The organism is Enterobacter sp. SLBN-59 (assembly GCF_024807915.1).
Lineage (GTDB): Bacteria > Pseudomonadota > Gammaproteobacteria > Enterobacterales > Enterobacteriaceae > Enterobacter > Enterobacter asburiae_B.
The window spans coordinates 3958395-4014546 of record NZ_JANUFI010000001.1 but is presented as its reverse complement, the minus strand read 5'-3'; the positions used below and the strand labels follow the sequence as shown (position 1 = coordinate 4014546).

Annotated in this window: 57 protein-coding genes (2 of these 57 only partly in view); 21 read left to right on the top strand and 36 right to left on the bottom strand. The window is 58.2% G+C overall.

What is annotated here, in order from left to right:
- Both ascF and M2422_RS19160 read left to right on the top strand, forming a co-directional pair.
- Window positions 1-1217, top strand: the 3' portion of a protein-coding gene (gene ascF, locus M2422_RS19165) for a PTS cellobiose/arbutin/salicin transporter subunit IIBC (RefSeq protein WP_032660344.1). The gene continues 235 nt to the left of window position 1, outside the view; 1217 of the gene's 1452 nt are visible here — the last part of the coding sequence; its start codon lies off the left edge, out of view; its stop codon occupies window positions 1215-1217.
- Window positions 1218-1235: 18 nt separating this feature from the next.
- Window positions 1236-2660 carry a 6-phospho-beta-glucosidase gene (locus tag M2422_RS19160; protein ID WP_048975981.1) on the top strand — a complete coding sequence of 475 codons (1425 nt, stop codon included), beginning with the start codon at window positions 1236-1238 and terminating at the stop codon, window positions 2658-2660.
- Window positions 2661-2768: 108 nt separating this feature from the next.
- Here the strand turns inward: M2422_RS19160 and hycI are convergent, their stop codons facing one another.
- From hycI to hycA, 9 genes are all read right to left on the bottom strand, one after another.
- Window positions 2769-3254: a hydrogenase maturation peptidase HycI gene (gene hycI, locus M2422_RS19155; protein WP_064673529.1), complete on the bottom strand. Its 486-nt coding sequence runs from the start codon at window positions 3252-3254 to the stop codon at window positions 2769-2771.
- Complete coding sequence (locus M2422_RS19150) at window positions 3247-3657, bottom strand: formate hydrogenlyase maturation HycH family protein (RefSeq protein WP_064673528.1); 411 nt, start codon at window positions 3655-3657, stop codon at window positions 3247-3249. Before M2422_RS19150 ends, hycI begins: the two co-directional genes overlap by 8 nt.
- Window positions 3654-4421: an NADH-quinone oxidoreductase subunit B family protein gene (locus M2422_RS19145; protein WP_033146382.1), complete on the bottom strand. Its 768-nt coding sequence runs from the start codon at window positions 4419-4421 to the stop codon at window positions 3654-3656. Before M2422_RS19145 ends, M2422_RS19150 begins: the two co-directional genes overlap by 4 nt.
- The gene (locus M2422_RS19140; RefSeq protein WP_010434471.1) at window positions 4421-4963 is read right to left on the bottom strand and encodes a formate hydrogenlyase complex iron-sulfur subunit; all 543 of its coding nucleotides are present in this window, start codon (window positions 4961-4963) and stop codon (window positions 4421-4423) included. The genes M2422_RS19145 and M2422_RS19140 overlap by 1 nt, the downstream gene beginning before the upstream one ends.
- Before the next feature lie 9 nt (window positions 4964-4972).
- Window positions 4973-6682 (bottom strand): formate hydrogenlyase subunit HycE, encoded by a 1710-nt coding sequence (gene hycE / locus M2422_RS19135; RefSeq protein WP_047059952.1) that lies wholly within the window; start codon window positions 6680-6682, stop codon window positions 4973-4975.
- Between the two features lie 15 nt (window positions 6683-6697).
- Window positions 6698-7621, bottom strand: a complete 924-nt coding sequence (locus tag M2422_RS19130) for a respiratory chain complex I subunit 1 family protein (RefSeq protein ID WP_259141943.1) — start codon at window positions 7619-7621, stop codon at window positions 6698-6700.
- 1 nt (window position 7622) lies between these two features.
- A complete protein-coding gene (hycC, locus tag M2422_RS19125) occupies window positions 7623-9437 on the bottom strand; it encodes a formate hydrogenlyase subunit 3 (protein WP_248202791.1) in 1815 nt (604 codons plus the stop codon).
- On the bottom strand, window positions 9434-10042 hold the full coding sequence (locus tag M2422_RS19120) for a 4Fe-4S dicluster domain-containing protein (RefSeq protein ID WP_023308971.1): 609 nt from the start codon (window positions 10040-10042) through the stop codon (window positions 9434-9436). Before M2422_RS19120 ends, hycC begins: the two co-directional genes overlap by 4 nt.
- Before the next feature lie 70 nt (window positions 10043-10112).
- Window positions 10113-10577, bottom strand: coding sequence for a formate hydrogenlyase regulator HycA (hycA, locus tag M2422_RS19115; protein ID WP_045404197.1), 465 nt, complete (start codon window positions 10575-10577; stop codon window positions 10113-10115).
- A gap of 211 nt (window positions 10578-10788) precedes the next feature.
- On the opposite strand from hycA, the gene hypA reads away from it, so the two are divergent.
- From hypA to M2422_RS19065, 10 genes are all read left to right on the top strand, one after another.
- Window positions 10789-11139 carry a hydrogenase maturation nickel metallochaperone HypA gene (hypA, locus tag M2422_RS19110; protein ID WP_047059961.1) on the top strand — a complete coding sequence of 117 codons (351 nt, stop codon included), beginning with the start codon at window positions 10789-10791 and terminating at the stop codon, window positions 11137-11139.
- 3 nt (window positions 11140-11142) lie between these two features.
- A complete protein-coding gene (gene hypB, locus M2422_RS19105) occupies window positions 11143-12006 on the top strand; it encodes a hydrogenase nickel incorporation protein HypB (RefSeq protein ID WP_064673525.1) in 864 nt (287 codons plus the stop codon).
- Window positions 11997-12269: a HypC/HybG/HupF family hydrogenase formation chaperone gene (locus M2422_RS19100; protein WP_023308975.1), complete on the top strand. Its 273-nt coding sequence runs from the start codon at window positions 11997-11999 to the stop codon at window positions 12267-12269. Before hypB ends, M2422_RS19100 begins: the two co-directional genes overlap by 10 nt.
- A 2-nt stretch (window positions 12270-12271) precedes the next feature.
- The gene (hypD, locus tag M2422_RS19095; protein WP_064673524.1) at window positions 12272-13393 is read left to right on the top strand and encodes a hydrogenase formation protein HypD; all 1122 of its coding nucleotides are present in this window, start codon (window positions 12272-12274) and stop codon (window positions 13391-13393) included.
- Window positions 13390-14400, top strand: coding sequence for a hydrogenase expression/formation protein HypE (hypE, locus tag M2422_RS19090; protein ID WP_064673523.1), 1011 nt, complete (start codon window positions 13390-13392; stop codon window positions 14398-14400). Before hypD ends, hypE begins: the two co-directional genes overlap by 4 nt.
- Before the next feature lie 63 nt (window positions 14401-14463).
- Window positions 14464-16536, top strand: a complete 2073-nt coding sequence (flhA, locus tag M2422_RS19085; RefSeq protein WP_029739538.1) for a formate hydrogenlyase transcriptional activator FlhA — start codon at window positions 14464-14466, stop codon at window positions 16534-16536.
- Window positions 16537-16689: 153 nt separating this feature from the next.
- Window positions 16690-17688 (top strand): ABC transporter substrate-binding protein, encoded by a 999-nt coding sequence (locus tag M2422_RS19080; RefSeq protein ID WP_033146392.1) that lies wholly within the window; start codon window positions 16690-16692, stop codon window positions 17686-17688.
- Entirely contained in the window at window positions 17688-18725 is a 1038-nt protein-coding gene (locus M2422_RS19075) for an iron ABC transporter permease (protein ID WP_048979267.1), read from the top strand. Before M2422_RS19080 ends, M2422_RS19075 begins: the two co-directional genes overlap by 1 nt.
- Window positions 18725-19486, top strand: coding sequence for an ABC transporter ATP-binding protein (locus M2422_RS19070; RefSeq protein ID WP_058841079.1), 762 nt, complete (start codon window positions 18725-18727; stop codon window positions 19484-19486). The genes M2422_RS19075 and M2422_RS19070 overlap by 1 nt, the downstream gene beginning before the upstream one ends.
- A 16-nt stretch (window positions 19487-19502) precedes the next feature.
- Window positions 19503-20723 carry an MFS transporter gene (locus tag M2422_RS19065; protein WP_259141933.1) on the top strand — a complete coding sequence of 407 codons (1221 nt, stop codon included), beginning with the start codon at window positions 19503-19505 and terminating at the stop codon, window positions 20721-20723.
- A gap of 5 nt (window positions 20724-20728) precedes the next feature.
- On the opposite strand, the gene M2422_RS19060 is transcribed toward M2422_RS19065, so the two are convergent.
- Window positions 20729-21073 (bottom strand): nitrous oxide-stimulated promoter family protein, encoded by a 345-nt coding sequence (locus tag M2422_RS19060; protein ID WP_048979264.1) that lies wholly within the window; start codon window positions 21071-21073, stop codon window positions 20729-20731.
- Window positions 21074-21248: 175 nt separating this feature from the next.
- Here M2422_RS19060 and M2422_RS19055 point away from each other — a divergent pair, with 175 nt between their 5' ends.
- Both M2422_RS19055 and mutS read left to right on the top strand, forming a co-directional pair.
- Window positions 21249-21479, top strand: coding sequence for a SymE family type I addiction module toxin (locus M2422_RS19055; protein ID WP_023333217.1), 231 nt, complete (start codon window positions 21249-21251; stop codon window positions 21477-21479).
- A gap of 113 nt (window positions 21480-21592) precedes the next feature.
- Window positions 21593-24154, top strand: a complete 2562-nt coding sequence (mutS, locus tag M2422_RS19050; protein ID WP_064673521.1) for a DNA mismatch repair protein MutS — start codon at window positions 21593-21595, stop codon at window positions 24152-24154.
- 139 nt (window positions 24155-24293) lie between these two features.
- Here mutS and M2422_RS19045 read toward each other — a convergent pair whose 3' ends face one another.
- From M2422_RS19045 to M2422_RS19035, 3 genes are read right to left on the bottom strand one after another with little or no spacing between them, the layout of a single operon-like run.
- Window positions 24294-24515: a non-oxidative hydroxyarylic acid decarboxylases subunit D gene (locus M2422_RS19045; RefSeq protein ID WP_033146398.1), complete on the bottom strand. Its 222-nt coding sequence runs from the start codon at window positions 24513-24515 to the stop codon at window positions 24294-24296.
- 10 nt (window positions 24516-24525) lie between these two features.
- Complete coding sequence (locus tag M2422_RS19040; RefSeq protein WP_047059974.1) at window positions 24526-25953, bottom strand: non-oxidative hydroxyarylic acid decarboxylases subunit C; 1428 nt, start codon at window positions 25951-25953, stop codon at window positions 24526-24528.
- Window positions 25943-26545, bottom strand: coding sequence for a non-oxidative hydroxyarylic acid decarboxylases subunit B (locus M2422_RS19035; RefSeq protein ID WP_008499595.1), 603 nt, complete (start codon window positions 26543-26545; stop codon window positions 25943-25945). Before M2422_RS19035 ends, M2422_RS19040 begins: the two co-directional genes overlap by 11 nt.
- Before the next feature lie 172 nt (window positions 26546-26717).
- Here M2422_RS19035 and M2422_RS19030 point away from each other — a divergent pair, with 172 nt between their 5' ends.
- On the top strand, window positions 26718-27125 hold the full coding sequence (locus M2422_RS19030; RefSeq protein ID WP_023308984.1) for a MarR family winged helix-turn-helix transcriptional regulator: 408 nt from the start codon (window positions 26718-26720) through the stop codon (window positions 27123-27125).
- On the opposite strand, the gene M2422_RS19025 is transcribed toward M2422_RS19030, so the two are convergent.
- Entirely contained in the window at window positions 27122-28009 is an 888-nt protein-coding gene (locus tag M2422_RS19025; protein WP_064673568.1) for a LysR family transcriptional regulator, read from the bottom strand. The genes M2422_RS19030 and M2422_RS19025 overlap by 4 nt on opposite strands.
- A 108-nt stretch (window positions 28010-28117) precedes the next feature.
- On the opposite strand from M2422_RS19025, the gene M2422_RS19020 reads away from it, so the two are divergent.
- Together M2422_RS19020 and M2422_RS19015 are read left to right on the top strand one after the other, a co-directional pair.
- On the top strand, window positions 28118-29320 hold the full coding sequence (locus tag M2422_RS19020; protein WP_064673520.1) for an MFS transporter: 1203 nt from the start codon (window positions 28118-28120) through the stop codon (window positions 29318-29320).
- Complete coding sequence (locus tag M2422_RS19015; RefSeq protein ID WP_064673519.1) at window positions 29317-29694, top strand: DUF4440 domain-containing protein; 378 nt, start codon at window positions 29317-29319, stop codon at window positions 29692-29694. The genes M2422_RS19020 and M2422_RS19015 overlap by 4 nt, the downstream gene beginning before the upstream one ends.
- 52 nt (window positions 29695-29746) lie before the next feature.
- On the opposite strand, the gene rpoS is transcribed toward M2422_RS19015, so the two are convergent.
- From rpoS to cysG, 13 genes are all read right to left on the bottom strand, one after another.
- Window positions 29747-30739: an RNA polymerase sigma factor RpoS gene (gene rpoS, locus M2422_RS19010; RefSeq protein WP_008499600.1), complete on the bottom strand. Its 993-nt coding sequence runs from the start codon at window positions 30737-30739 to the stop codon at window positions 29747-29749.
- 59 nt (window positions 30740-30798) lie between these two features.
- Window positions 30799-31923, bottom strand: coding sequence for a murein hydrolase activator NlpD (gene nlpD, locus M2422_RS19005; protein WP_033146405.1), 1125 nt, complete (start codon window positions 31921-31923; stop codon window positions 30799-30801).
- Between the two features lie 116 nt (window positions 31924-32039).
- Window positions 32040-32666: a protein-L-isoaspartate(D-aspartate) O-methyltransferase gene (locus M2422_RS19000; RefSeq protein WP_023333224.1), complete on the bottom strand. Its 627-nt coding sequence runs from the start codon at window positions 32664-32666 to the stop codon at window positions 32040-32042.
- Window positions 32660-33421: a 5'/3'-nucleotidase SurE gene (gene surE / locus M2422_RS18995; protein WP_064673518.1), complete on the bottom strand. Its 762-nt coding sequence runs from the start codon at window positions 33419-33421 to the stop codon at window positions 32660-32662. Before surE ends, M2422_RS19000 begins: the two co-directional genes overlap by 7 nt.
- Window positions 33402-34451: a tRNA pseudouridine(13) synthase TruD gene (truD, locus tag M2422_RS18990; RefSeq protein WP_064673517.1), complete on the bottom strand. Its 1050-nt coding sequence runs from the start codon at window positions 34449-34451 to the stop codon at window positions 33402-33404. The genes surE and truD overlap by 20 nt, the downstream gene beginning before the upstream one ends.
- Window positions 34448-34927 carry a 2-C-methyl-D-erythritol 2,4-cyclodiphosphate synthase gene (ispF, locus tag M2422_RS18985; protein WP_029741541.1) on the bottom strand — a complete coding sequence of 160 codons (480 nt, stop codon included), beginning with the start codon at window positions 34925-34927 and terminating at the stop codon, window positions 34448-34450. Before ispF ends, truD begins: the two co-directional genes overlap by 4 nt.
- Window positions 34927-35637, bottom strand: a complete 711-nt coding sequence (gene ispD, locus M2422_RS18980) for a 2-C-methyl-D-erythritol 4-phosphate cytidylyltransferase (RefSeq protein ID WP_047059983.1) — start codon at window positions 35635-35637, stop codon at window positions 34927-34929. The genes ispF and ispD overlap by 1 nt, the downstream gene beginning before the upstream one ends.
- 19 nt (window positions 35638-35656) lie before the next feature.
- The gene (gene ftsB, locus M2422_RS18975; protein ID WP_008499609.1) at window positions 35657-35968 is read right to left on the bottom strand and encodes a cell division protein FtsB; all 312 of its coding nucleotides are present in this window, start codon (window positions 35966-35968) and stop codon (window positions 35657-35659) included.
- 166 nt (window positions 35969-36134) lie between these two features.
- Complete coding sequence (locus M2422_RS18970) at window positions 36135-36461, bottom strand: DUF3561 family protein (protein WP_008499610.1); 327 nt, start codon at window positions 36459-36461, stop codon at window positions 36135-36137.
- 58 nt (window positions 36462-36519) lie between these two features.
- Window positions 36520-37125: an adenylyl-sulfate kinase gene (gene cysC, locus M2422_RS18965; protein WP_010434543.1), complete on the bottom strand. Its 606-nt coding sequence runs from the start codon at window positions 37123-37125 to the stop codon at window positions 36520-36522.
- The gene (cysN, locus tag M2422_RS18960) at window positions 37125-38549 is read right to left on the bottom strand and encodes a sulfate adenylyltransferase subunit CysN (RefSeq protein WP_023308996.1); all 1425 of its coding nucleotides are present in this window, start codon (window positions 38547-38549) and stop codon (window positions 37125-37127) included. Before cysN ends, cysC begins: the two co-directional genes overlap by 1 nt.
- A 9-nt stretch (window positions 38550-38558) precedes the next feature.
- The gene (gene cysD, locus M2422_RS18955; protein WP_010434549.1) at window positions 38559-39467 is read right to left on the bottom strand and encodes a sulfate adenylyltransferase subunit CysD; all 909 of its coding nucleotides are present in this window, start codon (window positions 39465-39467) and stop codon (window positions 38559-38561) included.
- Window positions 39468-39476: 9 nt separating this feature from the next.
- Window positions 39477-40835: a siroheme synthase CysG gene (cysG, locus tag M2422_RS18950; protein WP_039263355.1), complete on the bottom strand. Its 1359-nt coding sequence runs from the start codon at window positions 40833-40835 to the stop codon at window positions 39477-39479.
- 237 nt (window positions 40836-41072) lie between these two features.
- Here cysG and M2422_RS18945 point away from each other — a divergent pair, with 237 nt between their 5' ends.
- The gene (locus tag M2422_RS18945) at window positions 41073-42116 is read left to right on the top strand and encodes an aminopeptidase (RefSeq protein ID WP_064673516.1); all 1044 of its coding nucleotides are present in this window, start codon (window positions 41073-41075) and stop codon (window positions 42114-42116) included.
- 71 nt (window positions 42117-42187) lie between these two features.
- Here the strand turns inward: M2422_RS18945 and cysH are convergent, their stop codons facing one another.
- The 3 genes from cysH to cysJ are packed head-to-tail and all read right to left on the bottom strand — an operon-like array spanning window position 42188 to window position 46455.
- Window positions 42188-42922 (bottom strand): phosphoadenosine phosphosulfate reductase, encoded by a 735-nt coding sequence (gene cysH, locus M2422_RS18940; protein ID WP_259141915.1) that lies wholly within the window; start codon window positions 42920-42922, stop codon window positions 42188-42190.
- A gap of 15 nt (window positions 42923-42937) precedes the next feature.
- On the bottom strand, window positions 42938-44650 hold the full coding sequence (gene cysI / locus M2422_RS18935) for an assimilatory sulfite reductase (NADPH) hemoprotein subunit (protein WP_259141913.1): 1713 nt from the start codon (window positions 44648-44650) through the stop codon (window positions 42938-42940).
- The gene (gene cysJ / locus M2422_RS18930; protein WP_064673514.1) at window positions 44650-46455 is read right to left on the bottom strand and encodes an NADPH-dependent assimilatory sulfite reductase flavoprotein subunit; all 1806 of its coding nucleotides are present in this window, start codon (window positions 46453-46455) and stop codon (window positions 44650-44652) included. Before cysJ ends, cysI begins: the two co-directional genes overlap by 1 nt.
- A 306-nt stretch (window positions 46456-46761) precedes the next feature.
- Between cysJ and queD the strand changes: the two genes are divergently transcribed.
- Window positions 46762-47124 (top strand): 6-carboxytetrahydropterin synthase QueD, encoded by a 363-nt coding sequence (gene queD / locus M2422_RS18925; protein WP_023309002.1) that lies wholly within the window; start codon window positions 46762-46764, stop codon window positions 47122-47124.
- A gap of 28 nt (window positions 47125-47152) precedes the next feature.
- Here the strand turns inward: queD and queE are convergent, their stop codons facing one another.
- The 3 genes from queE to M2422_RS18910 are packed head-to-tail and all read right to left on the bottom strand — an operon-like array spanning window position 47153 to window position 50145.
- Window positions 47153-47824, bottom strand: coding sequence for a 7-carboxy-7-deazaguanine synthase QueE (gene queE / locus M2422_RS18920; protein ID WP_023333236.1), 672 nt, complete (start codon window positions 47822-47824; stop codon window positions 47153-47155).
- 54 nt (window positions 47825-47878) lie between these two features.
- The gene (locus tag M2422_RS18915) at window positions 47879-48586 is read right to left on the bottom strand and encodes an N-acetylmannosamine-6-phosphate 2-epimerase (RefSeq protein ID WP_259141907.1); all 708 of its coding nucleotides are present in this window, start codon (window positions 48584-48586) and stop codon (window positions 47879-47881) included.
- Window positions 48586-50145 (bottom strand): PTS transporter subunit EIIC, encoded by a 1560-nt coding sequence (locus M2422_RS18910; RefSeq protein WP_064673567.1) that lies wholly within the window; start codon window positions 50143-50145, stop codon window positions 48586-48588. Before M2422_RS18910 ends, M2422_RS18915 begins: the two co-directional genes overlap by 1 nt.
- A 166-nt stretch (window positions 50146-50311) precedes the next feature.
- On the opposite strand from M2422_RS18910, the gene M2422_RS18905 reads away from it, so the two are divergent.
- Window positions 50312-51136, top strand: a complete 825-nt coding sequence (locus M2422_RS18905; protein WP_029741550.1) for a MurR/RpiR family transcriptional regulator — start codon at window positions 50312-50314, stop codon at window positions 51134-51136.
- Between the two features lie 358 nt (window positions 51137-51494).
- Window positions 51495-52604 carry an SDR family oxidoreductase gene (locus M2422_RS18900; RefSeq protein WP_033146419.1) on the top strand — a complete coding sequence of 370 codons (1110 nt, stop codon included), beginning with the start codon at window positions 51495-51497 and terminating at the stop codon, window positions 52602-52604.
- 53 nt (window positions 52605-52657) lie between these two features.
- Here M2422_RS18900 and eno read toward each other — a convergent pair whose 3' ends face one another.
- From eno to mazG, 3 genes are all read right to left on the bottom strand, one after another.
- Window positions 52658-53956 carry a phosphopyruvate hydratase gene (eno, locus tag M2422_RS18895; protein WP_023309012.1) on the bottom strand — a complete coding sequence of 433 codons (1299 nt, stop codon included), beginning with the start codon at window positions 53954-53956 and terminating at the stop codon, window positions 52658-52660.
- Window positions 53957-54038: 82 nt separating this feature from the next.
- Window positions 54039-55676, bottom strand: a complete 1638-nt coding sequence (gene pyrG / locus M2422_RS18890; protein WP_023309013.1) for a glutamine hydrolyzing CTP synthase — start codon at window positions 55674-55676, stop codon at window positions 54039-54041.
- Between the two features lie 223 nt (window positions 55677-55899).
- Window positions 55900-56152, bottom strand: the 3' portion of a protein-coding gene (gene mazG / locus M2422_RS18885; RefSeq protein ID WP_259141903.1) for a nucleoside triphosphate pyrophosphohydrolase. 539 nt of this gene lie beyond the right edge of the window; only the last 253 of its 792 coding nucleotides appear in the window; its start codon lies beyond the right edge, outside the window; the stop codon is at window positions 55900-55902.

Below are 56152 nucleotides of genomic sequence, written 5' to 3'. Positions count from 1 at the left end.
TGAGCCTGCTGCCCACGGACCTGCAGCCCGCAGTGCCGGAAGGTCCGCAGAAGATGACCTTACGCCGCATTGGCGCCGGGATCCTCGACGCGCTGATCGGCACCATGTCCCCGCTGATCCCGGCGATCATCGGCGGCTCGATGGTCAAGCTGCTGGCGATGATCCTCGAGATGACCGGCGTGCTGCCAAAAGGCGCGCCGACGCTCACAATTCTGACCGTCATCGGCGACGGCGCCTTCTTCTTCCTGCCGCTGATGGTGGCGGCCTCGGCGGCGGTGAAGTTCAAAACCAACATGTCGCTGGCCATCGCCATCGCGGGCGTGCTGGTGCACCCGAGCTTTATCGAGCTGATGGCGAAAGCCGCGCAGGGCGAGCACGTTGAGTTCGCCTTTATTCCGGTGACGGCGGTGAAATACACCTACACCGTCATCCCGGCGCTGGTGATGACCTGGTGCCTGTCGTATATCGAACGCTGGGTGGATCGCATTACCCCGGCGGTGACGAAAAACTTCCTCAAGCCGATGCTGATCGTGCTGATTGCCGCCCCGCTCGCCATCGTGCTGATTGGCCCGCTGGGGATCTGGATCGGTAGCGCCATCTCCGCGCTGGTCTACACCATTCACGGCTACCTGGGCTGGCTCTCCGTCGCCATCATGGGCGCGCTCTGGCCGCTGCTGGTGATGACCGGGATGCATCGCGTGTTTACGCCGACCATCATTCAGACCATTGCCGAAACGGGCAAGGAAGGGATGGTGATGCCGTCGGAAATCGGCGCCAACCTGTCGCTCGGCGGCTCGTCGCTGGCGGTGGCGTGGAAAACCAAAAACCCGGAGCTGCGCCAGACGGCGCTGGCGGCAGCGGCCTCCGCCATTATGGCGGGGATCTCTGAACCGGCCCTGTACGGCGTGGCGGTGCGTCTGAAACGTCCGCTGATTGCGAGCCTGATAAGCGGCTTTATCTGCGGGGCGGTCGCCGGCATGGCCGGACTTGCCAGCCATTCGATGGCGGCACCGGGGCTGTTCACCAGCGTGCAGTTCTTTGACCCGGCCAACCCGATGACCATCGTCTGGGTGTTCGGCGTGATGGGGCTGGCAGTGGTGCTGTCGTTTGTTCTGACCCTGCTTTTAGGGTTTGAGGATATCCCGGTCGAAGATGAGGCTGAAAAAGCGCGCGCCCTGCAGACCGCACCGGTACAGAACAACGCAGCAAAAGCATAAATTGAAAGCGAGGTAAGAATGTCTGTTTTTCCACAAGGATTTTTATGGGGCGGCGCGCTTGCCGCCAACCAGAGTGAAGGTGCTTACCGTGAAGGCGGCAAAGGATTGACGACGGTCGATATGATCCCCCACGGCGCGAATCGCCTGGCGGTGAAGCTCGGTAAGGAAAAGCGTTTTTCGCTGCGTGACGACGAGTTCTACCCGAGCCACGAAGCGATTGATTTTTACCATCGCTATAAAGAAGACATCGCCCTGATGGCGGAGATGGGCTTTACGGTGTTCCGCACCTCCATTGCCTGGAGCCGCCTCTACCCGAACGGCGACGAACCGCTGCCGAACAAAGAGGGCATTGCCTTCTATCGCGCGGTGTTCGAGGAGTGCAAAAAGTACAACATTGAGCCGCTGGTGACGCTCTGCCACTTCGACGTGCCTATGCACCTGGTGACGGAATACGGCTCCTGGCGCAACCGTAAGATGGTCGATTTCTTTGCCCGCTACGCCCGCACCTGCTTTGAAGAATTTAACGGGCTGGTGAAATACTGGCTGACCTTCAACGAAATCAACATCATGCTGCACAGCCCGTTCTCCGGCGCGGGGCTGGTGTTTGAGGAAGGTGAAAACGAAGACCAGGTGAAATACCAGGCCGCGCACCACGAGCTGGTGGCAAGCGCGCTGGCGACCAAAATCGCCCACGAGGTGAACCCGGAAAACCAGGTGGGCTGCATGCTGGCGGGCGGAAATTTCTATCCGTACTCCTGCAAGCCGGAAGACGTGTGGATGGCGCTGGAGAAAGACCGCGAGAACCTGTTCTTTATCGACGTGCAGGCGCGCGGCAGCTACCCGGCCTACTCCGCACGCGTGTTCCGCGAGAAAGGCGTGGTGATAGTGAAAGATCCGGGCGACGACGAGCTGTTAAAAAACACCGTCGACTTTGTCTCGTTCAGCTATTACGCCTCGCGCTGCGCGTCGGCGGATATGAACGCGGGCAACACCAGCGCGGCGAACATCGTGAAGTCCCTGCGTAACCCGCATATTCAGGTGAGCGAATGGGGCTGGGGCATCGACCCGCTCGGCCTGCGCATCACCATGAACATGATGTACGACCGCTACCAGAAGCCGCTGTTCCTGGTGGAAAACGGCCTCGGGGCGAAAGACGTTATTGATGAAAACGGCGAGATCAACGACGACTACCGCATCAGCTACCTGCGCGAGCACATCCGCGCGATGGGCGACGCGATTGAGGACGGCGTGCCGCTGATGGGCTACACCACCTGGGGCTGCATCGACCTGGTGGCCGCCTCAACGGGCGAGATGAGCAAGCGCTACGGTTTTGTGTACGTTGACCGCGACGACGCCGGAAACGGCACGCTGGACAGAAAACGCAAGAAATCGTTCTGGTGGTATAAGAAGGTGATTGCGAGTAACGGGGCGGATCTCGAGTAGCCTGTCCTTACCCCTCACCCTAACCCTCTCCCCATAGGGGAGAGGGAACCGTTTGGTGCGGTTTTCACCCTCTTTACTCCGGGAATAAAGGACTGCTCGGCGCGGTTTTCACCCTCTCCCCTCTGGGGAGAGGGCCGGGGTGAGGGGTTCAAACCCTCCATCCCCAACCCACTCCGCAAGCCGTGAATAGACCCGTTCCACCGCCTCCTTCACCGGCGGCGTCATCGGGTAATAAAATCCAACGATGTCCGGCTGAATCCCCAAAAACAGCACCTCGCCCACGTCGTCTTTAATCTGATCGACCAGGTAGTTCAGCGGCATATTGTGGGTGGTCATCATAAACATCTCGGCGATGTCGTCCGGATCAATCAGGCGGATCTCGCCGGGGTTGAGCCCCATATCGGTGGCATCGACGATTAACAGCTTCTCCGGGCGCAGCTCGCGGATGGCGACCACGTCGTTTTCCGGCGCGCTGCCGCCGTCAATCACCACCCAATTGCCCTGCGGATTCGCGGCGCACATCTCTGCCAGCAGCGGGCCCGCGCCGTCGTCGCCCATCATGCTGTTGCCGACACACAGTAAAACGTCAGTCACGTAATCTCCTCACCATCAGGTAGATGGCGCTCTCCTGGTGAATATCGTGCAGCATGCCGAGCAGCGTTTTGCTCCACGACTGCTGCTCGGGGGGTTGCCTGGCGAGCGCCGCGTCAAAGGCGTTGGCGAGCATTGCAATGTGGTTGGCGTCGATGACGATCTCGCCGTACTTTGGCACGCCCTCCATTTTGCGCCGCGCCGTGCTGCCCTCCTCCAGCGTGGCGATCCACGCCAGGTACTCGGGCCACGGGCAGCTCAGCGCCGCCTCCAGGCAGTCAATCACCCCGAGGTGATGCCCAATCGCCAGGCTGTAATAGACCACCTGCTGCGCCGCGTCGGGCGTGGCATCGTTCTCATCAATAAACTTACGGCTCAGCTGGCTGAACACCACCGTTTCACTCATCGGATACGCGCCTCATCCACGATGCTGTTCAGGTTTGCCACGATCTCATTGAGACGCGGATCGTTTTCCGCCTCCAGCCAGCGCGCCACCTGATGGTCGCCCTGGCTCAGCAGGCGCAGATAATCATCGGCAATCTGGCGGCCATAGCGATAGCCCGCCAGCCTGCGCGCCGTGCGGTCAATCTTCACCCGCAGCGGCTGAACCATGTCCGGGTGCAGGATGGCCGCAGGCCGGTTGTCCAGCTCGCCCGGCTCGCGCGCGTGGATTTTCTGCTCCAGCAGGCCAAGCGCCATGGCAAAGCCGTACAGCGTCGCGGCGGGCGTCGGCGGGCAGCCCGGAATGTAGACGTCCACCGGCACGATTTTGTCGGTCCCGCCCCAGACGCAGTAGAGGTCGTGGAAGATGCCGCCGCTGTTGCCGCAGGCCCCGTACGAGATGCAGATTTTCGGGTCCGGCGCGGACTGCCAGGCGCGCAGCGCCGGCGAGCGCATGGCGCGGGTGACGGCCCCGGTAAACAGCAGGATGTCCGCATGACGCGGGGACGGCACCACTTTGATGCCGAAGCGCTCGGCGTCAAACAGCGGCGACAGCGTGGCGAAGATCTCAATCTCGCAGCCGTTGCAGCCGCCGCAGTCCACGCGGTAGACGTAGGCCGAGCGTTTGATTTTTTTCAACAGCGATGCCTTCATGCTGGCGATGGACTCCTCCACCGTCATCGGCACCGGAATGCCGTTAGCGTCGCGCGGGCCGAGTAAATTTTCCATCAGCTGGCCTCTCTCATATGGCGGGTGATATCAATGCGGTCGGACGGCAGCAGGCACTTCTGACGCTTGCACTCCGGGCAGGTTTCAAAGCTTTCGCGGTGGTGCTCCGCGCGGGCGTCACCGTTGTGCTGCAGCAGCGCGATGGCGTAGTCGATCTCTTTTTGCACGGCGAACGGGCGCCTGCAGACGCGGCAGCTGCACAGGTCAAAGCGCGACTGCTGCAGAAAATCCTCCTTCTTCCACACCGCCAGCTCGAATTCCTGCGACAGGCGAATGGCGACCGTCGGGCAGACCTCCTCGCAGCGGCCGCAGAAGATGCAGCGCCCGAGGTTAAACTGCCAGGCCAGCTCGCCGGTTTTGAGATCCGTTTCCACCGTTAAGGCGTTCGACGGACAGGCGTTGACGCAGGCCGCGCAGCCGATGCACTGCTGCGGGTTGTGCTCCGGCTTGCCGCGAAAATTTTTATCCACCGGCATCGGCTCCAGCGGATAGCGGCTGGTCTGAGTGCCGGTTTTGATTACTTTTTTGATAAAGGTAAACATGGCGAGTCCTTATTTCAGCGGCGAGTTTTTACGCTCGATGCTGTAGCGCTCAAGCTCTTTGTACGGCACCACCTGGCTTTTCTTCTTGCGCACGTCCACCACGGTCATGCGGTCGGTGCACGAGTAGCACGGGTCGAGGCTGCCGATGATCAGCGGCGCGTCGGATACGGTGTTACCGCGCAGCATATAGCGCAGGGTTGGCCAGTTGGCGTAGGTGGCCGCGCGGCAGCGCCAGCGGTAGAGCTTCTGGTTGTCGCCGGTCATGCTCCAGTGGATGTCGTCCCCGCGCGGCGCTTCGGCAAAGCCGAGGGCAAAACGGTTCGGAATGTAGGTGAAGCCTTCCACCATCAGCGGGCCGCCCGGCAGGTTATCGAGGCCGTAGTCGATCATGTTCAGGGCGGTGAACACCTCGTTGATGCGCACCTTGAGGCGCGAGATGACGTCGCAGCCCTGCTCGCTGTGCACGGTCATCGGCAGCAGGCCGTAGCCGACGAACGGGTGATCGGCACGCGTGTCGCGGGCGTGGCCGCTGGCGCGCACCATCGGGCCGACGTTGCTGAAGTCGCGGGCGATTTCCGGATCAAGACGGCCGATGCCGACGGTGCGCTGCTCGATGTTTGGCGTGCTGAGCAGCATGTCCACCAGCTCCTGCACGTCGCGGCGCATCTGCTGCGCCAGCTGGCGGGTCTGGATCATGTCGTCCTTCAGCAGGTCGCGGCGGATCCCGCCGATCAGGTTCAGGCCGTAGGTTTTACGCGCCCCGGTGAGGATCTCCGCCATCTTCATTGACGCCTCGCGCACGCGGAAGAACTGCATAAACCCGGAGTCAAAGCCGACGAAGTGGCAGGCCAGGCCGAGGTTCAGCAGGTGCGAGTGCAGACGCTCCACCTCCAGCAGAATGGCGCGGATCATCTGCGCGCGCTCCGGCACCACGATCCCCATGCCGTTCTCCACCGAGGTGGTGTAGGCAGTGCTGTGGGCGAAGCCGCAGATGCCGCACACGCGGTCAGAGAGGAACGTCACTTCGTTGTAGCCCATGCGGGTTTCCGCCAGCTTTTCCATGCCGCGGTGGACGTAGAACAGGCGGTAGTCGGCGTCGATGATGTTTTCGCCGTCGACAAACAGGCGGAAGTGGCCCGGTTCGTCTGAGGTGACGTGCAGCGGGCCGATCGGCACCACGTTGTTCTTCTTGCTGCCCAGCTCGTTGATAAACTCGTAGGTTTCGCTGTCGGTGGTCGGCGCCGGGCGCTGGCGGTAGTCCATGCTGTCTTTGCGCAGCGGATAGAGTTCGTCCGGCCAGTCGTCCGGCAGCACCAGGCGGCGCTCGTCCGGCAGGCCGACCGGCACCAGGCCGTACATGTCGCGCACTTCGCGCTCGCCCCAGACGGCGGCGGGCACGCGCGGCGTGACGGACGGGTATTCCGGCTTAGCCGGGTCGACTTCCACGCGCACGGTGAGCCAGCACTTCTCGCCCTGCTCCATCGACATCACGTAATACACCGCATAGTTGCCGCACAGCTGGCGCTCGTCGTTGCCGAACAGCACCGACAGCCAGCCGCCCTGCTGGTAGTACAGAAATTCCACCACTTCCGGCAGATAGTTCACCTTAATGGTGACGGTTACCTGGTCTTTGGTTTGCCAGGACTCCTCCAGCACCACGCCGGGGAAAGCCTGATGCAACGCGGCGAGATACTGCTGACCTTTCTTTTCTTCAGACATAAATACTCTCTTTAATCACGCCACCAGCAAGGAGACGAACGCTAAAAATGCAAAACCAAAACCGGCCCAGGTGATGCGCGACGTTTCCACAAAACGCAGGCGCGCCATGCTGTTTTCAAACAGGGCAATCACCAGCCCGCCGACCAGCAGCTTGAGGGCGGCAACCACGACGGCCAGCACCAGACCGCCTGCGGAGAAGTCCGTCATCTGCCCCCACGGGAAGAAGACGCCGACAAACATCTGCAGCACCACCAGCTGTTTGAGGCTGATGCCCCACTTCAGCACCGCGAAGCCGTAGCCGCTGTATTCGGTAAGCGGCCCTTCCTGCAGCTCCTGCTCGGCTTCCGCCAGGTCGAACGGCAGTTTGCCCATCTCAATAAACGTGGCGAACGCGCAGGCGCACAGCGCCAGCACCAGCGGGATCGAGCGCGCCACCGGCCAGTGGTAAACGGTGTGGGTGATAAAGCTGATGTGGGTGGAACCCGCCACCTGCGCGGCGACCCACAGCCCCAGCAGCAGGATCGGCTCCACCAGCACGCCGAGCATTGCCTCGCGGCTGGCACCGATGCCGGTAAACGGGCTCCCGGTGTCCAGGCCCGCAATCGCAAAGAAGAAGCGGGCGATGGCAAAGAGGTAGATAAGCGTGATCAGATCGCCAAGCACGGGCAGCGGCGACGCCACCGTCACCACCGGCAGCGCGGTGGCGATGGTCAGCATGACGCCCACCATCACAAACGGCGTCAGGCGGAAAACCCAGCCTGCGGCATCCGGCGCGACGCTCTGACGGGAGAGCAGTTTAAAGAGATCGCGGTACTCCTGGAGCACACCGGGCCCGCGACGGTTGTGCATCCGGGCGCGCGCCACGCGCGTGATGCCCGACAGCAGCGGCGCAGCGGCGAACAGCACCAGCGCCTGAAGAATTGCCAGTAACAGACTCATGTCAGGCTCCTCGTGAAATCACAATGACCACCAGCACCGCCAGCTCGATGACCGCCAGACGGCGGAACAATACGGGCGCGGCGGCGCTCTGCCAGCCGGGTACCCAGCCTACCGGGTTCAGCCAGTGGCGCAGCTTCAGCACGGCGGCGAAGTTCTCCTTCACCGGCATGGCGAAACCGTGGGCGGTGATGACCATCGACTGTTCGTGTTCGTAGCCGCAGGCCCACGCCGCACCGCGCGAGCGGGAGGCGAGCCGGTCGCGTTTGAAGAACAGCATCAGGACGAGCGGCAGCAGCGGTGCGCCAATCAGCAGCAGCGCGATCATGGGCTGAGAGACGGTGGTATTCGCCACGGTCAGCGGCAGAGGAATAGCGTTGCCCAGCAGCGGCAGCAGCCACGGCGCGGCGACGCCCCCCGCGATACAGCACAGCGCCAGCGCGACCACGCTGATGCCCATCAACAAGGGTGCGCAGCAGGCGTTTTCCGCTTCGCGGGTGCGCGGCGCGCCGAGGAAGGTCACGCCGTAGACTTTCGCCATGCACATCACCGCCAGCGCCCCGGTAATCGCCAGCCCGACCGCCAGCAGCGGGCCGAGCAGGCGTGCGATAAATGCGTCGCTCTGGCCGAGCGCGAAGAAGGACTGATAGATCACCCACTCCCCGGCAAAGCCGTTCAGCGGCGGCAGCGCGGCCATTGCCATCAGACCCACCAGCATCGCCAGCGAAATCACCGGCATCTTTTTGCCAATCCCGCCCAGCTTTTCGATATCCCGATGACCGGTGCGGAACCAGACGCTGCCCGCGCCGAGGAACAGAGTGCTTTTAAACAGGCTGTGGTTGACGAGGTGATAAAGACCGCCGATAAACCCGGCGGCAATCAGCGCCGGATGATTAAGCGCCAGCCCGGTCACGCCCGCGCCAATACCGAGAAGGATAATGCCGATATTTTCCAGAGTGTGGTACGCCAGCAGGCGCTGGATGTTGTGCTCCATCAGCGCGTACAGGCCGCCGACGAACGCGGTAATCATTCCGGCGACCAGCAGCACGACGCCCCACCACAGCGGCGGTTGTCCGCCGGTCAGCGTAATCGCCAGAATCCCGAACAGCCCCACTTTCATCACCACCACAGAAAACAGCGCGGCGGCGGGCGCGGAGGCATTCGCATGCGCCTGCGGCACCCAGCCGTGCAGCGGGATGATGCCGGCAAGCAGGCCAAAGCCGAGCACGCCCAGCAGCCAGACGTCGTTCCCCAGCGGATGCCCGTTGAGCGCAGCGAAGTCCAGCGTGCCAAAGCGTTGCCACACCAGCCAGCAGGCCAGCGCCAGCAGCAGCGTTCCGAGACGTCCCAGCGCAAACCACAGCTTGCCGGAGGTGCTGCAGCCGGTCAGGAACACGCCGCACAGCGCCATGATTTCCGCCATCACCACCAGCGCGCCGAGGTTGCTGGCGATAACGGTGCAGACCGCCGCCGCCATCAGCAGGTTAACCAGCAGGCCGTTAGCCCTGGCGTGCGGATGGCGGTGCCAGTCGATATTGAACAGGCTGATAAACAGCCCGCACAGGCCAAACGTCACCAGCCAGATGGCGTTCAGGGGCGTGATCTCCACGTTGTGGCGAATCAGCGGCATCACGGTCTCAGCGGACTGGCCGCCGAGCAGGACAACGCCGCCTGCCGCCAGCGTCATCAGGCTAGCGACCGCCCCGCCGAGCCCGGCGATCGCGCCGCTCAGGGTTTTATGGAATGAGAAAATCAGCGCCAGAACAGCGGCGGCAGCAAAACAGGCTACCGCGCTGGTAATCATCATCGCCGCGTTCATTTCGCCCCCTCGTTAAGCGCCTGTAGCAGAGAAAGGTCGCCAAAATCACTGTTGATAGTCAGCTCGCGTTTACGCTTGCTGGTACGGGCGATGTCGCGAATATTAACCAGAATCAACGCTTTAGTCGGGCAGGTGCGAACGCAGGCCGGGCCCTGCTCATCGAAGCTGCACAGGTCGCATTTCACCGCAACGGCACGGATGCCGGGCACCCAGTCCAGCAGCGTGCTTACGCGTGCCGGAGCCGGTGGCGCGGGTGGGGCTTTTGGCGAGTTGGCATTCGCAGGAATATGCAGCGGACGGCTGCCGGAAAATTCAATCGCGCCGAACGGGCAGGCAATGCCGCACAGCTTGCAGCTTACGCACAGGCTTTCGTTCAGCTGGACAGCGCCATCAACGCGGGTGATGGCATTCACAGGGCAGACACCCGCGCAGGGAGCGTCTTCACAGTGGTGGCAGAGCTGCGGGGCAGACTCTTTTTCATTACGCATGACGTGCAGGCGCGGCATGGACTGCAGCCCATGCAGGCGATGTGTTTCCGAACACGCCGCCTCACAGGTTCGACAGCCAATACAGACCGTCGAGTCGGCAATTACAAAACGGTTCACCGGGTTATCCTCTGGTGATAGTCATTTTTGACGAAAAACTGTCTTGTCGACACTTCTCGACACGCAGGAGTCAGGCCACGTTCGCTGAGGTATTTCCATCCATCAGCTGCTTCAGGTTGACCGGGAGATCGTGTTCAACGGCGGCGTAAAGGCCGTTATAGACCGGCGCGATTTTTTCCAGATAGTGCTCCAGCACCTGCTGGCGATCGCGGTTGCTGACGTGGCCGTCCACCATGCCATCGGCCATCAGCTGCGCCTTCGCAATACACTGTTTTTCGCCGTCTTTTGTCTCGAGGTGGTACTCAATGGTGTGGCTGTTGAAGTTATCCGCCAGGGTAACGTTGATGATGAAATGGCCGAACAGGACGAAGCGCATGTCGCCCTGCGCCGCACAGCTCATCGCGTGGTGAAGACGCGCTTTCGAGAGGGTTATGCCCTGAACCAGAGAGTTGCAGTAGAGGTGCCACTGGTCCTGCAGCTGCTGATGACGCTGCGCGATGTAATCCGCTTTTTCGCTGATTTCCCAAATAGTCATAGAAGGTATCCGTTTAGTGGAGATAGCGGCTGTTAAGCAGATTCCATGCCAGTTTTTATCATACTGATTTTAAATAGATTTACTTACAAAACCGCTGTCAACGCCGCGGTGTCGACGTGTCATTTCGACAGCGTTGACATCGTCACGCCTTAACAAAAATCAAGCTGGCACCGTTATTGCATTCAATGGCCCAATTCATTGAGGAGGCGTCATGCACGAAATCACCCTCTGCCAGCGGGCCCTGGAGCTTATCGAACAGCAGGCAGTGCAAAACCACGCGAAACGCGTCACCGGCGTCTGGCTGAAGGTCGGGGCGTTTTCCTGCGTCGAGCCCAGCGCCCTGCATTTCTGTTTTGAGCTGGTGTGTCGCGGCACGCTGGCGGAAGGCTGCGAACTCCATATCGAAGAGCAGCAGGCGGAGTGCTGGTGCGAGCAGTGCCAGCAGTACGTCACCCTGCTGTCATCAAAGGTTCAGCGCTGTCCGCAGTGTCAGAGCACCGGTCTTCGCATCGTGGCGGACGATGGCATGCAGATCCAACGCCTCGAAATCGAGAAGGAGTAAAGTATGTGTAGCACCTGCGGTTGCGCCGAAGGCAACCTGTATATAGAAGGGGATGAACACCGTCCCCATTCCGCGTTTCGCTCCGCGCCCTTTTCGCCAGCCCCGCGGCCAGCTGCGGCTTTAACCGGTATCACCTTCGCCCCGCAGCGCTCCGCTGCGGGCGATCTGCACTACGGCCACGGCGAAGCGGGTACCCACGCGCCGGGCATCAGCCAGCGCCAGATGCTGGAGGTGGAAATCAACGTGCTGGACAAAAATAACCAGATCGCCGCCCGCAACCGCGCGCGCTTTGCCGCCCGCAAACAGCTGGTGCTGAACCTGGTCTCCAGCCCCGGCTCCGGCAAAACCACGCTGTTAACGGAAACGCTCAAACGCCTGAACGGGCACGTCTCCTGCGCGGTGATTGAAGGCGACCAGCAAACCGTTAACGACGCGGCGCGCATTCGTGAAACCGGCACCCCGGCGATTCAGGTCAATACCGGCAAAGGCTGCCACCTGGATGCGCAGATGATTGCCGACGCCGCCCCGCGTCTGCCGCTGGCGGATAACGGCATTCTGTTTATTGAAAACGTCGGCAACCTGGTCTGCCCGGCGAGCTTCGATCTGGGCGAACGCCACAAGGTGGCGGTGCTTTCGGTGACCGAAGGCGAAGACAAGCCGCTGAAGTACCCGCATATGTTTGCCGCCGCCTCCATCATGCTGCTGAACAAGGTCGACCTGCTGCCGTACCTGAACTTCGACGTGGATAAGTGCCTGTCCTATGCCCGGGAAGTGAATCCGGAGATTGAGATCCTGCTGGTCTCCGCCACGCGCGGCGACGGCATGGACGCCTGGCTGAACTGGCTGGAGAACGAACGATGTGCATAGGCGTACCGGGACAAATCCATTCCATTGACGGGAACCAGGCCAAAGTGGAGGTCTGCGGCATCCTGCGCGACGTGGACCTGACGCTGGTGGGGAGCAGCGATGAAACGGGCGCATCGCGTCTCGGCCAGTGGGTGCTCGTCCACGTGGGGTTTGCCATGAGCGTGATTAACGAAGCGGAAGCCCGCGACACGCTGGATGCCCTGCAAAACATGTTCGACGTGGAGCCTGACGTGGGCGCGCTGCTGTACGGCGAGGAGCGTTAGCCATGCGTTACGTTGATGAATACCGCGCGCCCGAGCAGGTGCTGCAGCTTATCGGGCACCTGAAAACGCGCGCGGCGCTGCTGGACTACACCAAAGAGAGACCGCTGCGGATCATGGAGGTGTGTGGCGGACATACGCACGCCATCTTCAAATTTGGCCTCGACCAGCTGCTGCCGGAGAACATCGAGTTTATCCACGGCCCCGGCTGCCCGGTGTGCGTGCTGCCGATGGGGCGCATCGACAGCTGTATTGAAATTGCCAGCCAGCCCGACGTCATTTTCTGCACCTTTGGCGACGCGATGCGCGTGCCGGGGAAAAACGGCTCGCTGCTGCAGGCGAAAGCGCGCGGGGCCGACGTCCGGATCGTCTATTCGCCGATGGATGCCCTGACGCTGGCGGAGGACAACCCCGCGCGCAAGGTGGTGTTTTTTGGCCTGGGGTTTGAAACCACCATGCCCGCCACCGCCATTACGCTGCTGCAGGCGAAAGCGCGCGGCGTCGGGAATTTTTTCTTCTTCTGCCAGCACATTACGCTCATTCCCACGCTGCGCAGCCTGCTGGAAGAGCCGGGAAACGGCATTGACGCCTTTCTGGCACCGGGGCATGTCAGCATGGTAATTGGCACAGACGCCTACGGTTTTATCGCTGAACAGTACAATCGTCCGTTAGTGGTCGCTGGTTTCGAACCACTTGATCTACTGCAAGGTGTCACCATGCTGGTTGAGCAGAAAATAGCGGCCCTGAGTACCGTGGAAAACCAGTACCGCCGCGTGGTACCGGATGCGGGAAATGAGCGGGCGCAGCAGGCGATAGCCGATGTGTTCAGCGTTGAGGGCGACAGCGAATGGCGTGGTCTGGGGCTGATTGCCGAATCCGGCGTGCGCCTGACGCCGGCCTATCGCGCGTTCGACGCCGAAGCGCATTTCCGCCCGCAGCCGCAGCAGGTTTGCGACGATCCCCGGGCCCGCTGCGGCGACGTGCTCACCGGTAAATGCAAACCGCATCAATGCCCGTTATTTGGCAATACCTGTAACCCGCAAACGGCGTTTGGCGCGCTGATGGTCTCCTCCGAAGGGGCGTGTGCCGCGTGGTATCAGTATCGCAACCAGGAGAGTGAAGCATGAATACGGTTGAAATGGCGCACGGCAGCGGCGGACAGGCGATGCAGCAGCTGATTAACCGGCTGTTTATGGAAGCCTTCAACAACCCCTGGCTCGCCGAACAGGAAGACCAGGCGCGCATTGACCTCGCGACCCTCACCTCGCAGGGCGACAGGCTGGCGTTCTCCACCGACAGCTACGTGATTGACCCGCTGTTCTTCCCCGGCGGCGATATCGGCAAGCTCGCCGTCTGCGGCACGGCCAACGACGTGGCGGTCAGCGGCGCCATTCCGCGCTACCTCTCCTGCGGATTTATCCTCGAAGAGGGGTTACCGATGGAGACGCTCACGGCAGTGGTCAACAGCATGGCGCAGACCGCGCGCGAGGCGGGGATAGCTATCGTCACCGGCGATACCAAAGTGGTGCAGCGCGGCGCGGCCGACAAGCTGTTTATCAACACCGCCGGCATGGGGGCGATCCCCGCCGATATTCACTGGGCGGCGCAGCAGCTTAGCGTGGGCGACGTGCTGATCGTGACCGGAACGCTGGGCTGCCACGGGGCGACCATCCTAAACCTGCGCGAAGGTCTGGGGCTGGACGGGGAACTGCGCAGCGACTGCGCGGTGCTCACCCCGCTGATCCAGACGCTGAGGGGTATTCCCGGCGTGAAAGCCCTGCGGGACGCGACGCGAGGCGGCGTGAACGCCGTGGTCCACGAATTTGCAGCAAGCTGCGGGTACGGGATTGAACTCACCGAGCGCAGCCTGCCCGTTAAGCCTGCCGTTCGCGGCCTTTGCGAACTGCTGGGCCTTGACCCGCTCAACTTTGCCAACGAAGGCAAACTGGTGATTGGCGTTGAACGCGCGTCAGCGGAAGCCGTTCTTGAACAGCTGCGGGCTCATCCGTCAGGAAAAGAGGCGGCGATGATTGGTGAAGTGGTTGAGCGCAAAGGGGTGCGCCTGGCCGGGCTGTATGGCGTGAAGCGGACGCTGGATCTGCCGCACGCGGAACCCTTACCCCGAATTTGCTAGAACCGCGCCAAAAGCGGTCAGCACTGAATGTCTCTTTTTTGCCAGTTTCTATTGGAAAGCAATATGCCGTATACACCGATGAGCGATCTTGGACAGCAGGGCCTGTTTGACATCACGCGCACACTTTTACAGCAGCCCGATCTCGGCGCGCTGAGCGATGCCCTGACGCGGCTGGTCAGGCAATCGGCGCTGGCGGACAGCGCCGCGATTGTGCTCTGGCATAGCGGAACGCAGCGCGCGAGCTACTACTCGACGCGTGATAATGGCAAAACGTTTGAATACGAAGACGAAACGTATCTGGCGCATGGCCCGGTGCGCCGCATACTCTCCCGGCCAGAAGTGCTGCACTGCAACTTTGCGGAGTTCCGCCAGGCGTGGCCGAAGCTGGCGGAGAGCGACCTTTATCAGCCTTTCGGGCATTACTGCATGCTGCCGCTGGCGGCTGAGGGCCAGATTTTTGGCGGCTGCGAGTTTATCCGCACGACCGACCAGCCCTGGAGCGAGGCGGAATACGAGCGCCTGCACACCTTTACCCAGATTGTGGCCGTCGTCGCGGAGCAGATCCAAAGCCGCGTCACCAATAACGTCGATTACGACCTGCTGAGCCGCGAGCGCGACAACTTCCGTATTCTGGTCGCCATCACCAACGCCGTGCTCTCCCGCCTGGACATGGACGAGCTGGTCAGCGAAGTTTCGAAAGAGATCCACCACTATTTCAAAATCGACGCTATCAGCATTGCGCTGCGCGGCCATCGCAAGGGCAAGCTGAACATCTACTCCACGCATTATCTCGATGAAGCCAACCCGGCGCACGAGCAGAGCGAGGTGGACGAAGCGGGCACCCTTTCCGAGCGGGTCTTCAAAAGCAAAGAGATCCTCCTGCTCAACCTGAACGAGCAGGACCCGGTCGCGCCGTACGAGCGGATGCTGTTTAACACCTGGGGCAATAAAATTCAGACCCTGTGTCTGCTGCCGCTGATGTCCGGCAACACCATGCTGGGCGTGCTAAAGCTGGCGCAGTGCGAGGAGGGCGTGTTTACCACCGCCAACCTGAAGCTGCTGCGCCAGATTGCCGAGCGTATTTCCATCGCGCTGGATAACGCCCTCGCCTATCAGGAAATTCATCGCCTGAAAGAGCGGCTGGTGGATGAGAACCTGGCCCTGACCGAACAGCTCAACAACGTGGACAGCGAGTTTGGTGAAATCATCGGGCGCAGCGACGCCATGTACAGCGTGCTTAAGCAGGTTGAGATGGTGGCGCAAAGCGACAGTACGGTGCTGATTCTGGGCGAAACCGGCACGGGCAAAGAGCTGATAGCCCGCGCAATCCACAACCTGAGCAACCGCAACAGCCGACGGATGGTGAAGATGAACTGCGCCGCGATGCCTGCGGGACTGCTGGAAAGCGATCTGTTCGGCCACGAGCGCGGAGCATTCACCGGGGCCAGCAGCCAGCGGCTGGGCCGTTTTGAGCTGGCCGACAAAAGCTCGCTGTTCCTCGACGAAGTGGGCGATATGCCGCTGGAGCTACAGCCGAAACTGCTGCGCGTCCTGCAGGAGCAGGAGTTTGAGCGCCTGGGCAGCAACAAGCTTATCCAGACCGACGTGCGGCTGATTGCCGCCACCAACCGTGACCTGAAAAAAATGGTCGCCGACCGCGAGTTTCGCAGCGATCTTTACTATCGTCTGAACGTCTTCCCGATCTTCCTGCCGCCGCTGCGCGAGCGCCCGGAAGATATCCCCCTGCTGGTCAAAGCCTTTACCGCGAAGATCGCACGCCGGATGGGGCGCAACATCGACAGTATTCCTGCCGAGACGTTGCGCACTCTTTCATCGATGGAATGGCCCGGCAACGTGCGCGAGCTGGAAAACGTCATCGAACGCGCGGTGCTGCTGACGCGCGGTAACGTGCTGCAACTCTCCCTGCCTGAGGTTACGCTTCCTGACGTGACCGCGCCCGCCGCCGAGACCGCAAAAGAGGGAGAAGATGAATATCAGCTCATTATGCGCGTGCTGAAAGAGACCAACGGCGTGGTCGCAGGGCCAAAAGGTGCCGCCCAGCGTCTGGGGTTAAAACGCACCACCCTGCTGTCACGCATGAAGCGTCTCGGGATTGATAAAGAGAGCCTCATTTAAGACCTTATTCCGGCGGTGTTTTTCTGACACCGCCTTTTGTTCCCCTGCGTAATTGTCCCTCATTGACACAAAATCGTTTCCTCTGTATAAAATTCCGCCTTAATAATGAGTTTCATTTGCATCAATAATAATTTTAATGAAGGGTAGCGTTTCATGAAAAAGGTCATCTGCGCGTTAGGCCTGGCGATTGCGTCGGTCGGTTCTGCTCTGGCAACCACCTATCCCCTGACGATTGAAAACTGTGGCTACAAAGAGACGTTCACCAAAGCGCCGGAACGCGTCGTGGCCCTGGGCCAGAACACCGTCGAAATTTTGCTCCTGCTGGGCCTGGAAGATAAGGTGAAGGCCAGCGCCTTCTGGCCGACCAAAGTGCTGCCGCAGCTGGCGGAACAGAACGCAAAAATCAAAACCCTGACGGTCGAAATCCCGACCCTTGAATCCGTTCTTGCGCAAAATCCTGACTTTGTCCCGGCGCAGTCCCCGCTGCTGCTGGGGCCTGAAAGTAAGGTCGCAAAACGCGAAGACCTGATGACCCTGGGCGTGAACAGCTACGTGTCGCCGGGCATGTGCGCGACCAAAAAAGCCACCGGCGATATGTACGGCAGCCGCCAGAAGCTGTGGGATATGACGTATCTCTATAAAGAGATTGAGGATTTCGCCAAAATCTTTAACGTTGAAGACCGCGGTCAGGCCGTTATTGCCGATTTCAAAAACCGCGAGGCCGACCTGCGTAAGGAATTCGGCAAGAGTAAAAAAGACCTTTCGTTTGTCTTCTGGTTCTCCAGTTCGTCCCCTTCTGCTGACGCCTACGTCGGCGGTAAAAATAGCCCCTCAGGGTTTATCGCCAGCCTGATGGGCGGCCATAACGCCATTACGTCCGAGACCGAATGGCCAACCGTAGGCTGGGAAAGCATTATTGCCGCCAATCCGGATGTCATTGTGGTGTCCAGCCTGGACCGCAACCGCTGGGCGCTGGATAACGCGGAAGAAAAAATCAAATTCCTGAAGAGCGATCCGGCGGTCAGCCAGCTGGACGCGGTTAAAAAAGGCCATATCGTGGTGATGGACGGCCAGGCGATGAACCCGACGATCCGCACGATTTACGGGGCTGAGCAGGTCGGCGAACAGCTCAGAAAGCTGGGGCTGAACTGATGACAACCGCCGTTCTTCAGGCCCGGCAGAGCCTGGTTCTGACGACCTCGGGTTTGCTCGCCCTGGTACTGTTATTTCTGACGATCGCGCTGAGCGTCAGCGTCGGCGAGCTGTCCATCCCGCTGGATAAGGTGTTTTACGCCATCAGCAATAAAATGGGGCTCACCGAGGTTCCGCTCACCCGCATCTATGAGAGCGTGATCTGGGACTTTCGTCTGAGCCGCGCGCTGGTGGCGGCCTGCTGCGGCGCGGGGCTGGCCATCTGCGGTGCCGTATTGCAGAGCCTGCTGAAGAACGCGCTGGCGGAACCTTACGTGCTTGGCGTGTCGGCAGGTGCCTCAACCGGGGCGGTGTCGGTCGTCGTTTTGGGGATTGGCACCGGTGCGGTGTCGCTCTCTGCGGGCGCGTTTGCCGGGGCGTTCGCCGCCTTTGCGTTTGTCGCGTTTCTGACGAACGGCGCGCGCGGGGGAAATGAACGTACCATTCTGGCTGGCGTTGCCGCCTCACAGCTGTTCAACGCCATTACTGCCTACACCATCAGCACCTCCGCCAGCGCCCAGCAGGCGCGCGACGTGATGTTCTGGCTGCTGGGCAGCTTCAGCGGCGTTCGCTGGCCTGAATTCCAGCTGGCGCTGGTGGTGGTGCTGACTGGATTAGCCGTTTGCCTCTACTATTCCCGGGCGCTGGATGCCTTCACGTTCGGTGATGACGCCGCCGCCTCTTTAGGTATTGCCGTCCCGTGGGTGCGCCTGACGCTCTTTACCACTACCGCGCTGATTACCGCGACGATTGTCAGCATGGCGGGCTCAATCGGCTTTGTCGGGCTGGTGGTCCCGCACGTGATGCGTTTCCTGTTCGGGCCGCTGCACCGCACGCTGCTGATTGCCAGCGCGCTGGCAGGGGCGATCCTGATGGTGCTGGCAGACATTGCCTCGCGCATGCTGATTGCGCCGCAAAGCCTGCCCGTCGGCGTAGTCACCGCGCTGGTTGGCGTGCCTTTCTTTGCCGTGATTATCTACCGTTCAAGGAATAAGTGATGAGTATTTGCGCTGAAAATATTACCTGGAAGGTCGGCAAAAAGGTCATCGTTAACAACGTCTCGCTGAAGGTGTCACGGGGCGAAACGGTAGGGCTGCTTGGCCCTAACGGCTGCGGTAAATCGTCTCTTTTACGGATCCTCGCGGGGCTTCGTCGCCCGGATGCTGGCTGCGTTACCCTGGACGGGCAGGACATCTCCCGCATCGCCAAAAAGCAGCTGGCGCGCCGGGTCGCCTTCGTCGAGCAGCACGGCATGACGGACGCCAACATGCGCGTGCGCGACGTGGTGAAACTCGGGCGTATTCCGCACCACTCCGCTTTTTCCAACTGGAGCAACCACGATGACGAAACCGTCACCGCCGCCCTGCAGCGCGTGGATATGCTGGATAAAAGCGATCAGGGCTGGCTGAGCCTCTCCGGCGGAGAGCGCCAGCGGGTGCATATTGCCCGCGCGCTGGCTCAGACCCCAACGGAAATCCTGCTGGACGAGCCGACCAACCACCTCGACATTCATCATCAGATGCAGCTGATGCAGTTGATCAGCGAATTACCGGTCACCAGCATTGTCGCTATCCACGATCTCAACCACGCCTCGATGTTCTGCGACTCGCTGATTGTGATGCAGAAAGGGCAAATTGTGGCGACGGGGACACCGCAGGACATCTTATCCGAGTCTTTGCTGTGGGATGTCTTCCGGGTCAAAACCAAAATTGAGATCTCGCCGTTCCATGGCAAAAAGCACATCCACTTTATCGTTTAGGGGCGAGTGAACGACGATGCCCCTTCGCCCTGCCGCCGCGCTCTGGCCGCCCGTCTTACTGGGTAGCCAGTTTGTTTTCAACATTGGCTTTTACGCCGTCGTTCCCTTCCTGGCGATATTCCTGCGCGACGACATGCTGCTCTCCGGCGGACTGATCGGGCTGATCCTGGGCCTGCGTACCTTCTCGCAACAGGGGATGTTTATCGTTGGCGGTGCGCTATCGGATCGGTTTGGCGCGAAAGTGATTATCCTGAGCGGCTGTATTGTTCGTGTTTCAGGCTATCTGCTGCTGGCCTTCGGGGAATCCCTGTGGCCGATTATTCTGGGCGCGTGTCTGACGGGCGTTGGCGGCGCATTATTCTCCCCCTCGATTGAGGCACTGCTGGCAAAAGCAGGCACTCACAGCGAGGCAAAAGGCAAACGAAGCCGCGCGGAGTGGTTTGCGCTCTTTGCCGTCTGCGGAGAGCTCGGCGCGGTACTGGGCCCGGTTGCTGGCGCCCTGCTCACCGGCCTCGGCTTTCGTCAGGTGGCGCTGGCGGGAGCTGGCGTCTTTATCATTGCGCTAGCGGTGCTCTTCTTTTGTCTGCCTGCTGCTGGCCACCGTTCACAGACGCTGAAAATACAGCCCTGGTGGACAACGTTCCGTCAGCCGCGCTTTGTCGCCTTTATCATTGCCTACAGTTCATGGCTGTTAAGCTATAACCAGCTTTATCTGGCGCTGCCGGTGGAAATCCAGCGTTCTGGCGGTAACGAGAAAGATCTCGGCCCGCTTTTTATGCTGGCCTCCGTTCTGATCATCACCTTACAGCTGCCGCTGGCCCGCTTCGCCCGTCGCGTGGGCGCGGTGAGAATTCTGCCGGTGGGATTTTTGCTGCTGTCAGCCGCCTTTGCGAGCGTGGCGACGTTTGCCCCGATGACGCCGCCGGAAGGCTGGCTGCGCTTACTGCCTTCTGTCTGTTTTGTGACGCTGTTGACGCTGGGGCAAATGCTGCTGGTGCCATCGGCTAAAGATCTGATCCCTCGGTTTGCGGAGGAATCCACGCTTGGCGCGCACTACGGCGCACTCGCCACCGCCGGAGGCATAGCGGTACTGGCGGGAAACCTGGTGTTTGGCAGCCTGCTGGACCGCGCGCTGGTGCCCTCTACGCAGGCGATGTATCCCTGGCTGCTGCTGGCCCTCTTCCCGCTCTGCAGCGCGCTGGCCCTGAAGGTGATTTGCCGTCCGCTGAGACGCTGAACCGATCACTTTTTCGGACGGTACTTCTCCGGCAGTTCCGGCACGGGACGGCGGTCATCCATCAGATGGCGAACGGTAAGAATAGGATGACGCCATAACATACGCGGGCCTGCCCAGCGCATAACCTGCTTCATCTCTTCACGTCTGGCAGGCTGGTAGCAGTGTACGGGGCACTGCTTGCAGGCCGGCTTTTCCTCACCGAAAACGCATTTATCCAGGCGCTTATCGGCATACGCGTTGAGCGCCTGATAATACCCTTCCTCCTGAGAGGCCTGCGGGCACTGCTTTTCATACAACGCGATCATTTTCGCGATGGTCTCTTTTTCTCGTGAGATGCGTTTACCGGACATAGCGGATTACCGAATAATAAAGTGCATCAATAATACACCTTTCAACGCTGGATTTCAGCGGTTGCATTTCGTTTCCTGAAGGCTGATTCCAGTTTTAGTCCTGCACCGGCGAACAATCACTGGTATTTTATACAGGCATCAGAAATGACCTTTGTCCGTGTTGTCTGGAGACCCTATGCAAGAGCTCACGATCGGCAAACCCTATCGCCATTTGAAAGTGGGATATTTTAGAAAGCGCCATGAAGACCGCAATACCAAGATACCGAAGCGCTACAGCGTGCATGCGGCGCTGAGCTTGAAAGGTGACTGGCTTGAAAAGGCGGGGTTTACGACCCATTCCCGAGTCAGGGTGGGCGTGGAGCATGGAAAAATTGTCATCGAATTAATGGCGGAAGATGCCTCGTAAAGCCACGACATTTTTCTGCGCCGGACCTTTTTTTCATGCGACAATAGAAGGAACAAACGGCCATTGAGCCCATCAAAACGGTTTATTTTCAAAGAAATGGACATCATAACTCCATGAGCACAATCGACAATTTCGACGCACATACGCCGATGATGCAGCAGTATCTGAAGCTGAAAGCACAGCATCCGGAAATCCTGCTGTTTTACCGTATGGGCGATTTTTACGAGCTGTTTTATGACGATGCTAAGCGTGCATCGCAGCTGCTCGAGATCTCGCTGACCAAACGTGGCGCATCGGCAGGCGAGCCCATTCCTATGGCAGGTATCCCGCACCACGCGGTAGAAAACTACCTGGCGAAGCTGGTGAATCAGGGCGAGTCCGTTGCCATCTGCGAACAGATCGGCGATCCGGCGACCTCAAAAGGCCCGGTGGAACGCAAAGTCGTGCGCATCGTTACGCCCGGCACCATCAGTGATGAAGCCCTGTTGCAGGAGCGCCAGGATAACCTGCTGGCAGCGCTGTGGCAGGACGGTAAAGGGTTTGGCTACGCGACGCTGGATATTAGCTCCGGACGTTTTCGTCTGAGTGAACCGGCTGACCGTGAAACGATGGCCGCCGAACTGCAGCGCACCAACCCGGCAGAATTGCTCTATGCCGAAGATTTCGCCGAAATGGCGCTGATTGAAGGTCGTCGCGGGTTGCGCCGTCGTCCGCTGTGGGAATTCGAAATTGATACCGCGCGCCAGCAGCTGAATCTGCAGTTTGGCACCCGCGATCTGATTGGCTTTGGCGTTGAAAACGCCCCGCGCGGGCTATGTGCGGCCGGTTGTCTCCTGCAGTACGTGAAAGATACCCAGCGCACCGCCCTGCCGCATATCCGCTCTATCACCATGGAGCGCCAGCAGGACAGCATCATCATGGATGCCGCCACGCGCCGTAACCTGGAGATCACGCAGAACCTGGCGGGTGGCGTAGAAAATACGCTCGCGTCGGTCCTCGACAGTACGGTAACGCCAATGGGCAGCCGCATGCTGAAACGCTGGCTGCATATGCCGATCCGCGATACCGAGACGCTGGTTTGCCGTCAGCAGACGATTGCCGCGCTGCAGGATCGCTATACCGAACTGCAGCCGGTTCTGCGCCAGGTGGGCGATCTGGAGCGTATCCTTGCGCGTCTGGCACTTCGAACAGCACGACCACGCGATCTCGCGCGGATGCGTCATGCTTTCCAGCAGCTGCCGGAACTGCGCGCGCAGCTGAGTGACGTTGACAGCGCGCCGGTACAGAAACTCCGCGAAACCATGGGCGAATTTACCGAGCTTCGCGAAATGCTGGAGCGCGCTATTATCGATGCGCCTCCGGTTCTGGTGCGTGATGGCGGCGTGATTGCCCCGGGCTACAACGAGGAGCTGGACGAATGGCGCGCACTGGCCGACGGTGCGACGGACTACCTCGATAAGCTGGAAATCCGCGAGCGCGAACGTCTTGGGCTCGACACCCTGAAAGTGGGGTATAACGCGGTACACGGTTACTACATTCAGATTAGCCGCGGTCAGAGCCACCTGGCGCCGATCCACTACGTGCGTCGCCAGACATTGAAAAACGCCGAACGCTACATCATTCCTGAACTGAAAGAGTACGAAGACAAAGTCCTCACCTCGAAAGGCAAGGCGCTGGCCCTGGAAAAACAGCTGTATGACGAGCTGTTCGACATGCTAATGCCGCACCTGGGCGACCTGCAGCAGAGCGCCAGCGCGCTGGCGGAGCTGGACGTGCTGGTCAATCTGGCAGAACGCGCTGAAACGCTGAACTACACCTGCCCAACCTTTACCGACAAGCCCGGCATTCGCATAACCGAAGGCCGTCACCCGGTGGTAGAACAGGTGCTCAACGAACCGTTCATCGCCAACCCGCTGAGCCTGTCACCGCAGAGAAGAATGTTGATCATTACTGGTCCGAACATGGGCGGTAAGAGTACCTATATGCGTCAGACGGCGCTGATTGCGCTCCTCGCGTATATCGGCAGCTACGTCCCGGCGCAAAATGTGGAGATTGGTCCCATCGACCGTATCTTTACCCGCGTCGGGGCAGCGGACGATCTGGCGAGCGGTCGCTCAACCTTCATGGTCGAGATGACCGAAACGGCAAACATTCTGCATAACGCGACGGAGCACAGCCTGGTGCTGATGGACGAGGTCGGGCGCGGAACGTCAACCTATGACGGTCTGTCGCTGGCATGGGCCTGTGCGGAAAGCCTTGCGAATAAAATCAAGGCCATGACGCTGTTTGCCACCCACTATTTCGAACTGACGCAGCTGCCGGAGAAAATGGAAGGGGTTGCGAACGTTCATCTGGATGCGCTGGAGCACGGCGATACCATTGCCTTCATGCACACGGTGCAGGATGGCGCGGCGAGCAAGAGCTATGGCCTGGCCGTCGCGGCGCTGGCAGGTGTGCCGAAAGAGGTGATCAAGCGCGCGCGTCAGAAACTGCGTGAACTGGAAAGCCTGTCACCGAATGCTGCGGCGACGCAGATTGATGGTACGCAGATGTCGCTGTTGGTGCCTGCGGAAGAGACGTCGCCTGCGGTGGAAGCGCTGGAAAACCTCGACCCGGATTCACTGACGCCGCGTCAGGCGCTGGAGTGGATTTACAGGTTGAAGAGTCTGGTTTAGTTTTCTGCGGTCTGTTTTGTCGGGTGGCGGCTTCGCCTTACCCGACCTACAAAACCGTAGGCCCGGTAAGCGCAGCGCCACCGGGCAAAAGACCGCACGATGTTATCGCCCGGCAAGCGCAGCGCCACCGGGCTTTTTTTTACAGCAGCGGCGGGATCGTCGGCACCTGCGGCGCCTCGTCAATATCCTTCTGCGTCATGCGGAACGCTTCCGGGTAATGCTCGCGGCTGGTACGGCGCAGCGGTTCAGTATTACGCCAGGTATACAAACAATGCTGGCACTGGTAAACGGTCCAGACCCCTTTTACCGGCGACGTCGCCATCACTTCAATATGCTCATCGGCACAACGTGGACAAATCATCTTTTCCTCCTTATTGACGTGCTGCCAGCATCGCGGTCAGTTTTTCAGCCCAGGCTTTGGTTTCAGGCAGATCCTGTACCGGCTGGCTGTAGTGACCCCGGGTGTCCGGCGCGACAGGCGTGGTGGCATCGATAATCAGTTTGTCGGTAATGCCCGCCGGGCTGGAGCCAGGATCGAGTTCAAGGACCGACATGTTCGGCAGTTGCACCAGATCCCCTGCCGGGTTCACTTTCGACGACAGCGCCCACATCACCTGCGGGAGGTTGAACGGATCGACATCCTCATCCACCATAATTACCATCTTCACGTAGCCCAGACCGTGCGGCGTGGTCATGGCGCGTAAACCCACCGCGCGGGCAAAACCGCCGTAGCGTTTTTTGGTGGAGATAATCGCCAGCAGACCATGGGTGTACATCGCGTTCACCGCCTGCACTTCCGGGAATTCCGCTTTCAGCTGCTGGTAGAGCGGCACGCAGGTGGCCGGTCCCATCAGATAGTCAATCTCGGTCCACGGCATGCCGAGGTAAAGGGATTCGAAAATCGGCCTGGTGCGGTAAGAGACTTTGTCGATACGGACCACCGTCATGTTACGGCCACCGGAATAGTGCCCGGTAAACTCGCCGAATGGCCCCTCGATTTCACGCTTGCGGCCTTCAATCACCCCTTCCAGGATCACTTCAGACCCCCACGGCACATCGAAGCCGGTCAGCGGCGCGGTGGCAATCGGGTACGGGCTTTCACGCAGCGCGCCGGCCATTTCATACTCGGACTGATCGTATTTCAGCGGCGTGGCGCCCATCAGGGTGATGATCGGGTCGTTGCCCAGCGTAATCGCAATCGGCAGGTCTTTACCGCGCTCTTCCGCCTTGTGCAGATGCAGGGCGATATCGTGCATCGGAACAGGCTGCAGGCCGAGCTTGCGCTTGCCCTTCACTTCCATACGGTAGATCCCGACGTTCTGCTTGCCGAAGTTGTCCGGGTCGAGCGGATCGCGCGAGACAACGCACGCTTTATCGAGATAAAAACCGCCGTCACCGTCGTTCAGGCGAAACAGCGGCAGGATATCGAACAGGTTAATGTCTTCACCGTCCACCGTATTCTGCGCCCAGGCCGGGTTGGCGCGACGCTCCGGCGTGACGGGGAATTTATCCCAGCGGCGGATAAACTCGTCGATCTGTTTTTTTACCGGAGTGTTCGCAGGGAGCCCCATCGAAATGGCGTGGTTCTGCCAGGAGCCGATGGTGTTCATCACCACGCGGGCATCGGTAAAGCCACGAATGTTGTCGAACCACAGCGCGGGCGCGCCGTCACCAATGCGGCCGGTCGCGTTGGCTGCCGCCGCCAGATCGGGCTCGGCGTTAACCTCTTCCTCAATTTTCAGCAGCTGCCCTTGCTCATCGAGCGCCTGCAGGAAGCTTCTCAAATCATCAAATGCCATCTTTATTCTCCTGTGAAAAATGTTTCGCCTCCCGCAGCCCGTTCCAGCGGCGCGCCTTTTTATGCTCCAGCCCGAACTGATCGAGCACGCGGGTCACGATGTGCTGGGTAATGTCATCTGCGGTTTGTGGGTGGTTGTAATACGCAGGCATGGGCGGCACCATCGCCACGCCCATGCGGGAAAGTGCGAGCATGTTCTCAAGATGAATGGTGCTGAGCGGTGTTTCACGCGGAACCAGCACCAGCTTGCGCCCCTCTTTCAGCACCACGTCAGCCGCGCGTCCCACCAGCCCTTCGGCGTAGCCCGCGCGGATCCCCGCGAGCGTTTTCATGCTGCAGGGAATGACGATCATGCCGTCGGTACGAAACGAGCCAGAGGAGATGGTGGCGGCCTGGTCAGCCGGACTGTGGACAACGTCAGCCAGGGCAGCAACGTCCTGCGCGGTGTAGGGCGTTTCCAGCTCAATGGTGGTTTTTGCCCACTTAGACATCACCAGATGCGTCTCCACCTCCGGCATTTCCCGCAGCGCCTGCAGCAGCGCCACGCCCAGCGGTGCACCCGTTGCCCCCGTCATTCCCACTATCAATCTCATTCATCACCTCAATATTTTGTTCGTGTACGAACATTATAAATAAGCTACTCCAGGATCGTTTACCTGACAAGATCGTTCGCATACGATCACACGAATGGCTAAAAGATGCCGCGTTAAAATTGAGAGCAATAGCGGCTATCATAGGGGAGAGATTTTTTCCGTCGGAGTGTTCATGGAACTAAGACAAGAGGCGTTCCACCTGTTACGTCAGCTTTTTCAACAGCATACCGCGCAGTGGCAACATGCCTTACCGGAACTGACCAAGCCACAGTATGCGGTGATGCGCTCTATTGCCGAGCATCCGGGTATTGAACAGGTGGCGTTGACCGAAGTGGCGGTCAGCACGAAAGCAACCCTGGCGGAGATGCTCAGCCGCATGGAGGCGCGCGGTCTGGTCAAACGCGAGCACGATCCGGCCGATAAGCGCCGCCGGTTTGTCTTCCTGACGCCGGAAGGAGAAGCCCTGCTTGCAGGCTGTAAACCGGTTGGCAACGAGGTGGATGAGGCGTTTTTAGGACGTCTTAACAAGGCCGAGCGGGAGCAGTTCTCCGCGCTCATCAAAAAGATGATGCACGATTAATTCACGCTGGTGCGCATAAAATCAATAAAGGTGCGCACTTTCGCTGACACATGCCGGGCATCGGGATAAACCGCATAGATGCCCTGCTGTGCAAAGGTATATCCCGGTAAAACCGGGACCAGTTTTCCCGCATCAAGCGCATCGCGCACCAGCCATTCCGGCAGTAACGCCACACCTCCGCCCGCGAGTGCAAAGGCCATAAGAGCCTGTGCGCTGTCGGCAAACAGGCGCGGCGCTTTTTTTATTTCCAGCGTTTCAGGCGCGCCGCTGGCATCCTTCACCTGCCAGCGCAGCGGCGAGGCCAGGCGCTCGTGAATAATCCAGTCGGCGTTGGCAAGGTGCGCAAGCGTTTCGATCGGATGGTTAACGAGCCACCCGGGCGTCGCGACGGGGAGAATCGAGAAGTGTGAAATCAGCGCGGCGTGGTTGCGCGAATCGGCAAGCGTTCCCAGCCGGATAGCTACGTCAAAGCGCTCCGAGATAAGGTCGGCGTGCAGGGAGGACGAAACATGCCGCACGCGAAGATCCGGGTGTTGCTGGCTAAACCTGGCCAGCAGCGGTACCACCACCTGTGAGCCATACTCGGGCGTCGTCGTGATCCGCAGTTCGCCAGTGAGCCCCGCATGATTCGCGCGGACATCATCCTGCAGCCGTTCCGCATCCTTCAGAAGCGCCACGCTGCGTTGATGAAAGAGCGCGCCCGCCTCGGTTAACGTCAGGCGGCGGGTGGAGCGCAGCAGCAGCGTAACGCCCAGCTCATCTTCTAGCTGACGAATATTGAAGCTGACCACGGCTTTTGTCAGCCCCATTGCCTCGGCTGCGGCAGTGAAACTGCCGGTATCGGCCACCGCGACAAACATCTGCGCTCGCTGCAGGTTAATCATCATCACGCCCTTTACTGTCAAAATTTTTTTGACAGTATATCGCGCTTTGTCAGGTTTATCCGTGCTTCCCGGATCGATACGATACGCCACCTCACCGGAGGATCCACCATGACGTATCGCAGCAAAGTCGCCGTTGTTTATCTGCTGGGCTTTTTTCTTGATTTGATCAACATGTTCATTGCCAGCGTCGCCTTCCCGGCAATGGCTCACGCCTTTAACACCACGCCTTCAGCCCTTGCCTGGGTCAGTAACGGGTACATTGCCGGCCTGACGCTGGTGATCCCGTTTAGCAGCGTGCTCACGCGCCGCATCGGGCCAAAGCGAGTCATCCTGCTCTCGCTTTTTCTGTTCAGCGCAGCCTCCGCTGCGGCGGGCCTGTCTGCAACGCTTGAAAGTCTGATCGTCTGGCGAGTACTCCAGGGCGTGGGAGGGGGCTTACTGATCCCCGTCGGACAGGCGCTGACCTGGCAACAGTTTAAGCCTCACGAGCGTGCCCGACTCTCCTCGGCGGTGATGCTGGTGGCGTTGCTTGCCCCGGCCTGCTCTCCTGCTATCGGAGGACTGCTGGTGCAGACGCTCAGCTGGCGATGGATATTTTTCGCCACGCTACCGGTCGCTATCGTGACCTTTGTTTTGGCCTGCCTGTGGCTTAAACACGAAATGCCCGCGATGAAAGCGGCCAGACTGCTAAACCTGTCGTTGCTCGCGGACCCGCTTTTGCGTTTTTCCATGCTTGTCTATCTCTGCGTACCCGGCATGTTTATTGGGGTGAACGTCACGGGCATGTTTTATCTTCAGCACGTGGCGAACATGAGCCCAGCCGCAACGGGGATGCTCATGCTGCCGTGGTCCGTGGCATCGTTTATCGCCATCACGGCAACGGGACGCTATTTTAACCGTATCGGCCCCCGACCGCTGATCGTCATCGGCTGCCTGCTGCAGGCGACGGGTATTCTGCTTTTGATTAACGTCAGTTCGGCTACGCTGCTGCCTGCCGCTGCGTTTACCCTGATGGGTGCGGGGGGAAGCCTGTGCAGCAGTACGGCTCAGAGCAGCGCTTTTCTGACGACCCGCCGGGAAGAGATGCCGGATGCCAGCGCGCTGTGGAATCTTAATCGTCAGCTGAGCTTTTTTGCCGGAGCCCTGCTGCTGGCGCAGGCGCTGAACCTGGCGCAGGCCTGGCTGCCACCGCTCGCCGCCTGGCACGGGATGTTTATTTTTGCCGCAGGCATGACCTTGCTGCCTGTACTGTACGTTTTTCGTCTTAACAATACGCAGGTGCTCACCCAGCTGCGACAGGAGAATTCATGACGCCTTTCGAACACGACATTATCGACCTCCACATTGCGCTCGAAGACTGGTTAGGCAAAGGTGAAGGTGATTCCGACGCCCTGCTCGCCCGCTTCCGTCCAGATTTTCTGATGATCCCGCCGGGCGGCGCTCATATCGACTATGCCGGTCTGATCAGTTTTCTGGAAAACCAGCGCGGAAGCCGTCCCGGACTGAAGATCGTCATTGACGAATTATCCACGATCGAGCGTTGGGATCGTGGCGCGGTGCTGCACTACCGGGAGACGCAAACCCGGCCGGACCTGCCCGTCAACGTGCGCTGGTCAACCGCGGTGCTCAATCAGGAAGGCGATCGGATAGTGTGGCGTCTTCTGCACGAAACGGCTAAGCCGTAGCGCAAAAGAAAAAGGCCCGTCTCACGACGGGCCTTTTTTGACGAAAGGTTGCTTATTCGCGGAACAGCGCTTCGATATTCAGACCTTGCCCCTGCAGGATTTCACGCAGGCGGCGCAGACCTTCAACCTGAATCTGACGAACACGTTCACGGGTCAGGCCAATTTCGCGGCCGACGTCTTCCAGTGTCGCAGCTTCATACCCCAGTAAACCGAAACGACGTGCCAGCACTTCACGCTGTTTGGCGTTCAGCTCGAACAGCCATTTGACGATGCTCTGCTTCATGTCATCGTCCTGCGTGGTGTCTTCCGGACCGTTGTCTTTTTCATCGGCCAGAATGTCCAGCAGCGCTTTTTCGGAGTCGCCACCCAGCGGGGTGTCAACGGAGGTAATGCGCTCGTTGAGACGCAGCATACGGCTTACGTCATCAACCGGTTTATCGAGTTGCTCAGCAATCTCTTCTGCGCTTGGCTCGTGGTCCAGTTTATGGGACAACTCGCGTGCGGTACGCAGATAAACGTTCAACTCTTTGACGATGTGAATCGGCAGGCGGATCGTACGGGTCTGGTTCATAATAGCCCGTTCGATGGTCTGACGAATCCACCAGGTCGCGTAGGTTGAGAAACGGAACCCGCGTTCCGGGTCAAACTTCTCAACTGCGCGGATGAGACCTAAGTTGCCCTCTTCAATCAGATCCAGCAGAGCCAGACCACGATTGCCGTAACGGCGGGCAATTTTCACGACCAGTCGCAGGTTACTTTCAATCATGCGACGACGCGAGGCGACATCACCACGCAAAGCACGACGTGCGAAATAGACTTCTTCTTCGGCCGTTAGCAGTGGGGAGTAACCAATCTCCCCAAGGTAAAGCTGAGTCGCGTCCAGTACACGCTGTGTGGCACCCTGCGATAACAGCTCTTCTTCAGCCAAATCGTTATCACTGGGTTCCTCTTCTACTAAGGCTTTTTCGTCAAAAGCCTCTACTCCGTTCTCATCAAATTCCGCGTCTTCATTTAAATCATGAACTTTCAGCGTATTCTGACTCATAAGGTGGCTCCTACCCGTGATCCCTGAACGAGACACCCTGGCTGGCATGCCCCGTCAAATTATCGCTGCGGCAAATACTGCAGCGGGTTTACGGATTTCCCCTTGTAACGAATTTCAAAATGCAAGCGTGTAGAACTGGTTCCGGTGCTACCCATGGTAGCGATTTTTTGCCCCGCCTTAACTTCTTGTTGTTCCCGGACCAGCATTGTGTCGTTATGGGCGTAGGCACTCAGGTAATCATCGTTATGTTTGATGATAATAAGATTACCGTAACCGCGCAGAGCGTTACCGGCATACACAACGCGCCCGTCTGCGGTCGCGATGATAGCCTGTCCTTTACTCCCTGCGATATCGATCCCTTTATTTCCCCCCTCGGAGGAAGAGAAGTTCTCGATAACCTTGCCGTCAGTTGGCCAGCGCCATGCAGATATTGGCGAACTGGAGGTCATACTGCTGGCAGTCGGTTCAGTAGAGCTAACCACAGGTGCCGTCACCGGTGCTGTGACAACAGTCGCAGTCCCTTTATTATTCGGCAACATTTTGTTAGCAGTCTGATCACCTGAATCCTCAGAATACGTAATTACAGGTTGTGAAGCAACCACCGTGGTGGATTTTTGTGCAGGCTTAACGCTGTTATTTTGAGCCGTCACATCGGCCGCTGAAACGGTGTTGCCAGGCGTAAGCGGCGTGCCCGTCGCGTTGCCAACCTGGAGCGTTTGCCCGACTTCCAGACCGTATGGGGCCTGGACGTTATTGCGCTGCGCGAGGTCACGGAAATCGTTCCCGGTAATCCACGCAATGTAGAACAGCGTATCCCCGCGTTTTACGGTATAGGTGCTGCCACCGGTATAGCTGCCTTTCGGAATGTTCCCATACTGACGGTTATAGACTATGCGGCCATTCTGGGTCTGAACAGGCTGTTCCACTGGCTGAATCTGCGTCGGCTGCGTCATTGGACGCTGAACCGGCTGGATTGGCGGATTTTGTTGCGCCGTAGAGGTACCCATTTTAGGCGGAGGAGTGATCAACATTCCGCCGGACGTGTTACCCGAGCCGCTGTTTCCGCCGACAGAACTGACGGGCGCAGGCGCGTTATTAGAACTTGTACAGCCTGCCAGCCAGAGCGAAACCAGTGATAATGCCGCAACACGGCTGATGGTGAATTTAGGGCTTCCCGCGCTCATTTATCCCCCAGGAATGTGTTAACTACCAGTGACTTAAAATTTACCGTGATGGCACGATTCTTTCGCGCCACACCATACGCTGAATTTGCCTTAATAACCCTGGATAATTCCGAGTCTCAGGCCAACTCCCCCTTTACCAGAGGCACAAAGCGCACGGCTTCCACGGTGTCGATAATAAACTCGCCGCCGCGCCGACGAACGCGCTTCAAAAGCTGCTGCTCGTCCCCGACGGGCAGAACAAGAATGCCCCCCTCATCCAGCTGCGACAACAGGGCCGCAGGAATTTCAGGCGGGGCCGCCGTCACGATGATCGCGTCAAACGGCGCGCGCGCCTTCCAACCCTGCCATCCATCACCGTGTCGTGTCGAAACATTATGTAAATCAAGTTGTTTCAGGCGACGACGCGCCTGCCACTGTAAACCTTTAATCCGTTCAACGGAGCATACATGATGAACCAGATGCGCCAGGATCGCGGTCTGATACCCCGACCCGGTGCCAATCTCCAGCACGCGGGAGTCAGGCGTCAGCTCCAGCAGCTCCGTCATGCGCGCCACCATGTAAGGCTGCGAAATCGTCTGGCCCTGTCCGATGGGCAGCGCCACGTTTTCCCACGCTTTGTGTTCAAACGCCTCGTCTACAAATTTCTCACGCGGAACCTGAGCAAGCGCTTCAAGCACGTGCTCGTCGCGGATCCCCTGCGCGCGGAGTTGTTCCAGAAGAGTTTGTACACGTTTGTTTACCATTGCGCGTTCACTCCTGCGCGATCCAGCCAGCCCGACACCACATCATGCGCGCTATACGCGGTTAAATCTACGTGCAGCGGGGTAACCGAAACATAGCCTTCCTCCACGGCGGCAAAGTCGGTATCCGGACCCGCATCGCACTTATCGCCGGGAGGGCCAATCCAGTAAAGCGTGTTGCCGCGAGGATCCTGCTGCGGGATCACCTGATCGGCTGGATGTCGGCTACCGCAACGGGTGACGCGAATGCCTTGAATTTCATCGAGAGGAAGATCCGGCACGTTGATGTTGAGGATGCGCCCGGTACGCAACGGCTCGCGGCCGAGCGCCCGCAGGATCGAACAGGTCACCGCGGCGGCGGTGTCGTAGTGCGTGTGGCCGTTTAACGAGACCGCCAGCGCCGGGAACCCCAGATGGCGCCCTTCCATTGCGGCCGCCACGGTGCCGGAGTAAATCACGTCATCGCCGAGGTTAGGACCGGCGTTAATGCCGGAAACAACGATATCCGGACGCGGCCGCATCAGCGCGTTCACGCCCAGAAAAACGCAGTCGGTTGGCGTGCCCATCTGCACGGCAATATCGCCATTTTCAAAGGTAAAGGTGCGAAGCGACGACTCCAGCGTCAGTGAGTTAGACGCTCCACTGCGGTTACGATCGGGCGCCACGACCTGCACGTCCGCGAATTCGCGGAGGTGTTTCGCCAGGGTCTGAATGCCTGGCGCGTGGATACCGTCATCGTTACTCAGCAATATTCGCATAATCACCCGAGGTGTTGATAAGTTCCCTGACAACACTGGTGGCAAAGCTACCTGCCGGTAGCCAGAAGCGTAACTCGACGGTCACGTCATCCCACCAGTTCCAGCTTAACTGCTGCGGATAGAGCAGCATCGCGCGGCGCGCCGCCTCGACTTTTTCCCGCACCAGCAAGGATTGCAATTCTGGCGCATCCGCTACGGCTAACTGCTCGGCAGCCAGCGCGTCGCCCTGCGTTCCCCAGTCGCCCGTGCCGGGCAGCGCGGCGGTAATCATCAGCGCTTTTGCGTCCACGCGCGACTGCACATCGGCCATTTCTTCGGCCTTTGCCACAAACCAGCTTCCGCGTCCCGCTAATTGTAGCGCATCGCCAACAACAACTTGATTCGCGTCCGGTTTTTTCAGCCTTTCGCTCACAATCTGATTAAACAACGCGCTGCGGGCCGCCGACAACCAAAAACTGCGTTTATTCCTGTCGCGCACCGGGGCATCGCTTTGCGCCCAGCGCAGCGCACCCTGCAGGTTGCTGCCGCCAATGCCAAAGCGCTGCGCGCCAAAGTAGTTCGGTACACCGCGTTCACTGATAGCGTTCAGACGTTTTTCAACATCTTCGCGGTGGGACACTTCACGCAGCACCAGCGTAAAGTCGTTCCCCTTCAACGCCCCCAGACGCAGTTTGCGCTTGTGGCGGGCGAATTCCAGTACCTTACAGCCTTCAAGCTCAAATTTGCTTAAATCAGGCATCGTATTGCCGGGAACGCGCGCGCAGAGCCACTGTTCCGTGACGGCGTGTTTATCTTTCTGTCCGGCAAAGCTCACTTCGCGGGCATGAATTTTGAGGAATTTTGCCAGCGCGTCGGCCACAAAGCGGGTATTGCAGCCATTTTTCAGAATACGCACCAGGATATGTTCGCCTTCGCCATCCGGCTCAAAGCCCAGATCCTCCACCACGAGGAAATCTTCCGGGCTGGCTTTCAGCACCCCGTTCCCCTGCGGTTTACCGTGCAGGTATGTCAGGTTGTCGAAGTCTGTCATTTGCTCGCCTTCAGCAGCAGCGCCACGGCTTCACAGGCAATTCCTTCGCCACGCCCGGTAAAGCCCAGCTTCTCGGTCGTCGTCGCTTTGACGTTCACGTCGTCCATATGGCAGCCCAGATCTTCTGCAATAAACACGCGCATCTGCGGAATATGCGGCAGCATTTTCGGGGCCTGAGCAATAATCGTCACGTCGACGTTGCCGAGGGTGTAGCCTTTCGCCTGGATGCGGCGCCATGCTTCGCGCAGCAGTTCGCGGCTGTCCGCGCCTTTAAATGCCGGGTCGGTGTCCGGGAACAGCTTGCCGATATCGCCCAGCGCGGCAGCGCCCAACAGCGCGTCGGTCAGCGCATGCAGTGCAACGTCGCCATCAGAATGCGCCAGCAGCCCTTTTTCATAGGGAATGCGCACGCCGCCAATGATAATTGGGCCTTCTCCGCCAAAGGCGTGTACATCAAAACCGTGTCCAATTCGCATTATGCCTTCTCCTGATGGGTCGAACGGGTAAGATAAAATTCCGCGAGCTGTAAATCTTCCGGACGCGTCACTTTTATATTATCAGCGCGTCCTTCAACAAGCTCAGGGTGGAAACCGCAATACTCCAGCGCGGAGGCTTCGTCCGTGATGGTCGCGCCTTCTTTAAGCGCACGCGTTAGGCAGTCGTGGAGTAATTCGCGGGGGAAAAATTGTGGCGTCAGCGCGTGCCATAAATCGACGCGGTCGACGGTGTGGGCGATAGCCTGTTTGCCCGGCTCGGCGCGCTTCATGGTGTCGCGCACCGGTGCGGCCAGAATCCCGCCAACCTTGCTTGTTTCGCTCAGCGCCAGCAGGCGCGCAAGATCGTCCTGATGCAGGCAAGGACGCGCCGCGTCATGCACCAGCACCCACGACGCGTTTCCGGCGGCCTGAATGCCCGCCAGCACGGAATCGGCGCGTTCGGCGCCACCGTCAACGACGGTAATATGTGGATGATTTGCCAGCGGCAGCTGCGCGAAGCGCGCATCGCCAGGGCTGATAGCGATGATCACACGCGTCACCCGCGGGTGCGCCAGCAGCGCCGCCACGGCGTGCTCGAGGATCGTTTTATCGCCAATAGAGAGGTACTGCTTGGGACATTCTGTCTGCATGCGCCGGCCAAAACCTGCGGCCGGCACCACGGCGCATACGTCCGAAAAAGTTACTGCCATGTCGTAATCCTGGGCCTGATTATCGATTGTTTTGTGCTGAGCCCTGATTGCGTTTAGACGCATCCGGAACCAGACGATAAAAGGTTTCGCCCGGCTTAGTCATACTGAGTTCATTGCGTGCGCGTTCCTCAATCGCCTCTTGCCCGCCATTGAGGTCATCAATTTCAGCAAAGAGTTGATCGTTTCGCGCCTTAAGTTTGGCGTTTGTTGCCTGCTGAGCCGCGACGTCATCGCTCACCCGGCTATAGTCGTGCAGTCCGTTCTTACCGAACCACAGCGAATATTGCAGCCAGATTAGCAAAGCCAGCAACAGCAGCGTTAGTTTACCCATCCTGCCCCCTGAAAAACGGCATCATCATCCCAAGACTTCCCCAGAGCACTACGCCGGGGTAACAGAGATGCCGCAACATCGCGGGCAAATGTACCACATTTTTTCCGCAGAATCGTCCTGCTCAATATCGTTACACAGTTGGTTACGGTTTGAATTATGGCTGAAGTTAGCCCATGAGCCACAAAAATAACAGACCAAACATGAGAACCACCGTCACAATCGTGACCACGGTGCTGTAGAGGAGCTTACCGTTGAGCAGCGAGTGCAGCGCAATGCCGACGACAACCGCCACGGGCATCAACGCCAGAAAGAAAGGCCAGGTGTAGAGAAAGAAGAACAGCGTGTTGCCGCCGTAGATGAGAAATGGAATGCCAAGCGCCAGCAGCCATGAGACGAAGCCAATGATGGCCCCAGGAAATGACCAGGTCGTTTCGTCGTCGGTCGCTAGCGGCTCCGACCCGGTGGTGGTGATGTAATGTTCACTGTTGCGCATAGCTAATCCTGTGACCGTGACTGATCGTTCGGGAAGACAGCTCCCGAACGATACCGCCTCAGGATCTGATAATATCGTCCCGTCTGAGCAGGTCTAATAATTGGCTTACTAAATTTGTTACCAATTGTTGACCTTCCAGGTGAATTTCAGGCGATTCAGGCGCTTCGTATACCGCGTCAATTCCGGTGAAGTTGCGCAGTTCTCCGGCACGCGCTTTCTTGTACAGCCCTTTCGGGTCGCGCGCTTCGCAAATCTCCAGCGGCGTATCGACAAACACCTCGATAAAGCGATCCTGGCCCACGCGTTCGCGCACCATCTGGCGCTCGGCGCGGTGCGGAGAGATAAACGCGGTCAGCACCACCAGCCCGGCGTCAGCCATCAGGCTGGCGACTTCGCCCACCCGGCGGATGTTCTCTTTGCGGTCATCGTCGCTAAACCCTAAATCGCTGCACAGGCCGTGACGCACGTTGTCGCCATCCAGCAGGTACGTGCTTACGCCCTGCTGATGCAACGCCTCTTCCAGCGCGCCGGCCACTGTCGATTTACCCGAGCCGGACAGCCCGGTAAACCACAGCACAACCCCACGGTGACCGTGGAGCTGTTCGCGCTGGGCGACGGTGACCGGATGAGGATGCCAGACGACGTTCTCATCATGGGCGGCCATTACTTGCCTCCCAGCAGATCGCGTGCACCCCAGTGCGGGAAGTGTTTACGCACCAGCGCGTTCAGTTCCAGCTCGAAGGCGCTGAATTCAGACGTCGCGGCAGCCTGTTTAATCGGTTCGCGCACCATACCGGCTCCGACGGTAACGTTGGTCAGCCTGTCGATAAAGATAAGACCTCCCGTGACCGGGTTCTGCTGATACGGATCCAGCACCAGCGGTTCGTCGAAAGTCAGATCGACCAGACCAATGCCGTTCAGCGGCAGCTCGGTGACGTCACGCTGGGTCAGGTTGTTGATATCCACCTGGAACTGAATACCGTCCACGCGGGCGCGGGTTTTCTTGCCGGCAATTTTGATGTCATAGCTCTGGCCAGCGGTCAGCGGCTGTTCGGCCATCCACACCACGTCCACGGAAGCCCCCTGCACTGCCGCCAGCGTTTCCTGCGCGTCAACCAGCAGGTCGCCCCGGCTGATATCAATTTCGTCTTTCAGCACCAGCGTTACGGCTTCACCGGCGCCCGCTTCCTGCAGGTCACCGTCGAAGGTGACGATGCGGGCGATAGTCGATTCCACGCCGGATGGCAGTACCTTGACGCGCTGACCTACCTTTACGGAGCCTGACGCGAGGGTGCCTGAGAAACCGCGGAAATCGAGGTTCGGACGGTTCACGTACTGCACCGGGAAGCGCATCGGCTGGGTATCGACCACGCGCTGAATTTCAACGGTTTCCAGCACTTCCAGCAGCGTCGGACCGCTGTACCACGGCATGTTCGCGCTCTGGGAAGCGACGTTATCCCCTTCCAGCGCCGAGAGCGGTACAAAGCGAATATCCAGGTTGCCCGGCAGCTGTTCGGCAAAGGTCAGATAGCTCTGGCGGATCTCCTCGAACTTCTCTTCGCTGAAGTTGACCAGATCCATCTTGTTGACCGCCACCACCAGGTGTTTGATCCCCAGCAGCGTCGAGATAAAGCTGTGACGACGGGTCTGATCCAGCACGCCTTTACGCGCGTCCATCAGCAGGATCGCCAGGTCGCAGGTAGACGCGCCGGTCGCCATGTTGCGGGTGTACTGCTCGTGCCCCGGGGTGTCGGCGATAATAAATTTGCGCTTCTCGGTAGAGAAGTAGCGGTAGGCCACGTCGATGGTGATGCCCTGCTCGCGCTCCGCCTGCAGGCCGTCCACCAGCAGCGCCAGGTCGAGTTTTTCACCCTGGGTGCCGTGACGTTTACTGTCGTTATGCAGGGAAGAGAGCTGATCTTCGTAAATCTGGCGCGTATCGTGCAGCAGGCGGCCAATCAGGGTACTTTTCCCGTCATCCACGCTGCCGCAGGTCAGAAAACGCAGCAGGCTTTTGTGTTGTTGCGCGTGCAGATACGCTTCCACGCCGCCTTCGTTGGCAATTTGTTGAGCAATAGTGGTGTTCATGGCGGCTCCTTAGAAATAACCCTGACGTTTCTTCAGCTCCATGGAGCCTGCCTGGTCGCGGTCAATCACGCGCCCCTGTCGCTCGCTGGTGGTGGACACCAGCATCTCTTCGATGATCTCCGGCAGCGTCTGCGCGCTGGATTCCACCGCCCCGGTCAGCGGCCAGCAGCCGAGAGTACGGAAGCGCACCATCTGTTGTTTGATCACTTCGCCCGGCTGCAGGTCGATGCGATCGTCGTCGATCATCATCAGCATGCCGTCGCGCTCCAGCACCGGGCGCTCGGCGGCCAGATACAGCGGAACGATTTCAATGTTTTCCAGATAGATGTACTGCCAGATATCCAGCTCGGTCCAGTTGGAGAGCGGGAAGACGCGAATGCTTTCGCCTTTGTTGATCTGGCCGTTGTAGTTGTGCCACAGCTCCGGACGCTGGTTTTTCGGATCCCAGCGGTGGAAGCGGTCGCGGAAGGAGTAGATACGTTCTTTGGCGCGGGATTTCTCCTCGTCACGGCGCGCGCCGCCGAAGGCCGCGTCAAAACCGTATTTGTTCAGCGCCTGCTTCAGCCCTTCGGTTTTCATGATATCGGTGTGCTTGGCGCTGCCGTGCACGAACGGGTTAATGCCCATCGCCACCCCTTCCGGGTTTTTATGCACCAGCAGCTCGCAGCCGTAGGCTTTCGCGGTACGGTCGCGGAACTCGTACATTTCGCGGAATTTCCAGCCGGTATCCACGTGCAGCAGCGGGAACGGCAGCGTGCCCGGATAAAACGCTTTACGCGCCAGATGCAGCATGACGCTGGAATCTTTACCGATGGAGTACATCATCACCGGGTTAGAAAACTCGGCGGCCACTTCGCGGATAATATGGATACTCTCCGCTTCGAGCTGCCGCAGGTGTGTAAGACGTTTTTGGTCCATAACCGTTCCTTAAGCCAAATTTACGACAGAAGAACCAAAGCCTTCTGTATCGGTTGTGTGTTGGAACCAGGCGAGCGTGCTGTGCAGCTGCACCACTTCACCCACCACGATCAGGGCGGGCATCGGGGCGTCTTTCGCCAGGGTTGCAAGATGTTCCAGCGTGCCCGTCGCAACGTGCTGATCGACGCGCGTGCCGCGAGAAATGACGGCAACGGGCGTCGTCGCCTCGCGACCGTGCTGAATAAGCTGTTCGCTGATGTCCGCCGCCTTCATCGTGCCCATGTATATCGCCAGCGTCTGGCGGCTCTGGGCGAGATGCGACCAGTCGAACGGCGTGCTGTCGGCCTTGTAGTGGCCGGTCACAAAGGTCACGCTCTGGGCGTAATCGCGGTGGGTCAACGGGATACCGGCGTAGGCCGTTACCGCTGAGGCCGCCGTGATGCCCGGCACCACCTGGAACGGTATGCCCGCTTCGGCTGCCGCCTGCAGCTCTTCGCCGCCGCGACCGAAAATAAACGGATCGCCTCCTTTCAGGCGCACCACGGTTTTACCCGCTTTGGCGGCGTCAACCAGCATCTGGTTAGTGTCGTGCTGCGGCACAGAGTGCTCGCCAGCCCGTTTGCCGACGCAGATTTGCTCCGCGTCGCGACGGATCAGCTCGCGCACGCCGTCGGTGACCAGATGGTCGTAGAACACCACGTCCGCGTCCTGCAGCACCTGCAGACCGCGCAGCGTCAGAAGCCCGGCATCGCCCGGCCCTGCGCCCACCAGAATGATCTCCCCGCCCGTACTGCCGGGGTTATCCAGTTCGTCCTCGAGAATTTTCTGCGCTGCCGTCTCATTACCGGCATGCATCAGGCTGGCAAAGCGGCCGCGAAACACGCGTTCCCAGAAGCGACGGCGTTCCGTTACGCTGGTCAGGCGCGTTTTCAGGTGGTTGCGCCAGTAGCTGGCTTTTTCCGCCATGCGCCCGAGGCTGGTCGGCAGCAGCGCTTCGATTTTTTCACGCAGCACGCGCGCCAGCACCGGTGCGGTACCGCCGGAGGAGATCGCCACCAGCAGCGGAGAACGGTCAACGATCGACGGGAAGATGAACGAACATAACGGCTGGTCGTCCACCACGTTCACCAGGCGGTAGCGGGCCTGAGCGGCGTCGGAAATCCGCCGGTTCAGGTCGCGATCTTCGGTCGCCGCAATCACCAGCACGACGCTGTCGATTTGTGATTCGTCAAAATCCGCTTCTGCCACTACCCGCACCTGCGCCCCTGCGCGCTGCAAAAACGCGATTTTGCGATCGGCAATTTCACCCGTGCCAACAACCAGCACCGGCTTCTCTTTTATCGCGGCAAATAAGGGCAGATAGTCCACAAGCAACAACTCACTAACAACGAGGAATAAAGGGACTATAGGGGGCGGCTTAGACCGAATGAAATTACGAATTGGAATGAGTAGTTACTCAATGGAATAACGCTGTGAAAAAGCTAATACCAAAAAGTGCTTAACACGCGAAATTTCGGGCATTTAAGACCAATTCAAATTGTGTATGGACGATCACAGTTTCATACTAGGCGGGTTATTATTTTGCTCAGTTTTTAAGGACTCACTATGTTTTCCGCAACGCGCCACCGTATTGCTGCCCTGGCGCTCGGCGTTTGCTTTATTCTTCCTGCCCAGGCAAAAAACCAACCTTATGGTGAAATCGCCACTATGCAGGCGCGGCATATTGCCACCGTCTTTCCAGGCCGCATGACCGGCTCGCCTGCGGAGATGCTCTCCGCGGACTATCTTCGCCAGCAGTTTGCCGGGATGGGCTACCAGAGCGATATCCGGTCGTTTCACAGCCGCTACGTCTATACCTCACGAAATAAAACGAAAAACTGGCATAACGTGACCGGCAGTACGGTTATCGCGGCGCATGAAGGTCGCGCGGCTGAACAGATTATTATCATGGCGCACCTTGATACCTACGCTCCGATGAGCGATGCCGATACGGATAACAACCTCGGCGGGCTGACGCTGCAGGGCATGGACGACAACGCGGCGGGCCTGGGCGTGATGCTCGAACTGGCCGAGCGGATGAAAGATATTCCAACCCAGTATGGTATTCGTTTCGTGGCTACCAGCGGTGAAGAAGAGGGCAAACTCGGCGCTGAGAATCTCCTTAAACGCATGAGCGCTGAGGAGAAGAAAAATACGCTGCTGGTGATCAACCTCGATAACCTGATCGTCGGCGATAAGCTTTATTTCAACAGCGGGCAGAGTACGCCGGGACCCGTGCGGAAACTGACGCGCGACCGGGCGCTGGCGATAGCCCGCAGCCATGGCGTTTATGCCACGACCAATCCGGGCGGGAATCCTGCTTTCCCACGCGGAACAGGCTGCTGCAACGACGGGGAAGTGTTCGATAAGGCGGGCATTCCGGTGCTGTACGTGGAAGCGACAAACTGGGCATTGGGCAAGAAAGATGGCTATCAGCAACGCGCTAAATCGAAAGCCTTCCCGGACGGGACAAGCTGGCACAACGTGATGCTGGATAATCAGCAGCACATTGACAGCGCGCTGCCGCAGCGGATTGAGCACCGCAGTCGTGATGTGGTGAAGGTCATGCTGCCGCTGGTGAAGGAGCTGGCGAAAGCGGGGAAAGCCTGAGGTTTTTAAGCATAGGGCGGCCTGATGCCCTCACCCCAACCCTCTCCCACAGGGAGAGGGAGGATAAAGGATTACCCTTCGTGCAGCCCGCACTCGCGCTTCAACCCAAAGAATCGTGTCTCTTCCTCCGCCATTCCCGGTTCCCATTTGCGCGTGGTGTGGATGTCGCCCACTGACAGATAGCCCTGGTCCCACAGCGGATGGTACTTCAGCCCGTGTTTTTGCAGATACTGATACACCGTCCTGTTATCCCAGTCGATAATCGGCAGCACTTTAAATACCCCGCGCTGGACCGCCAGCACCGGTAAGGTTGCACGGCTGCCGGACTGCTCGCGGCGTAGCCCCGCAAACCACGTCTGCGCATTGAGCTCTTTCAGCGCCCGGTTCATCGGCTCAACTTTGTTGATATCATTGTATTTCTCAATGCCCTCTACGCCCTGTTCCCAGAGCTTACCGTAGCGCGCCTCCTGCCAGGCCGCGCTTTCCGTCGCACGGTACACTTTGAGGTTCAGCTTGAGCTTGTCCGTCAGCTCGTCAATAAACTGGTAGGTTTCAGGAAACAGGTAGCCGGTATCGGTGAGGATCACCGGAATGTCCGGACGGATCTGATTCACCAGATGCAGGCTGACCGCCGCCTGAATACCAAAGCTCGACGAGAGCACATAGTCTCCCGGCAGGTTTTCCAGCGCCCACGCCACACGCCCTTCGGCGTCCAGCTTTTCAAGGTGGGCATTGGTTTCTGCCAGCGCCAGAATGCGTTCGACTTTAGGCAGATCGTTAAGGGCGTTTAGATCGAGTACGGACATAATTACCTCTCGTGGTTACTCCCAGAAATTCCTTGCGGGATCGAGCACCGGGCGAATGATGCCCGCACGCACCGTAAAGTCGCCGAAGCCTTCACCCGCTTCGCGCTCTTTCGCCCAGCGCCCGACAAGCTCGTCGATGGAATCAAGGATTTCCGGCTCGGTAATGTTCTCGCGGAACATACGCGGAATGCGCGTGCCGATACGGTTACCGCCCAGGTGCAAGTTGTAACGACCCGGCGCTTTCCCCACCAGACCCAGCTCGGCCAGCATCGCGCGGCCGCAGCCGTTCGGGCAGCCGGTGACGCGCATAACAATATGCTCGTCCGGAATACCGTGTTTTTCCAGAATCGCCTCCACTTTGTCAGTGAATGACGGCAGGAAACGTTCCGCTTCGGCCATCGCCAGCGGACAGGTCGGGAACGACACGCAGGCCATGGAGTTTTCACGCTGCGGCTTAACCGCATCCATTAACCCGTGATCGCGCGCCAGCTTCTCGATCTTCGCCTTCTGGCTTTCCGGCACGCCGGCAATAATGAGATTCTGGTTAGCGGTAATGCGGAATTCGCCTTTATGGATCTTAGCAATTTCCAGCAGACCGGTTTTCAGCGGACGGCCCGGATAGTCCAGAATACGGCCGTTTTCGATAAATAGCGTCAGGTGCCATTTATTATCGATACCTTTCACCCAGCCAATGCGATCGCCGCGACCGGTGAATTCGTAAGGGCGGATCGGCTCAAATTTGATGCCCGCACGACGCTCCACTTCCTCTTTGAACGTCTCCACGCCCACGCGCTCCAGGGTGTATTTGGTTTTCGCGTTTTTACGGTCGGTACGGTTGCCCCAGTCGCGCTGCGTGGTCACTACCGCTTCCGCCACGGCCAGCGTGTGCTCCAGCGGCAGGAAGCCGAACTCGCTCGCGGTGCGGGCGTAGGTTTTCTTATTACCGTGCTCAATGGACAGGCCGCCGCCCACCAGCAGGTTAAAGCCAATCAGCTTGCCGTTTTCGGCAATCGCCACGAAGTTCATGTCGTTGGCGTGCAGATCGATATCGTTCTGCGGTGGGATCACGACCGTGGTTTTAAACTTACGCGGCAGATAGGTCTGGCCAAGGATCGGTTCTTCGTCCGTGGTCGCGACTTTTTCCTGATCGAGCCAAATCTCCGCATAGGCGCGGGTGCGCGGCAGCAGGTGCTCAGAGATCTTCTTCGCCCACTCATAGGCTTCGGCGTGCAGCTCGGACTCATACGGGTTCGAGGTGCAAAGCACGTTACGGTTCATGTCGTTGGCGGTCGCCAGCGCGTCCAGCCCGACCGAGTGCAGCATCTGATGCACCGGCTTGACGTTCTTCTTCAGAATGCCGTGGAACTGGAATGTCTGACGGTTGGTCAGGCGGATGCTGCCATAAATCGTGTTTTCACCAGCAAACTTGTCGATGGCCTGCCACTGTTTGGTGGTGATCACCCCGCCCGGCAGACGGCAGCGCAGCAGCATCGCATGACGCGGCTCCAGCTTCTGTTCGGCACGCTCGGCGCGGATGTCGCGATCGTCCTGCTGGTACATGCCGTGGAAGCGGATCAGCAGGAAGTTGTCGCCTTTGAAGCCGCCGGTGAGACCGTCATTCAGATCTTCAGCAATGGTGCCGCGCAGATAGTTGCTTTCCAGCTTCATGCGCTCGGCGTCTGTCAGTTTACCTTCGACCACCAGTGGCCCTGGATGTTTTTCGCTCATTAGTAGACATCTCGCTGATAACGGCGCTCAACGCGCAGCTCACTTAAAAATTCATCCGCCGTTTCGGCATCCATACCGCCGAATTCGGCAATCACTTCCAGCAGTGCCTGCTCAACGTCTTTCGCCATGCGATTGGCGTCGCCGCAGACATAAATGTGGGCACCGTCATTGATCCAGCGCCACAGCTCTGCGCCCTGTTCGCGCAGTTTATCTTGTACGTATACTTTTTCTTTCTGGTCGCGGGACCAGGCCAGATCGATGCGGGTCAGTACGCCTTCTTTCACATAGCGCTGCCACTCAACCTGGTAGAGGAAATCCTCGGTAAAGTGCGGGTTGCCGAAGAACAGCCAGTTTTTACCCGGCGCTTCATCTGCCGCGCGCTGCTGCATGAAGGCGCGGAACGGCGCAATGCCGGTGCCTGGGCCAATCATGATGACCGGCGTTTCCGGGTTCGCCGGCAGGCGGAAGTTGTCGTTGTGCTCAATAAAGACGCGCACTTCGCCCTCTTCTTCCACGCGATCCGCCAGGAAGCTTGATGCCCCACCCGCACGGGCGCGGCCTTCGATGTCGTAGCGCACCACGCCGACGGTAATATGCACTTCACTCTCCACTTCGGCCTGCGAAGAGGCGATGGAGTACAGGCGCGGCGTCAGCGGTCGCAGCAGGCCGATCAGCGCATCCGCATCCAACTGAGCCGGAGAGAAACGCACCATATCGACAATTGGCGTCGTCGCGGCGTAATGCTGCAGCTTCGCCTTGTCGCCCACCAGCGGCAGCAGGGATTCGCTGCGCGTTAAGGTGGCATAATTTTCGACGATATTCGGGGTGTTCACCGTCAGCTCGAAATGCCACTGCAGCGCCTCTGCAAGCGGCTGGATTTTGCCGTCAACGGTGACGGGCTCGTCACCCTTCAGCCACAGCAGCTCAACCAGCTCTTTCACCAGAGCCGGATCGTTCTGATACCAGATACCCAGCGCGTCGCCCGGCTGATAGCGCAGGCCAGAGTCGCCGAGATCGATCTCGATATGGCGCACGTCTTTTTCCGAATCGCGGCCGGTGATTTTCTGGTTCACCGACAGGCTCGCCGTCAGCGGCGCCTCTTTGGTGTACGGGCTGGTGTGGATGTCGTTGACGGCACCCGTCGCGGTGAACGCGGCCTGCGCCGACGTCTCTTTCGGCACGCGCGCTTTCAGCACCTCAACGATGCGCGCACGCCATTCGGCGGCGGCGGTCTGGTATTCAACATCCGCGTCAACGCGGTCCAGCAGGCGCTCCGCGCCCAGCTCCGCCAGCCTGCTGTCGAAGTCTTTACCGGACTGGCAGAAGAATTCATACGAGGTATCGCCAAGGCCAAATACGGCAAACGCCGTGGCATCCAGCTTCGGCGCTTTTTTCGAGAACAGGAACTTGTGCAGCGCCACCGCTTCTTCAGCAGGTTCACCTTCACCCTGCGTAGAGGCGACCACCACCAGCAGTTTTTCTGACGCGATTTGCTTAAATTTATAATCCCCGGCGTTGACCAGGTTCACGTTCAGTTTGGCGGCCAGCAGGTCGTCACGCAGCGCTTCGGCCACGCGGCGCGCATTGCCCGTCTGCGAGGCGGAAATCAGGGTAATGGCCGGAATTTCAACGGCCGTTACCGGTGCACCCGCCACAGCGCCAGGCTGCTGATTGAGCATTCCCCAGAAATAACCGGAGACCCAGGCAAGCTGAGTGGGAGAAAAATCAGAGGTGGCAGCCTGAAGGCGCGCCAGTTGCTCCGGGTTCAGGGGAAGCAAATTTGAAGGTGGGGCCTGTGTTGTCATGCGTCGTTATGTTCCAGTAGCCAAGCGGACTTTAAGCGAATAAATCCAAACTGAAGATAAGGTTAACGGCGAGGATAATAACAATTAAAGAAGGGATGGAAATAATAAATAACCAAATGGACTAACCTGTTTTAGTTGTCATACTTAGCGATAAAACCGATTAATTAACCCTCTGAAAATTATCGATAAAAGCATCAAAAAACGCCTGTTAACGAGACGCCAGGCTTCAGAGCCGTTTTAGTTAATGCTAAAAATTGTGCTTTCCGGTACTATGCGGCGGTTTTTTCCGCATTACTGAGAGCGATCATGTCCACCACACTGTTTAAAGATTTCACCTTCGAAGCCGCCCACCACCTTCCGCATGTCCCTGAAGGGCATAAATGCGGCCGTCTGCACGGGCATTCGTTCATGGTGCGTCTTGAGATCACCGGTGAAGTTGATCCGCATACCGGTTGGATCATGGATTTTGCCGAACTGAAGGCGGCGTTTAAGCCGACCTACGATCGTCTGGATCATTACTACCTGAATGATATCCCGGGCCTTGAAAACCCGACCAGCGAAGTGCTGGCGAAATGGATTTGGGATCAGATGAAGCCGCTGGTGCCGCTGCTGAGCGCGGTGATGATCAAAGAGACCTGTACCGCCGGCTGTATCTATCGCGGGGAGTAAAAAAAGCCCGGCTAAACCGGGCTTTTTTTTAGGCAATATTCAGGTATTTGTGCGTCTGCATCGACAGGCGCCAGTTGCGCGCAATACAGGTTTCAATGCACAGGCGCGTCGCGTCGTCTTTCTGGCTGATCGGCTGTAGCGCAATGACGCGCTGCTTTTCATCCGTCAGCGTGGCCAGCAGTTCATCCAGCGCTTCGATATCACGCACGCGCCCAACCGGGTGCTTAATCTCATCCGCGCGTTCCAGCGCCTGAGACAGCACGTCATACCCGCCGCGCATATTCACTTTTGGCGATACCGTCACCCAGGTGGTGTGTGAACAGCGCACTTCATGGGTGCCGCTGGTTTCAATCTGGCAGCTGTAGCCGTTCTTTTCGAGCAGCTCGGTCAGCGGCGTCAGATCGTGGATGCAGGGTTCACCGCCGGTGATCACGACGTGGCGCGCCGTCCAGCCCTGACGACCAATAATGGCCAGCAGATCTTCTGAACTGCCCGCGCCCCACTTATCGCTCTCTTTGGTTTTCGCCAGAATGCTAAACAGCGACACTTCCCGATCTGCGAGCTTATCCCACGTATGTTTGGTATCACACCAGGCACAGCCAACCGGGCATCCCTGTAAACGAATGAAAATAGCGGGAACGCCGGTAAAGTAACCCTCGCCTTGCAGGGTCTGGAACATCTCGTTAATCGGGTACTGCATAGTCATCTCAGTAAAGGGGATAAACGATAAGTATCGCAGATCCCCGCCTGATGGTCATGCTCCATCGGTGATTTGCGCGCCAATCGCCGCCATAAAACGCTCGGTAATTTGCTGTGGACGGGTGATGGCGCCGCCGACGACGACCGTATGCGCGCCCAGCGCCAGGCATCTGGCCGCGCGTTCAGGCGTATCCACGTTGCCTTCGGCAACCACGGGAACCGTCACGGCAGCCAGCACGCCCTTCAGGAACGCGCAGTCGTTCTCCGGAAGCGAATGGCCCGCCGTTTCCGCCGTATAGCCGTAAAGCGTGGTGCCGACACAGTCAAAGCCAAGCGCCTGTGCCGTCACGGCTTCGCCCACGGTGGAAATATCCGCCATCAGCAGTACCGCGGGATAGCGCGAGCGGATGCGCGCGACCAGCGTTTCCAGGGATTCTCCACCGGGACGCTCCCGCGCCGTCGCATCAAGCGCAATGATTTCCGGAGAGACGGTCATGAGCTCATCCACCTCTTTCATCGTGGCGGTGATAAACACCTCGCTTTCCGGGTAATCCCGTTTGATGATGCCGATAACAGGCAAAGAGACCTGCTGCTTAATGGCCTCGATATCCACCACGCTGTTGGCACGAATGGCAGCGGCTCCGCCCTGTGCCGCCGCCAGCGCCATGCGCGACATAATAAACGGGCTATGCAGCGGTTCATTTTCCAGCGCCTGACAGGAGACGACCAGTTTTCCCTTCAGGTTATCCAGTACAGTTTTCATTACGATAAGATCTCTTCCACTTCGTTTTTGATAATCGTGACGTGCGGGCCATAAATGACCTGAACCCCGTTACCGCGCACGATAACGCCGCGCGCGCCGGTGGCTTTCAGCGCCGCGTCATTCACTTTGCTGCCGTCCTTCACCGTGACGCGAAGCCGCGTGGCGCAGCAGTCCACCTCTTCCAGATTCTCTTTTCCGCCTAATCCCGCGATCACCGCAACGGCGCGCTCGCTCTGCGAGAAGGTCGCTTCACTGGCCATCGCCTCCTTTTCCCGACCCGGCGTGGCAAAATCAAAACGGTTAATCAGATAGCGGAAGGTGAAGTAGTAAAGGAAGAACCACGGCACGCCGACCAGCGGAACGAACATCCAGTTAGTTTTGGCCTCTCCCTGCAAAATGCCGAACAGCACGAAGTCAATAAAACCGCCGGAGAAGGTTTGCCCGATGGTGATATGCAGCATGTGCGCGAGCATGAACGCCAGCCCGTCAAACAGCGCATGAATGACGTAAAGCACAGGCGCAATAAACAGGAAGGAAAACTCGATAGGCTCGGTAATCCCGGTCAGGAACGAGGTTAGCGCCGCAGAGAGCAGCAGCCCGGCAACGCGCTTTTTGTTCTCCGGTTTTGCCGTGTGGTACATCGCCAGACACGCGCCGAGCAGGCCAAACATCATCGTAATAAAGCGCCCGGACATGAAGCGCGACGTGCCCTCATAGAAATGCTGCGTGTTCGGGTCGGCCAGCTGGGCGAAGAAGATCCGCTGTGTGCCCTCGACGAGGTGACCGTTAACAATCTCACTGCCGCCGAGCGCGGTGGTCCAGAACGGCAGATAGAAGATGTGGTGCAAACCAAACGGGCCCAGCATGCGTAAAATGAAGCCGTACAGCAGGGTGCCCAGATAGCCGGTGGCATCCACCAGCCCGCCGAGACCAAAAATCAGTTTCTGAAAATGCGGCCAGACCACCGTCATGAGCGCGCCGACGAGTATCGCCGCCAGCGAGCTGATGATGGGAACAAAGCGCGAGCCGCCAAAAAACCCGAGGAACTGCGGAAGCGCAATTTTATTAAACCGGTGATGGAGCGTGCAGGTCACCAGACCAATCACCACGCCGCCAAACACGCCGGTTTCCAGCGTCTGGATCCCCAGCGTCATGCCCTGCCCAACTGCACCCGGGTTCTCGTGCGTCAGTTTGCCGGTGAGGATCAGCAGCGCGTTGATGGTGGCATTCATCACCAGAAACGCGAGTAGCGCCGCCAGCCCAGCCGTGCCCTTATCGCTTTTTGCCAACCCGACGGCTACCCCAACCGCAAACAGCACCGAGAGGTTTGCAAACACGATTGAACCGGCGCTGCTCATGATGGTGAAAATAGCCTGAAGCCAGCCCACATCTAAAAACGGATAAGCCGCCAGCGTATTGGGATTCGATAACGCGCCGCCTATCCCCAGCAGCAGGCCCGCCGCGGGCAGCACGGCGATAGGCAACATAAAGGATTTACCAAAGCGCTGCGCTTTTTCAAACCATCCCCCCGAAGAAGCGCCACTGAACATTTGCATCATTTTTTTCATCTCCCCATTAAACGATGAAAATTTTTACCATATAAATATGGCACAGTGAAAATTATCATCAAAAACCAGGAAACCGATCATACTTTTTCAAAATGACTGGCATCTTTCCCCTCCTTTCCGCCACACTAGTCGCAGCGAAACACATTAAGGACGTGGCATGTCGGACCATGAAAATCTGCTGCTGAAGCTCCGCCAGGAGGCTTCCGGGTACAGCCCAACGCAACAAAAACTCGGTGAGTTTGTCCTCAGCGATCCTGCCCGGGTGCTCTACCTGACGATCACTGAACTGGCGCGCGAGAGCCACACCAGCGAAGCCAGCGTCACGCGCCTTTGCCGGACGCTGGGCTGCAAGGGCTATAACGAATTTAAAATGGCGCTTGCGCTGGATATTCAGCAGGGCCAGCCCGCGCGTCAGGCGGGTGATGAGATTGATAACGTCGTGGATGAGTCGGTGCAGGCTTTGCAGGATACCGCCAGACTCCTCGACCGCACGCTGCTTGAAAAAGCGGCGCTGGCGCTGCATCAGGCGCAATCCGTGCAGATTTATGGCGTCGCGGCCAGCGCGATCCTCGGGGAGTATCTGCATTACAAGCTGTTGCGGCTGGGCAAACCCGCGCAGCTGTTTAGCGATATGCACCGCGCGGCCATGAATGCGACAACGCTTTCGAAAGATACGCTGGTTGTGGCCATCTCCAGCTCGGGTTCAACGCGGGATTTACTCCACGTGGTGAAGCTTGCCCGCAAGCGCGGCGTTAAGGTTCTGGCGCTCAGCAATACGCCCCGCAGCCCGCTGGCGTCTCTGAGCGACATGCAGCTGGTTGCCGCCAAACCAGAAGGCCCTCTAAGTGCAGGCGCGCTCAATGCGAAGGTTGGAGTCATGCTGCTGGTCGAGCTGTTGACCACGTCCATGATTGCGCTGGATGGTCATTACGGCGACGTTAGCCAGCAAACAGCCAGCGCCACGCTTCCCCTTTTGCTCTGAAAATCATTCGCAGGCTAAATAAATCGGCCTGCGATTTATGTTGTCTGATTTGAGTTAAGTGGTATTTAAAACATTTATTCGATAAATGTTTGGTGTAACAAATTATTATATTTATTACATTTTGAATTACGTTCACCATTCGGCACAGACTTCATAAAAACATTTAAATTCAATTAGTTAAAATTTAAATCTTAATAGAGTGAATTTTTACCCTTGTGATACTGTCCAATATATCCACCTGATTTCCTTTCCTTAAAATAAGCTTAAGACGCCATTGATTTCGGCGTTTTATTATTTAAATGCCGTTTACTTTTGCACGCCTACAATCCGCCTCATCAATCATAATGAGACGGTATTAATGAAGATGTTATTGATTACAGGCGTGACCGGATTTCTGGGCGGTGCAGTTCTTGAAAAAATCCTGACCAGCGATCAACCCGCAAAACTCCTTTTGCTTGCGCGCGCCAGCGATCCGCAGAGCGGGCTGGATCGCGTGCTGGAGAACATGCGCAAGTTCAACGTTCCCGAGGACAAACTGGCCTCACTGGGCGTGGATAATATCCTGATTGGCGACCTCAGCCAGCCGGATGCCTTCCTGAACGATCCCCGTCTGGATCGGGTCACGCACGTGGTTAACTGTGCGGCCGTCGCCTCATTTGGTAATAACCCGCTGATCTGGAAGGTCAACGTTGAAGGTACGCTCGCGCTGGCGCGCCGTATGGAGCAGGTTACAGGACTGCAGCGTTTCCTCCACGTCGGCACCGCAATGTCATGCACGCCGGAGCAGGATTCACTGGTCGCCGAAAGCGCTGAATTCAGAGAGAATGCTGAACACCTGGTGGAATACACGTTTTCGAAGTCAACCATCGAACAGCTGATGCGCCAGGAGTGCCCTAACCTGCCGCTGCTCATCGCCCGTCCGTCCATCGTCGTCGGCCATACCCGTCACGGCTGCACCCCGTCGAGCAGCATTTTCTGGGTCTTTAGCATGGGCCTGATGCTGCAGAAGTTTATGTGCTCAATGGAAGACCGGATTGACGTTGTTCCGGTGGATTATTGCGCCGACGCGATGTTAATGCTGCTCAACAGCAACGCTCGTCCGGGAGAAGTGGTACACATTTCTGCGGGAGAAGAGAACAGCGTTCGCTTTGCGGATATCGATCAGGCAATGGCGCAGGCGCTGGAGAAAGCCCCCGTCGGGGATAAATATGCGCAGGTCAGCTACGAAACGCTGGTCAGAATGCGCCGCGAGCTGAAACATATTTTTGGCCCATGCAACGAGCGTCTGATGCTGAAAGCCATGCGTTTATACGGTGCATTTGCCACGCTTAACGTGCGCTTCAGCAACGATAAACTGCTGAGCATGGGGATGCCGAAGCCGCCCCGGTTTACGGATTACATCGCCCGCTGCGTGCAAACCACCCAGGGGCTGACCATTCCGGAGCAAATGGCGGTCGATTTTAAATAGCCAAAAAAAATGCCAGTCATTCGACTGGCATTTTCATTTTAAGGCTTAAGCAATTATGCCTGGCCTTTGATCTCTTTCAGACCGTTGTATGGTGCTTTTTCGCCCAGCGCTTCTTCGATACGAATCAGCTGGTTGTATTTAGCAACACGGTCAGAACGGCTCATAGAACCGGTTTTGATCTGGCCTGCAGCGGTACCTACAGCCAGGTCGGCAATGGTAGCGTCTTCAGTTTCGCCAGAACGGTGAGAGATAACAGCGGTGTAGCCAGCGTCTTTCGCCATTTTGATCGCAGCCAGAGTTTCGGTCAGAGAACCGATCTGGTTGAATTTGATCAGGATGGAGTTAACGATGCCTTTTTCGATGCCTTCTTTCAGGATCTTGGTGTTGGTTACGAACAGGTCGTCACCAACCAGCTGGATTTTGTCGCCCAGTACTTTAGTCTGGTATGCGAAGCCAGCCCAGTCAGACTCGTCCAGACCGTCTTCGATAGACACGATTGGGTACTGTTTGGTCAGGTCTTCCAGGAAGTGAGTGAACTCTTCGGAGGTGAACGCTTTGTTGCCTTCGCCAGCCAGAACGTATTTACCGTCTTTGTAGAATTCAGATGCTGCACAGTCCATCGCCAGGGTGATGTCTTTGCCCAGCTCGTAGCCAGCAGCTTTAACTGCTTCTGCGATAACGGCCAGCGCTTCTGCGTTAGAACCCAGGTTTGGCGCATAGCCACCTTCGTCACCAACAGCAGTGTTCATACCTTTAGCTTTCAGAACTTTAGCCAGGTTGTGGAACACTTCAGAACCCATACGTACCGCTTCTTTCAGGGATTTCGCGCCAACTGGCTGAATCATGAATTCCTGAATATCAACGTTGTTGTCTGCGTGCTCACCACCGTTGATGATGTTCATCATTGGTACAGGCATGGAGTATTTGCCTGGGGTGCCGTTCAGTTCAGCGATGTGCTCGAACAGTGGCATACCTTTCGCAGCAGCAGCCGCTTTGGCGTTCGCCAGAGAAACAGCCAGGATTGCGTTCGCACCGAAGTTAGATTTGTTTTCAGTACCGTCCAGATCGATCATGATCTTGTCGATGCCAGCCTGGTCTTTGGCGTCTTTGCCAAGGATTGCCTGAGCAATCGGACCGTTTACAGCGCCAACCGCTTTCAGTACGCCTTTGCCCAGGAAGCGGGATTTGTCGCCATCGCGCAGTTCCAGCGCTTCGCGAGAACCAGTAGAAGCACCTGATGGAGCAGCAGCCATACCAACGAAACCACCTTCCAGGTGAACTTCGGCTTCAACGGTCGGGTTACCACGGGAGTCGATGATTTCACGACCGATGACTTTAACGATTTTGGACATTAGATTTTCCTCAGTACAAGTTAAACTAAAACTCCAGACAAACAACGCGTACCAAAGGTACGCGTTGCCGTTCTAACTTTTTTTACTTCGCCTGACGCTTCTGGTAGTCGCTGGCGGCCTTCACGAAGCCTGCAAACAGCGGATGCCCGTCACGTGGCGTTGAAGTAAATTCCGGGTGGAACTGGCAGGCGACAAACCACGGATGGTTTGGCACTTCAATGATCTCGACTAACTGATCATCCCCGGAGCGGCCCGCAACACGCAGGCCCGCGGCTTCAATAGGTTTCAACAACATGTTGTTGACTTCATAGCGGTGACGATGGCGCTCGGTGATGACCGGCTCGCCGTACAGCTTGCGAACCACGCTATCGTCAGACAGCTGGCAGGCCTGTGCGCCAAGACGCATGGTGCCACCCAGATCGCTCTTCTCGGTACGGACTTCGACGTTACCTTCTTCGTCACGCCATTCAGTGATAAGCGCCACAACAGGGTACTTACAGTCTGGCACAAATTCCGTAGAGTTCGCGTTTTCCATTCCCGCTACGTTGCGCGCAAATTCGATCAGCGCAACCTGCATACCCAGACAGATGCCGAGGTATGGAATATTGTTTTCACGCGCATAGCGCGCGGTGGCGATCTTGCCTTCTACACCACGGTAGCCGAAGCCGCCAGGGATGAGGATAGCATCCAGATCTTTCAGGATTTCAACGCCACGCGTTTCAACATCCTGCGAATCAATCAGCTTGATGTTCACGGAAACACGGTTCTTCAGACCACCGTGTTTCAGCGCTTCGATCACTGACTTATAGGCATCCGGCAGTTCAATGTACTTGCCGACCATACCGATAGTCACTTCGCCTGCCGGGTTGGCTTCTTCATAAATAACCTGTTCCCATTCAGACAGGTTCGCTTCCGGACAGTTCAAGCTGAATCGTTTACAAATATAATCGTCCAGGCCCTGAGATTTCAACAGGCCCGGGATTTTATAAATGGAATCGACATCTTTCATTGAAATAACGGCTTTTTCAGGCACGTTACAGAACAATGCAATTTTCGCACGTTCGTTCGCCGGAACCGCGCGATCGGAGCGGCAAACCAGGATATCTGGCTGAATACCAATGGAGAGCAGCTCTTTCACAGAGTGCTGAGTCGGCTTGGTTTTCACTTCACCTGCGGCGGCCATGTACGGCACCAGAGTCAGGTGCATGAACAGCGCGTGCTCACGGCCGATATCTACCGCCAGCTGACGAATCGCTTCCAGGAATGGCAGGGATTCGATATCACCCACGGTACCGCCGATTTCAACCAGCACCACGTCGTGGCCTTCGCCACCCGCAACAATGCGTTCTTTGATTGCGTTAGTGATGTGCGGGATAACCTGAACGGTTGCACCCAGATAGTCACCACGGCGCTCTTTACGCAGAACGTCGGAGTAGATGCGGCCAGTCGTGAAGTTGTTACGACGGGTCATTTTGGTGCGGATGAAACGCTCGTAGTGGCCAAGATCCAGATCGGTTTCAGCGCCGTCTTCAGTAACGAACACTTCCCCGTGTTGGATTGGGCTCATGGTGCCTGGATCGACGTTGATGTACGGATCCAGTTTCATCATGGTCACATTGAGGCCACGGGCTTCAAGAATGGCTGCGAGGGAGGCTGCGGCAATGCCTTTACCCAGAGAGGATACGACCCCGCCGGTCACAAAAATATAGTTCGTTGTCATGCTGAACCTGAGAAGTTAGGGTGAAACGATGGAATAACCAGGACGGGAAAGTAGTATACCCGAACACGGCGAGCGCCACAAACTTTCATTCTCCGTCTCCATTCCAGGCCATGACAAACATAAGGAGTGAGAAAATAGCCCCTTTTGGGTAAATGTTTTTGACGCAAATCAAGCGCTTGTCATTTAAAAAATCACACAAATTGCGCTTGATCGCAAAATCTCGTTAGAGATCAGATTCCTGGCGCTTTACTTCTTGCCAGACTTCTTCCATCGCTTCGAGGTCAATTCCGCTCATTTCCAGGCCTCGCGAGGCGACAATCCGCTCAACTTCGCGAAAGCGTCGTTCGAATTTTATGTTGGCTTTTTGCAGGGCGGTTTCCGCTTTTACACCCAGGTGGCGAGAAAGGTTGACGGTTGCAAACAGCAGGTCGCCCATCTCTTCCTCAAGCTTTGCTTCATCCACCACCGCCTGCTGC

Bases quoted from the DNA above. Each gene is read 5' to 3' on its own strand.
- eno (WP_023309012.1), bottom strand. From the start codon at position 53,956: ATGTCCAAAATCGTTAAAGTCATCGGTCGTGAAATCATCGACTCCCGT.
- cysH (WP_259141915.1), bottom strand. From the start codon at position 42,922: ATGTCCGTACTCGATCTAAACGCCCTTAACGATCTGCCTAAAGTCGAA.
- M2422_RS19025 (WP_064673568.1), bottom strand. From the start codon at position 28,009: ATGATTAACCTGCAGCGAGCGCAGATGTTTGTCGCGGTGGCCGATACC.
- cysI (WP_259141913.1), bottom strand. From the start codon at position 44,650: ATGAGCGAAAAACATCCAGGGCCACTGGTGGTCGAAGGTAAACTGACA.
- M2422_RS19040 (WP_047059974.1), bottom strand. From the start codon at position 25,953: ATGGCATTTGATGATTTGAGAAGCTTCCTGCAGGCGCTCGATGAGCAA.
- M2422_RS19150 (WP_064673528.1), bottom strand. From the start codon at position 3,657: ATGAGTGAAACGGTGGTGTTCAGCCAGCTGAGCCGTAAGTTTATTGAT.
- M2422_RS19030 (WP_023308984.1), top strand. From the start codon at position 26,718: ATGGAACTAAGACAAGAGGCGTTCCACCTGTTACGTCAGCTTTTTCAA.
- M2422_RS19100 (WP_023308975.1), top strand. From the start codon at position 11,997: ATGTGCATAGGCGTACCGGGACAAATCCATTCCATTGACGGGAACCAG.
- M2422_RS19055 (WP_023333217.1), top strand. From the start codon at position 21,249: ATGCAAGAGCTCACGATCGGCAAACCCTATCGCCATTTGAAAGTGGGA.
- M2422_RS18910 (WP_064673567.1), bottom strand. From the start codon at position 50,145: ATGATGCAAATGTTCAGTGGCGCTTCTTCGGGGGGATGGTTTGAAAAA.
- M2422_RS19060 (WP_048979264.1), bottom strand. From the start codon at position 21,073: ATGTCCGGTAAACGCATCTCACGAGAAAAAGAGACCATCGCGAAAATG.
- hypE (WP_064673523.1), top strand. From the start codon at position 13,390: ATGAATACGGTTGAAATGGCGCACGGCAGCGGCGGACAGGCGATGCAG.
- M2422_RS18970 (WP_008499610.1), bottom strand. From the start codon at position 36,461: ATGCGCAACAGTGAACATTACATCACCACCACCGGGTCGGAGCCGCTA.
- M2422_RS19070 (WP_058841079.1), top strand. From the start codon at position 18,725: ATGAGTATTTGCGCTGAAAATATTACCTGGAAGGTCGGCAAAAAGGTC.
- M2422_RS18945 (WP_064673516.1), top strand. From the start codon at position 41,073: ATGTTTTCCGCAACGCGCCACCGTATTGCTGCCCTGGCGCTCGGCGTT.
- ispF (WP_029741541.1), bottom strand. From the start codon at position 34,927: ATGCGAATTGGACACGGTTTTGATGTACACGCCTTTGGCGGAGAAGGC.
- ispD (WP_047059983.1), bottom strand. From the start codon at position 35,637: ATGGCAGTAACTTTTTCGGACGTATGCGCCGTGGTGCCGGCCGCAGGT.
- hycC (WP_248202791.1), bottom strand. From the start codon at position 9,437: ATGAACGCGGCGATGATGATTACCAGCGCGGTAGCCTGTTTTGCTGCC.
- hycE (WP_047059952.1), bottom strand. From the start codon at position 6,682: ATGTCTGAAGAAAAGAAAGGTCAGCAGTATCTCGCCGCGTTGCATCAG.
- M2422_RS19065 (WP_259141933.1), top strand. From the start codon at position 19,503: ATGCCCCTTCGCCCTGCCGCCGCGCTCTGGCCGCCCGTCTTACTGGGT.
- cysD (WP_010434549.1), bottom strand. From the start codon at position 39,467: ATGGACCAAAAACGTCTTACACACCTGCGGCAGCTCGAAGCGGAGAGT.
- hypD (WP_064673524.1), top strand. From the start codon at position 12,272: ATGCGTTACGTTGATGAATACCGCGCGCCCGAGCAGGTGCTGCAGCTT.
- M2422_RS19075 (WP_048979267.1), top strand. From the start codon at position 17,688: ATGACAACCGCCGTTCTTCAGGCCCGGCAGAGCCTGGTTCTGACGACC.
- M2422_RS19045 (WP_033146398.1), bottom strand. From the start codon at position 24,515: ATGATTTGTCCACGTTGTGCCGATGAGCATATTGAAGTGATGGCGACG.
- M2422_RS19145 (WP_033146382.1), bottom strand. From the start codon at position 4,421: ATGGAAAATTTACTCGGCCCGCGCGACGCTAACGGCATTCCGGTGCCG.
- M2422_RS18915 (WP_259141907.1), bottom strand. From the start codon at position 48,586: ATGAAAACTGTACTGGATAACCTGAAGGGAAAACTGGTCGTCTCCTGT.
- M2422_RS19080 (WP_033146392.1), top strand. From the start codon at position 16,690: ATGAAAAAGGTCATCTGCGCGTTAGGCCTGGCGATTGCGTCGGTCGGT.
- cysN (WP_023308996.1), bottom strand. From the start codon at position 38,549: ATGAACACCACTATTGCTCAACAAATTGCCAACGAAGGCGGCGTGGAA.
- cysJ (WP_064673514.1), bottom strand. From the start codon at position 46,455: ATGACAACACAGGCCCCACCTTCAAATTTGCTTCCCCTGAACCCGGAG.
- queD (WP_023309002.1), top strand. From the start codon at position 46,762: ATGTCCACCACACTGTTTAAAGATTTCACCTTCGAAGCCGCCCACCAC.
- M2422_RS19000 (WP_023333224.1), bottom strand. From the start codon at position 32,666: ATGGTAAACAAACGTGTACAAACTCTTCTGGAACAACTCCGCGCGCAG.
- M2422_RS19015 (WP_064673519.1), top strand. From the start codon at position 29,317: ATGACGCCTTTCGAACACGACATTATCGACCTCCACATTGCGCTCGAA.
- rpoS (WP_008499600.1), bottom strand. From the start codon at position 30,739: ATGAGTCAGAATACGCTGAAAGTTCATGATTTAAATGAAGACGCGGAA.
- M2422_RS19130 (WP_259141943.1), bottom strand. From the start codon at position 7,621: ATGAGTCTGTTACTGGCAATTCTTCAGGCGCTGGTGCTGTTCGCCGCT.
- cysC (WP_010434543.1), bottom strand. From the start codon at position 37,125: ATGGCCGCCCATGATGAGAACGTCGTCTGGCATCCTCATCCGGTCACC.
- M2422_RS18900 (WP_033146419.1), top strand. From the start codon at position 51,495: ATGAAGATGTTATTGATTACAGGCGTGACCGGATTTCTGGGCGGTGCA.
- hycA (WP_045404197.1), bottom strand. From the start codon at position 10,577: ATGACTATTTGGGAAATCAGCGAAAAAGCGGATTACATCGCGCAGCGT.
- M2422_RS19140 (WP_010434471.1), bottom strand. From the start codon at position 4,963: ATGTTTACCTTTATCAAAAAAGTAATCAAAACCGGCACTCAGACCAGC.
- flhA (WP_029739538.1), top strand. From the start codon at position 14,464: ATGCCGTATACACCGATGAGCGATCTTGGACAGCAGGGCCTGTTTGAC.
- nlpD (WP_033146405.1), bottom strand. From the start codon at position 31,923: ATGAGCGCGGGAAGCCCTAAATTCACCATCAGCCGTGTTGCGGCATTA.
- pyrG (WP_023309013.1), bottom strand. From the start codon at position 55,676: ATGACAACGAACTATATTTTTGTGACCGGCGGGGTCGTATCCTCTCTG.
- queE (WP_023333236.1), bottom strand. From the start codon at position 47,824: ATGCAGTACCCGATTAACGAGATGTTCCAGACCCTGCAAGGCGAGGGT.
- truD (WP_064673517.1), bottom strand. From the start codon at position 34,451: ATGACAGACTTCGACAACCTGACATACCTGCACGGTAAACCGCAGGGG.
- ftsB (WP_008499609.1), bottom strand. From the start codon at position 35,968: ATGGGTAAACTAACGCTGCTGTTGCTGGCTTTGCTAATCTGGCTGCAA.
- M2422_RS19035 (WP_008499595.1), bottom strand. From the start codon at position 26,545: ATGAGATTGATAGTGGGAATGACGGGGGCAACGGGTGCACCGCTGGGC.
- surE (WP_064673518.1), bottom strand. From the start codon at position 33,421: ATGCGAATATTGCTGAGTAACGATGACGGTATCCACGCGCCAGGCATT.
- mutS (WP_064673521.1), top strand. From the start codon at position 21,593: ATGAGCACAATCGACAATTTCGACGCACATACGCCGATGATGCAGCAG.
- hypA (WP_047059961.1), top strand. From the start codon at position 10,789: ATGCACGAAATCACCCTCTGCCAGCGGGCCCTGGAGCTTATCGAACAG.
- M2422_RS19160 (WP_048975981.1), top strand. From the start codon at position 1,236: ATGTCTGTTTTTCCACAAGGATTTTTATGGGGCGGCGCGCTTGCCGCC.
- M2422_RS18905 (WP_029741550.1), top strand. From the start codon at position 50,312: ATGTCGGACCATGAAAATCTGCTGCTGAAGCTCCGCCAGGAGGCTTCC.
- M2422_RS19020 (WP_064673520.1), top strand. From the start codon at position 28,118: ATGACGTATCGCAGCAAAGTCGCCGTTGTTTATCTGCTGGGCTTTTTT.
- hypB (WP_064673525.1), top strand. From the start codon at position 11,143: ATGTGTAGCACCTGCGGTTGCGCCGAAGGCAACCTGTATATAGAAGGG.